Genomic DNA, 47,628 nt, shown 5'->3' with positions numbered 1-47,628 from the left:
TGGAGGTATCAGAAGTGCGAATGCTGACATGAGTAACGATAATGCGGGTGAAAAACCCGCACGCCGAAAACCCAAGGTTTCCTGCTCAACGTTAATCGGAGCAGGGTGAGTCGGTCCCTAAGGCGAGGCAGAAATGCGTAGTCGATGGATAACAGGTTAATATTCCTGTACTTTGTGTTATTGCGATGGGGGGACGAAGAAGGCTAGGCCAGCCGGGTGTTGGATGTCCCGGTTTAAGGTGGTAGGCAGAGGACTTAGGCAAATCCGGGTCCTTAATGCCGAGAACTGATGACGAGGTTCCTTGTGAACCGAAGTGGTTGATGCCATGCTTCCAAGAAAAGCCTCTAAGCTTCAGATAACACGAAACCGTACCCAAAACCGACACAGGTGGGTGAGGAGAGAATCCTAAGGCGTTTGAGAGAACTCGGGTGAAGGAACTAGGCAAAATAGCACCGTAACTTCGGGAGAAGGTGTGCCTCTGAAGGTGAAGGACTTGCTCCGTAAGCTTTTGGAGGTTGCAATAGCCAGGTGGTTGCGACTGTTTATTAAAAACACAGCACTCTGCAAACACGAAAGTGGACGTATAGGGTGTGACGCCTGCCCGGTGCCGGAAGGTTAAGTGATGGGGTCAGCCGCAAGGTGAAGCTCTTGATCGAAGCCCCGGTAAACGGCGGCCGTAACTATAACGGTCCTAAGGTAGCGAAATTCCTTGTCGGGTAAGTTCCGACCTGCACGAATGGCGTAACGACAGCCACGCTGTCTCCACCCGAGACTCAGTGAAGTTGAATTCGCTGTGAAGATGCGGCGTACCCGCGGCAAGACGGAAAGACCCCGTGAACCTTTACTATAGCTTTACACTGGACCTTGAGTATGCTTGTGTAGGATAGGTGGGAGGCTTTGAAGCGTGGACGCCAGTTTGCGTGGAGCCATCCTTGAAATACCACCCTGGCGTGCTTGGGGTTCTAACCCAGACCCGTTATCCGGGTCGGGGACAGTGTATGGTGGGTAGTTTGACTGGGGCGGTCTCCTCCTAAAGAGTAACGGAGGAGCACAAAGGTACCCTCAGCGCGGTCGGAAATCGCGCAGTGCGTGCAAAGGCATAAGGGTGCTTGACTGCGAGACACACACGTCGAGCAGGTGCGAAAGCAGGTCTTAGTGATCCGGTGGTTCTGTATGGAAGGGCCATCGCTCAACGGATAAAAGGTACTCCGGGGATAACAGGCTGATACTGCCCAAGAGTCCATATCGACGGCAGTGTTTGGCACCTCGATGTCGGCTCATCACATCCTGGGGCTGTAGCAGGTCCCAAGGGTATGGCTGTTCGCCATTTAAAGTGGTACGCGAGCTGGGTTTAGAACGTCGTGAGACAGTTCGGTCCCTATCTGCCGTGGGCGTTGGAGATTTGAGAGGAGCTGCTCTTAGTACGAGAGGACCGGAGTGGACGTACCTCTGGTGTTCCGGTTGTCACGCCAGTGGCACAGCCGGGTAGCTAAGTACGGAAGGGATAACCGCTGAAAGCATCTAAGCGGGAAGCCTACCTCAAGATGAGATCTCCCTGAGCTTTAAGCTCTCTGAAGGTCCGTCGAAGACTACGACGTTGATAGGCTGGGTGTGGAAGCGCAGTAATGCGTGAAGCTAACCAGTACTAATTGACCGTGAGGCTTGACCATATAACACCCAAGTGGTTTTAGGTGCTATGTGTCGACGACTGACATAAAACGCATACCCTGCCTTTCTATATATTCTTGATTGTATTCACGTGAGAACGCACGCAAGATTGCGTTCCATTTAGTAGTGAAAAGGTTTGGCTGGCGGCCATAGCGAACGGGAACCACCCGATCCCATTTCGAACTCGGAAGTGAAACCGTTCAGCGCCAATGATAGTGTGGGAGTTCCCATGCGAAAGTAGGACACCGCCAGCCTTTATATGCAACCCCGATAGACGAAAGTTTATCGGGGTTTTCTTTTTCCCGGAAGGGTGTCAAGCTGTCAGTGTGTAGTATGCTTCTCACCGCCACTTCACGCTATACTTTGCACCTCCGATAAAAAACAAACGATAGTATGATAATACAGGACACCCGTCCTTCGCACTGGACATCGTACCCGTGAAGGGCACAATGTGGGGCGTGCCCGCCATAGCCGTAATCCTTGCGTTAATCGTGCTTTCAATGGGCGCGAACCAGCCGTTGTTTTTGTCGCTTAACCGGCTCAGCCAGCTTACCGGCGATGTACTGTGGGCCAATCTGACGATTCTTGGTGATGGGCTGGTGGTGTTTGTGTTGGTGTTGCTCTTTGCAGGGCGGCGCCCTGATGTGGTGTGGGCGTTGATTCTGACTGCGCTGCTCGCGTCCGTAGCGGCCCCGGTCTTGAAGGCGCTGATCGGCGGCGGGCGTCCGGCGGCGGTGTTGCCGCTGGAGAGTTTTCACATCATTGGGCCGGTGCTTCAGTCCGGCTCGTTTCCCTCCGGCCATACTATGGCAGTCTTTGCATTTACGGGGGCAGTGAGTCTGCTGATTAATCGTGCCTGGCTGACGGCGTTGTTGGTGCTTGTCGCGACGTCCACGGGATTATCCCGCATTGTGGTGGGCGCTCACTGGCCACTGGATGTTCTAGGCGGGGCGGCGATAGGCTGGTTGTGCGCGGTGGGCGGAATCGCTTTGGCGCGGCGCTGGGAATGGGGGCTACGGGAAGGTGCGCAACGGGTTTTTGCAGTGGTGTTGGTTCTTGCTGCGCTGGTATTGTTGGGGGGCTATGACAGCCGGTATGAGCAGGCAGTCTGGTTTCAACGGATTATTGCGGTGATGTGTCTGTTGCTGGCGGTGCCGGATCTGGTCTGGCTTTTCCGGCGGAAGAGGTAGATTGGCCAGGCAGCACTGATGCTGCCTGGCCAAGAAAATATGCCGGTTTATCCGGCGCGCTTCTTTTCGATCATGTCGTGGATGATCGGGGTGAGGATGATCTCCATGGCGAATCCCATTTTTCCGCCCGGTACGACGAGGGTGTTGGGGCGCGACATCCATGAGCCGGCGATCATTTGCATAAGATACGGGAAGTCGTATTTTTGCGGATGACGGAAGCGGATGACGATGAAGCTTTCGTCAGGTGTCGGTATATCCCTGGAGATGAACGGATTCGAGGTGTCCACAATCGGGATGCGCTGGAAGTTGATGTCGGTGCGTGAGAACTGCGGGGTGACGAACTGCACATAGTCGGGCATGCGGCGCAGAATGGTGTCCGTGACGGCCTCGGCGGAATAGCCGCGCTCGGCGGTGTCACGGTGGATTTTCTGGATCCACTCCAGGTTGACGATAGGCACTACGCCGATCAGCAGATCTACCCATTTGGCAACATCGGCGCCTTCAGTGACGATGCCGCCGTGCAGGCCTTCATAAAACAGCAGGTCTGAACCGGGCGCAATAGGCTGCCATGCAGTGAAAGTGCCGGGTTCCTGATTGTAAGGGGCCGCTTCCTGCTCGTTGTGCAGGTAATAGCGGATCTCGCCGCTGCCGGTTTCGCCATAGGTGCGGAACAGGTTTTCCAGTTTGTCGAACAGGTTGCCTTCGGCGCCGAAATGGCTCAGGGTGCGCCCCTCTTTGCGCAGAACCTCAACGGCTTCTTTCATTTCCTTACGGCCGTAGCGGTGAAAGCTGTCACCCTCCACGATGGCGGGGGTGATGCCTTCACGGCGGAAGATATGCTCGAAAGCGCGCTTGACGGTGGTGGTGCCTGCTCCCGACGAGCCGGTAACCGCGACTACAGGGTGTTTTTGGGACATTGTGTTTCCTTAAGAGTTTTAAAAATACAGTGTGCCAGGAGCGTAATTCTTCTCCGGCGCCAAAAATTTACAGGGTATTTTATAGCGTATTGTGTCGCCCCGTAAATTGTTATTGGCTTTTCGGCGAGATTATCCCGCCTTCTTGGCGTGCAGGCCGCATTCCTTGCTCTCGGGATTTTCCCACCACCAGCGCCCGGCGCGGATGTCCTCGCCCACTGTGATGGCGCGTGTGCAGGGGGCGCAGCCGATGCTGGGGTAGTGCTTGTCGTGCAGCGCATTGTAGGGTATTTCGAAGTGGCGGATATAGTTCCACACATCGCCGTTGGTCCATTCGATCAGCGGGTTGAATTTCTGCAACCCATTGTCGGCATCCCACTCCGAGTTTGATAGATCCTTGCGGGTGGGGGCCTGTTCGCGGCGCAGACCGGTGATCCATGCCTTTTTGCCCGTCAGGGCGCGTTTTAATGGCTCGACCTTGCGGATGCCACAGCAGCGCTTGCGCAGCTCCACGCTATCGTAAAAGGCGTTCGGGCCGTGGCTGTGGATGTATTCTTCGACGGCGGACGACTCCGGGAAGTAGGCGGTGATGGCGATGTTGTTGTAACGCTGCCGCACCTCCTGCATGAGCTTGTAGGTCTCTTCCGGCAGGCGTCCGGTATCGAGGCTGAATATGCCGATGGTGGGCGCGTGTTTGGCGATGAGATCGGTGAGCACCATGTCCTCTGCGCCAAAGCTGTTGGCGAAGGTGACAGGCTGAAAATCTGCGGCAATGCTTTTCAGCAGGGCAAGGGTGGCGTCGATCTTTTGTTGAAGCTGCGTGTCCAGACTCATGTTTTCTCTGCTCTCTATATAACTTAGTGTGACTGCGCGGCGGCGGCTTTTTTGACCGTGATGCGCGTTGTCGTGCCGCGATCCTCTTTGTAGAGCACGCGGTGTCCGTCGCCCTCCAGACTGGAGGCTACCTGCTGGGTGGATTCGCCGGATTCCAGCAGAAAATCCACCACATCACCTACCTGAACTGCGTTCAGCGCGTTACGCGCCTTGAGGTAGTGCAACGGGCAGCCGTAGGTGGACAGGTCTATGACCTCGGCGGTCTTGGCCTTCGCCGCAGGTGCGGTGATGGAGACGGTCAGGTTAAGCTGGCGGTCAAGGCGTTGGCAGGCCTGGGCGGATTGTGCGATCCAGGCATCCTGTTCGGCCACCAGCTTGGCGTATTCCTGTTCATCAAAGGTCTCTTTCAATTGCGCGATGCTGCTTGCCATTTCTGCCAGCTTGGCGCCCAAGTGGGCGTCCTGCTGTAAAGACTCCTGCAACGCCGCCGCAATTTCGGGCAATCCAGACAATGCAGCGCGCCCTGAAGAGAACAGCAGTGACTCGCCGATCAGGCGGCCTATCGCTTCGCCGCACTCCAGTGCGTCCAGGTATTTGTGCTGGGATGCAAAGGAATTGCGGCAATCGCGTTCGTAGGTGGCCTCGGCAAAGTGCGATGCGACGAACTCCTGTGCTGCCCCGGCGCACTCACCGCCACCGAGTTGCAGTACCTTGAAGTCGTTGGCCTCACCGTGATCATGGAGCACGGAAGACAATTCCTCGGGCGCGACCTTGACAAGGTCTTGCAGTAGCTCCGCAAAGTATTCTTTACCGTGGCGGCGTGTCCAATGGAAGAAGGTTTCACCTTCGTCACGATCCTGCGCATAGGTTTCCTCTACACGCGTAATCGCAGTCTCGATGCGTGCGGCGGGTACGGAAGGGCCTTTGAGGGCCAGTCCGCCTGCGCTACGGCCATCGCCGCCGAAGTACATCTGATAGTGCGGCACCAGCTTGCCGTGCAGGCGGTTGCCCTCGCCGTAAATGCCGATGTCTCCAGTCTCGGGCTGCGCACAGCCGTTGTGGCAGCCACTGGCGCGGATGCGCAGATCAGCGGTTCCGCCGGAGATCTTGGTGCCGATGATCTTGCTGGAGGTGATGCCCAGGCGGCAGGTGGAGGTGCCGGGGCAGGCGACGACATCGTCACCGGCCTTGGGTTCGCCCAGGCCCAGCGATTCAATGGTTGTGCGTATCGACGGGATTGCGGCCTCGGGCACATTGAGCAGCATCAGATTTTGATCCTGGGTGGCGCGTATTTCCTGCAAGCCATTGTCTTCCATCAGTTTGACGATGCCGCGCATCTGCGGGCCGGTGATGTCGCCGATGGGAATGCTGACCGGGAATACGTGCAAACCGGGTTGTTTTTGCGCGAATACTTGGCGCGGTGCACCCATGCCGCAGGCTTCGCCCGGCGTACCACCCGTCCACACACCAGCGGGGCGGGGCTTGTCTGCGAGAGCCGCCTTGGCGCGGGCGAATTCTTCCTTGTATTTCTCGATAAAGCCTTGCACGCCGAATTTGTCCACCAGGAACTTGATGCGCGCCTTGGCGCGGCGTTTACGGTCGGAATAGCGGTGGTGCAGGGAGACGATAGCCTCGATGCTCGGCAGCAGGTCGTGCTCCTCGATGAACTCCTCAACAGTAATCGCCTCGTGCGGCTTGTGGCCCAGCCCGCCGCCCGCCATGATCTTGAAGCCATAGCGCCCATCCTTCTTTATCGCCACCGCGCCCAGATCATGCATCATGCCCTGCGCACAATCGGCCTCACAGCCGGAGAAGCTCATTTTGAATTTGCGCGGCAGATGCTGGGTGAGCGGGTGGCGCAGGAAATGTGTAACCGTCCCTTCCATCAACGGCGTGATGTCGAGATGTTCACGCGGACACACCCCCGCGAGCGGGCAGGCAGTGATGTTGCGCACGGTATTGCCGCACGCCTCGCGCGTGGTAAGCCCGGCATCGGCGAGGCGCCGCATTGCCGCAGGAGTGTGTTCCAGAGGTACGTAGTGGATCTGGATATCCTGGCGGGTGGTGATATGCACCACCGGGTGGTTGACGTACTGCTCCAGCACATCGGCGATGGCAGTGAGTTGCGCGGCATTCAGCGTGCCGCCGGGGATCTTGACGCGCATCATGTTCACGCCATCCTGGCGCTGGCCGTAGACGCCATGCTGCAGGCGGATCGACATGAAGCGGTCCGGGTCGATCTGTAAGCCCAGGTAGGATTTCACCGCCTCTTCGTAGCGGCTGATCTCCTCGCTATTGACGAGATGTTGTGCGTTAATCATCGTTTGTTCTCCACTTCTACATTGTGCCCTTTACGGGTGCGGGCGCCACGGCGGCCCTTGACCATCTATACCGCTATAATAACCGTCTGTCAGGAAAAGGTAAATTTAGCGCCGAACAATAGCAGTACGGTGCCCAAAATGGGGCGCAGTACCTTTTCGGGAATCTTGCTGCTTAAATGGCTGCCGAGATAAATGCCTGGCAGCGAACCGAGCAGCAGGCTCCCCAGTAGGGTAAAGTCGACATGGCCCAGGCTCAAGTGCCCCAGGCCCGCAACCGCTGTCAACGGTACGGCGTGGGCGATGTCGGTGCCTACCACCCTCACCGAAGACAGGTAGGGATACAGGAAGAACAGCGTCATGGTTCCCAGTACGCCAGCCCCGACCGATGATAGGGTCACCAGCGCTCCTACCACAGCGCCGGCAAGAATCGTGGCCGGTACCCGCCAATGAACAAAGCGTTGCAGGTTCAGGCTGGACTGAGCGATATGCAATAAGCGGTTTTTGAATAAAATCGCCGGTGCGGTAAGCAGCAAGGCGATGCCCAGTGACGTGGTCAGCACCTTTTTCATATCGCCAGAGTTGCCGCCACTGTAGTGCTGGAGCAGGAGAACCACCAGGGCTGCTGCGGGCAGGCTGCCCATGCAGAGTAGTTTGACGATCTTCCAGTCCACATTGCCACGGCGCCCATGCACCCAGATCCCGCCGGACTTGGTGATCGCGGCAAATAAAAGATCCGTGCCAATCGCCATGGTCGGGGAAATATTAAACAGCAGGATTAGCAGTGGCGTCATTAGTGCGCCGCCGCCCATGCCAGTCACGCCCACGATGAAGCCGACCACCAGGCCTGCTACGGTATATGCCCATTCCATCCAGTCGGCCTCACTACGGTTGCGTTATTTTAAGCGACGCGAACCCGAGACTATAACAACCATTCAATAGCATTAAAATTAATAAATTATTATTAGAATATAACTTTTAATTATGTTTTATGCGGACGTCCCCCAGCGGCGATGGACGAATCGCTGTTCCAGGCGGCTGAACAGCCAGCGATCGGTCATCAGGCCAACGAACATGATGACCATCATCACCGCCACCACCAGCGACATATCGTGCAGCTCGCGGCCTCGCTCCAGCAGGGAGCCCAAGCCCACCCCCACCAGCAGCAGCTCGGCGGCCATTAATGAGCGCCAGGCAAACGACCAGCCTAGTTTTGCTCCGGTCAGTACGGCGGGCAGTGTGGCGGGTAGCATCACATGGACGTACAGCCGCCAGCCGCTGGCGCCCAGCACATGGGCCGCCCGCATATAAAGTGGCGGCATGTTTTTGACCCCGTCGCGTGTCGCCAAGGTCAACGCCATGAGGGCGCCCATCACCACCACAAAAATCATCGCGCTCTCGCCCAGGCCGAACCACAGCACCGCCAGAGGTAGCCAGCAAATACTCGGCAGTGCCTGCAGCCCCATCGCAAGCATCCCAAACGTCTCGTTCAGCCAGCGCACACGGCCCAGCAACAGGCCGAGTGGTATGCCGATGCACAGCGCTAGCCCATACCCGATCAGCAGCCGTTGCAGGCTGATGGCGATGGCGGCCGGCAGCGATTGATCGCTAATGCCTAGCCACAGCGTTTCCGTCACCTGCGGCAAGGAGGGGAAGATCATTTCATCCCACACTTCCAGCCACACCAGTGCGTGCCACAGGCCTATCAATGAGGCAAAAAATGCCAGGCGCATTGCGTAGATGCGCCAGCGGTCGAGGCGATCCTTGCGCGCCTTGGTTTGCGCGATGGCGGCGAGCGCTGCGGATGGGGCTTGGTGCGCAACGGTATTCATCAGTCTATTCCTTCCTCGTGGGTGGCCTGCAACACTTCGCCACGTAAGTCGTCGCGGATGGTCGCCGCGATCTTGACCAGTTCGATGTCCTCAATATGACGGGGGCGGGGCAGGTCTATGTCATAGATGCTTTTCACCCGGCCCGGACGGGCGGTCATGACGATGACCCGGGTGCCGAGCCGCACCGCCTCGCGCACATTATGGGTGACGAAGATAACGGTTTTGCGGGTGCTCGCCCACAAGTCTTCCAGTTCATCGTGGAGCATGTCTCGCGTTTGGGCGTCCAGCGCGGCAAACGGTTCGTCCATGAGCAAGATGTCAGGGTTCGGTGCCAATGCCCGCGCCAGAGCCACGCGCTGTTTCATGCCGCCCGACAGCTCATGCACCCATGCCTGGGCGAAGCGCGACAAATGTACCATGTGCAGCAGCTTTTCGGCACGCTCACGCCTTTCCGGCTCGGGGACACCGGCCATTTTTAACCCGAACATGACGTTTTGCAGGACATTAAGCCACGGAAAGAGGGCGGACTCCTGAAACATCACCACGCGGTCGGGGCCGGGGCCGGTCACGGGCTTGCCATTTGCGATCACCCGGCCGGTGTCCGGCTTTGCCAGCCCTGCAACTAGATTCAGCAGGGTGGACTTGCCGCAGCCCGACGGGCCAACGATACAGACAAATTCCCCTTCGTCTATCGACAGTGACGTTTCTGCCAGTGCCTGCACCGCGCCGGATTGCGACCAGAATACCTGGGATACGCCGTTGATCTCTACTTTGGGCACTTGGCTTCTCCTAACGCTTGGCCGCAGCGACCAGGGGTTTGCCGCGTTCGCGCAGAGTCTCATTGAGCAGTGACAGGTCGAAAATGGGCGCCACGTCAGGTGGCTGGGCACCCGGCAGATACTTCAATTCCCAAGCCTGTCTGGCAGCTTTCAGGAGTGCGCCGGGGATGGGGTCGTAAGTGGCGGCTATCCGCGTAAAGGCTTCATCCAATTGCGCCGCAGGCAGGGGCTTACCCATCAGCTTGGCTAACTGGGCGTTGATGTTGCGCTTGGCCTCGTCAGGCTTCTGAATAATTGCCTCCGTCAGGTCGATGTGGGTGGCGACAAAGCGTTTAACCAGGGCGCGGTTTTTTGCCAGAAAATCGGCGCGAACGACCAGCAGAGTGGCGGGAAACTTGCCCTCCGGCCACAAGTCTCTTTCGTCAACAAACAGGGCGCCATCGGCCTCCTGTATCAGGCGCGTGGCCCATGGCTCGGGCACCCAGGCGGCATCCAGCTCCTTGCGCTGGAACAGGGTAAAAATTTCCGGATTTTTGACCGGCATAACCTGTACGCTGCTGCCCAAGCCCTTGGCCTTGAGCCAGGAACGCAGGGCGACATCCTGGGTATTGCCCAGCCCCGGCACCGCTACCCGTTTGCCTTTCAAATCAGCCGGGTTGCGAATGCCCGCATCCTTGCGCACCACCAGCGCTACGCCGCCACTGGCCGCGCCGGCAATGACGCGCAATACCCGGCCTTTGGAGCGGACATAGGCGTTGAGCGCGGGGCTGGGGCCGACATAGGCGAGATCCAGTTCGCCCGCCAGCAAGGCTTCCATGGCGGATGCGCCGGCATTGAAGGCCGCCCATTCAACCTTGGCCCCGGCATTTTTTTCGAAATCACCTGTTTCCCGCCCAATCAGCGCCTGAGGGTGGGTGAGATTGGGAAGATGCCCGACGCGTATAACCGTATCCGCGAAGGCGGACGAACCTGTGGCGAGTGACAAAATCACGCCATAGAACCCTGCTAATAACCATCTGCTCATATTGCTCATCTCCTTGGAGTTGTGTGATGCACGTGGAGCGAACTATACGGGGGTTGACTTAGAATAAAAAATAATAAAATATGATTAACATATAGCTATATATTATATTATGGAGGTCGCGTGAATATTCAGCAATTGCGTTATATCCGTGAAGTGGCGCGCTCGGGACTCAGTGTTTCAGCCGCCGCCAAAAAATTGCACACTGCTCAGCCCGGTATCAGTAATCAGATCCGTTTGCTGGAGGAAGAGCTGAATGTACATATTTTCGAACGCGGCGCTAAGCGCCTGACAGGGTTGACTTCGCCGGGCAGGGCGGTGCTAGCGATAGCAGAGCGCATTTTGCGCGACATGGAGAACATCAGGCAGGTGGGTGAGGAGTTTTCCAACGAAACCATCGGTACACTTTCCATTGCCACCACCCACACCCAGGCACGCTACGCCCTGCCTCCCGTGGTGAAGGCCTTCACTGAACGTTATCCCGGCGTGAGCCTGCACATGCACCAGGGAAATCCGGCTCAAGTCACGGAATTTGTCAGGTCAGGGGCGTCGGATATTGCGATAGCCACGGAGACGCTTACCTCGTTCGAGGATCTGGCGACCCTGCCGTGTTACCAATGGAACCGTTGTGTGGTAGCACCGCCCGGGCATCCGGTATTGGATGAGAGGCCGCTGACGTTGGAGGCCGTTGCCCGCTATCCCATCGTCACCTATGACTCTGCCTTCACCGGGCGCTCCAAAATCAACCAGGCCTTCGAGGCGCACGGGCTGGAGCCGAACGTGGTATTTACCGCGCTCGACTCAGACGTGATCAAGACCTATGTCGAACTCGGGTTGGGGATAGGGCTGCTTACCAGCATGGCCTTCGACCCCGCGCGCGACACCAACCTGCGCGCCATCGACGCGGCGCACCTGTTCGAGCCCAGTATCACCCGCATCGGTATTCGCCGTGGCAGCTATCTGCGCGGTTATATGTACGCCTTCATCGAACTCTTCGCGCCGCATTTGACGCGCGAGGTGGTGGAGGCGGCGATGGCGGGGTAAGAAGGGGTGCTGCGCTATTCGGGTTTCTTTTGCACCTGGGGCTGGGGGCGCTCGCCCACGCGGGCAGTGAATGTGATCTCCTTGCCGTTGCGCAGCCCTCGCAGATGCGTCTCTGCACCAGGCGTGATTTTGGCGATAGCATTCACCAGATCCTTGGCCGTGGTGACGTTTTGATCGTTGACCTGAGTGATGATGTCGCCGGATTTCATCCCGCCCTTGCTGGCCGGGCTGTTGGGCAATACCCCGGCAACCACCACCCCGATTACATTTTTCGCTCCGAAGGATTCGGCCAGTTCCGGGGTGAGATCCTGGGCTTCGATGCCAAGCCAGCCGCGTACCGTATGGCCGTGCTCGACGATCTGCTGCATGACATTCTTGGCGATGCTAACTGGAATCGCGAAACCGATGCCCTCCGACCCCCCCGAACGCGAAAAGATCGCCGTGTTGATCCCGATTAACTGACCATAGGCGTTGATCAATGCTCCGCCAGAGTTGCCGGGGTTGATGGCGGCGTCGGTCTGGATGAAATTCTCAAAGGTATTGATGCCGAGTTCACTGCGGCCCGTGGCGCTGACGATGCCCATCGTCACGGTCTGGCCGACGCCGAAGGGATTGCCAATGGCCAGTGCGACATCGCCGACGCGTGGCGCGTCAGACTGGCTGATGGTTATGCTGGGGAGTTTGTCGACCACGATTTTTAATACTGCAAGATCAGTTTCCGGGTCAGTGCCAACGATAGTTGCCTCCGCGCTGCGTCCGTCATGCAATCCGACTTTGATTTCGTCGGCACCTTCGACAACATGGTTGTTGGTCAGAATGTAACCTTGCGCGCTGATGATTACACCGGATCCCAGGCTGTTCTCCTGGCGCTTGCCGGGCGCGGGCAGCTTGTCGCCGAAAAAGCGGCGAAAAGAGGGGTCGTCAAAGAGCGGATGGGAGCGCTGGGTGACGACCTTTGCTGTAAAAATATTCACTACCGACGGTGCAGCAAGTTCCACCGCGCGCGAATACGACACCGGACCCGACATATCTTGTGCGATGCCCCGTGGCAGTAGGGTGGTGGTGTTCGCCGGTGCCATACTCTCCTTGAATTCAACAACGGGGCGTCGTTCCAGGGTATTGGGGCGGAAGAAAAACATCACAACAAACGCAACAGCTAGACCAATGACGGTTGCTTCAGCGAGAAATATGAGTATTTTGCGTGTCTGCATGATATTGATATCCACCAGGGAGGCGATGATCCTGAAATTTGATGTAGTCTACTAAATAATTGGCCGGAAGGTTTATGCTTCTGCTGCAGTTATTGACAGGGTCAGCCCTCTTTATGGGGGTGTGAGGCTTCTTTTTTGGCGTGAAGTTTTAAAAATAGGATCAAGTAGGGATTATTTTTCTGTTTTTGGTTTTTTGCCATAATTTATAGATAGTGGCGGCTCTGGGCGTATAATTTTGTCACGTGTTTCGAGGGGCTGTTTCCAGTGTATTTTTGCGTTATCTGTGCGATACCTGAAGAAACTCGATATTTTGGCATTGACACGCTCTACAAAGTTGTTCTAGGATTCGAGGCGTAGGGGCGGTCAAAGATAACAAATACAAATTTAATTGCCTATTATCATTAGCCTTTTGCACCTAATACTAACAAAATAAATACGGAAATTTGGTGGGAGCGCGAATTGGTCGGAAATTAAAGGATTAGGGGTGGGTGCGGTTTAGTGTGTCCTGTCGTTTAAGCATTCCCTATCTTCTTTAACTCTCGATTGTCGCGGTGTGTTGCCTTAAAGCATTTGTGGCAGCGCACAGACGTCCCCGCCCCTTTGGTGGGTGGGCGCGTCGCATTCTGTTCGGGAGGGGTGATTGCCTCGCATTGCGTGGTGTCCGTCTATGGCGGGCGCTCCTTTCGGTAATGCTGAAATCCCGTGGTAATTTATATAAACATCGAGGGTTGAGATGTCGCACGGTTATCTTTTTTTATCTGGGCCGGTGGGTTCTTCGGGGGTGGCCGTGCCGCATCGCCGTAGTTCACGCTATTTCTTGATGGCGTTTGCTGCCATGGTGCTGGGAATTTTCCTGGCGGCATCGTCCGCATGGGCGGATGGCAGTAGTGGCGTTCCAAATGCGGTTCCTCCAAAAGGCGAGCATGAGGGTAAAAACGTCGAGCAACCCATCGAGTTTCCTCATAATATTCATGTTGATATCAATAAAATCAACTGTATGTATTGCCACACCTATGCGCGTCGCAGCAAGGTCGCCGGCATCCCGCCGACCAGCAAGTGCATGGGCTGCCATCTCGTAATTGCTACCGACAAGCCGCGCATTAAAAAGCTCACGGAATATTGGGAGAAGAAAGAGCCGCCGCGCTGGAAAAAAGTGCATGACGTTCCTGATTTTGTCCATTTCACCCATGAGAAACACCTGAAGAGATTTGTGTTCGACAATGAAGGCATGTCTGTCGACCGGGTTTCTGAAGTGTGTGCCTTCTGCCACGGCGAGGTCAAGAAGATGACGGTTGCGCACAAGGTCAAACCTCTTAACATGGGGTTCTGCGCCCGCTGTCATGAGGCAAACAAAGGTCCGTTCGACTGCTGGAAGTGTCACAAGTAATAATTAATTGAACAGGGTGCGCTTGGGGTTCGTGTGCGCAGCGTTTTGAATTGCACGTTGAGGTGGGTGATTTGCTATGAGTGGTAACGATATCAACCGCAGAGACTTTCTGAAGATCCTGGGTTGGAGCGGTGTGGGTGTAGCCGTTGCCGGCTGTGATAGGCCAACGACTGTTACCCTTGAAGAGGGTAAGGAGGAAGTGGTCGCTTATCTTCAGCCCGAGGAGTATGTTATTCCTGGCGTAGGTGTCTGGTTTGCGTCGACGTGTCAGCAATGCCCGGCGGGTTGCGGTGTGCATGGGCGTGTGCGTGAAGGGCGCGTGCTCAAGATGGAAGGTAATCCTGACTCGCCCATCAACAAAGGCAAGTTGTGCCAGATGGGTCAGGCCGGTGTGCAGGGACATTACAACCCTGACCGCCTGAAAAAGCCCATGCTGCGCAAGGGTGGCGTGCTGGATGAGGTGTCCTGGGATGAAGCCCTGGCAGCGCTGGAGCAGAAGGTAGGGCCTGCGTCTGGTTTGGCGGGAGATCGCTTTGCCTGGTTTACCGGTACGGTAAGCGGCCACCAATCGGTGCTGCTGTCCGCCCACCTTGCTGCAATGGATTCAAAAAATCATTTCATACACGAGACTATCAACAACGCCGTAGTGCGTGCCGTCAATCAGGATATGCTCGGCGAAGCCATGCCGCGTTATGATCTTCCTGCGGCAAAAATGGTTTTGTCATTTGGTGCTGATCTTGTGGGGGCGGGAGCCTCGCCCGTGCATTTTTCCGGTGAGTATGCCAAGTTCCGCACTGGTTCCCTGCGCGGCGTACTGGTACAGGTCGAGCCCAAGATGACCCTCACGGGCGGCAGCGCAGATCTCTGGGTGGCGATTCGTCCCGGCACCGAGGGCGTGCTTGCATTGGGTATTGCCAATCAGGTTTTGCTCGGGGATGAGGTGAAGATCGCAGGTCTACCTGACAATATCCGCACGCTGATTGCAGGTTACGATGTTGAAAAGGTTGCCGGCATCACAGGGGTAACAGGCGACCGCATCATGCGGATTGCTAAGTTGCTTAAAGATCGCTCTCCCAGTCTGGTTCTGGCCGGCGCGTCCGTCGAAGGCCATGCGCATGGTTACCAGTCCGCTGCCGCGATCATGGTGCTCAATATTGTGCTCGGCAATATCGGCAAGACCATCCTTCCCTCTGGATCGTCCCCTTTTCCGCAGATGGAGGCCAAGGCAGGTGGTACTCGTGACCTCCTGGCATTGGCGGATGCCGCTGACAAGAAAGCGCTGGATGTGGTGTTCTTCCATGGCTCGAATCCCGTCTATACTGCCCCTGCTGCTTTGGGGCTGGCCGACAAGCTGAAAAATATCCCATTCAAGGTGGTCTTCGCTGTACATCCGGATGAGACCGCCATGAGCGCTGATCTGGTGTTGCCCATCCTGTCTGCCCATGAAGACTGGGGCACACACATGGGGGTTTATCAGCCCGAGCAAAAGTCGATCAGCATTCAGCAGCCGTTGATGGAGCGCTTATATCCCGACACCAGGGGGTTCGGTGATCTGCTGCTGGCCTTGCTGAAGGCGCGTCAGGTTAAGGAGTATGAGTCTTTTGCGGATTATTACGGCTATCTGAAAAATGCGTTTGCCGCGTTGCCCGCGTCTGTGAAAGGCGATGCGGTCAGCGATGAGGATTTCTGGGGCAAAAGTCTGCAGAAGGGTGTGTTGAATATAGGCACGGTTGCCGGCGCCCTTAATCCCAAGATGGTTGAAATCAGCTTTCCCGAGTTTAAGAGTGACGCACAGCAGTACTATCTGGCGCCGTCTGCACGGCTTGGTTTGTGGGATGGCCGTCATGCCAACCTGCCCTGGCTTCAGGAGGCCCCCGACCAAATCAGCAAGGTGGTGTGGACCTCTTGGGTGGAAATGCATCCGGCGACAGCTGCCAAGCTCGGCGTGAAAGAAGGTGACTTCGTCAAAGTGACCTCCGCGCAGGGTGCTGTCGAGGCTCAGGTATATGTCTATAAGGGCATCCATCCGCAGGTTATCGCTGTGCCGATGGGCCAGGGGCATGAAGAATACGGCAGATATGCCAAGGGGCGCGGCGTCAATCCACTCAAGATTCTCGCCCCGGTTACAGATGCGAAAACCGGCGAGCTGGCTCTGTATGGCACCCGCGTAACAGTTGCCCAGTCAGGCCGGCGCGAGGTGCTGGTGAAGCTGATGGGCAGCGAGACCCAGCTTGGGCGCAAGATGGTAGGTACTGTTACTGCAAGCGTGTTTGACCGCACAGAGGGGACAAAGAATGTCACTTGATAATATTTTGACCAACTGGTCCAGGTACCGGAAAGGCGCCGAAGAGGGTGGTTTCCACGAGTACGAGCACCAGTGGGGCATGGTTGTTGATCTGAATAAATGTATTGGCTGCAACGCCTGTTCAGTGGCCTGCTATGCCGAAAACAACCTGCCGGTGGTGGGTGAGAAACGCTGCGGTAAAAACCAGGCCATGAACTGGCTGCGCATTGAGCGTTATTGGGATGAACCTGATCTGGCGCCATACGAGGCAATACCCACGGCGAATGTCGATGCCTGGATTGAGGGTAACCCCCCCGCCAAAAAGACCGAACTGAAACCATCCATGCCCAGCAGCTACCTCCCAGGCTTGCTTGAGCAGGACGGACAGAGCTTTGAACAGCGCGTCGGGTTTGACGGGACTAAAAGCGAATTCCAGGATTTTGGCGCAAGCTTCCTGCCGATGATGTGCCAGCAGTGCCATGCCGCCACCTGCGAGCCGGTCTGCCCGGTAGCTGCAACATACCACACCCCGGACGGCCTCAACGCCCAGGTGTATAACCGCTGTATCGGGTCACGTTACTGTTCCAACAATTGCCCCTACCGGTTACGCTATTTTAATTTCTGGTCCTACTATGAAGATGCTTGGCCGGAGCCGCTGCACATGCAGCTCAATCCGGATCTTAGTGTGCGCGACAAGGGTGTGATGGAAAAATGCACCTTCTGTATCCAGCGTATCCGCGTGGCGAAAGATAAAGCCAAGATGGAAGACCGTAAGGTGATCGACGGCGAGTTTTCGACTGCGTGCGTACAGACGTGCCCCACCGGGGCATTGGTGTTCGGCGATATGCAGAATCCTGAGAGCCAGGTAAGCAAGCTGTGGAGCTACCATCAGGTGGAGCGCGGCAAGACCAAGCAGAACAAAGAAAACAAGGAGCTTCGCGGTTACCGTATTCTGGAGGGCTTGAACACCGATCCCAGCGTGCTGTACCTGGAGCGGGTGCGCGAAGTCTAAGGGTGGGGGTTCGCGTGGTTGTTTATGAGTCAATCCTGGTGGTTTCAATGACAACTCAACAAATCAGGTCGGTGGAAAAGACGGCATGAAATACGTAAACGAAAAAGATATCAACGAAGAGATCAAGTGGGCGCAGATCAATACGGATATTCTGCAAAGTCTGCAGAATCCCAGAAAGGCCTATTGGATCGCTATTGCAGTATGCCTGGCCATGCTCTCTTGCGCTGTCGTTGCGGAGGTGTACCAGTATCAGACCGGTCTGGGCGTGGCGGATCTTAACCGGCCGCACATGTGGGGGCTGTATATTGCAACCTTCATTTTCTGGATTGGCATGAGCCATTCGGGAACCCTGTTGTCGGCAATTTTGCATATTATCCATGCCGATTGGCGTAAACCGATTTACCGCTTTGCAGAGGCGATGACAACATTCTCGCTGATGACGGCGGGCTTTTTCCCGATGATCCATCTGGGGCGCATGTGGAATCTGTACTGGGTTATCCCTTATGTCAGCGACCGCGGCATCTGGCCGAACTTCCGATCGCCTCTGGTGTGGGACGCCTTTGCAATCACCACCTACCTTACCTCATCGGCGCTGTTCCTCTTTATAGGCATGATCCCCGATCTGGCGATTTGCCGTGATAACGTGACTGGCTGGCGCAGGAAGCTCTATACCGTGCTCTCGCTGGGATGGCAAGGTACGGATCGTCAGTGGCGCCACTTCCGCAAGACCTATATGCTGATGGCCTGCTTCCTGATTCCGCTGGCGGTTTCGGTACACTCTATCGTGTCTTCCGACTTTGCCATGTCGATCATGCCGGGCTGGCATGTCACCAGCTTCCCTCCGTACTTTGTGGCGGGTGCGCTGTACTCGGGATGCGCGGCTATCATCACGTTGTTTATCCTCCTGCGGTACTTCTTCAGGCTGGAGGAGTACATGACGGTTGCCTTGATGGAGAAGACCTGCAAGTTGACCTTTGCGATTGCCATGGTCTGGACTTATCTGAATTTGGTAGAATTTGGTGCGACATGGTACGGACATGATCCCGTCGCCAAGGAGGTCTTGATCTCCAAGTTCGTCGGTCCATTCGCTCCTTACTTCTGGGCAATGATGTTCTTTGGGTCGGTGCTGCCATTCGCCCTGGCCTTCGAAAAGCTGCGCCGCCACATGGCGACCATGATGGTTGTTTCCATCCTGCTCAACGTTGGTATGTGGCTTGAACGCTGGATGATCGTAGGCCCGACACTGTCACATGCCTATGCTCCCGAAGCGTGGAACTTCATGTGGCCGAGTATTGTGCAGTGGGCGATTGTGTTTGGCAGCTTCGGCTGGTTCGGATTACTGTTCCTGATCTTTGTGAAAGTGTTCCCGTGCGTCTCTATGTACGAAGTTAAGGAGATGGTGTTCCATCGCAGACGGGAAGCGCATGCCGAGGTGGCTGAAAAGTTCCATCGGCGGGCGGCGGATGTGCAGCAGGCCACTGGTAGACCCAGTGCAGAAGGGGCGTAATGATGAAAAAGAAATATCGTGTCTTGGGTTTGTTCTCTGACTTTGAGGAGGCCTTTGCAGCCATTGCCGACATCCGGCAGTACAAGGTTCCTGGTGTGTCCGTCGACGATGTCAGATTGATGTCTCCCATCGAGCACCCGGAGATTGAAGAGGTGTTGGGTGACCGTCCGGCGCATGTGCCGAAGTTCACACTTGCCGGTGCCATATTCGGCATTACCTTCGGTTTCCTGTTCCTGGCGTCGGCACAGGCCAACTTCCTGGTGCAGCCTCAGGGCGGCAAGCCGGTTGTGCCGTTGCCTTCCAATATTGTATTGACCTATGAAATGCTGATTTTGTTCGGTGTCCTTTTTACTGTGATTAGCTTCCTGCTCCTGTCCGGTCTTCTGTTCGGGAAAAAGGAAACGCTGTACAGCGAAAAAATCGCCGTGGATCAAATTGGCATCATTATGGAGTTGGACGAGGATACGTTTGAGCCTTTGAAAGCGCTGTTCAGACAGCATAAAGTACTTGAAATTCGGGAAGAGGTGATCAAATGAGGTTTGTTGGTCCGCTATTAGCTGCGATGCTGGTGCCCACGGCGGCGTTTGCCTGGCCGTGGTCGCAGGATATGATGAATCAGCCCAACATCAAGCCTCAGGAAGGGCCGATGGCGCCTTTCCCCAAGCGCTCAGTTCCGACGCAGGGAATTGCAACTACGATTGCCAATCGGGATGAGGCGAAGGATCTGGTAAACCCAATCCCGGTATCCGAGAAATCCTTAAAGACGGGGAAAGTACTGTTCAGGATTTATTGTGCGGCATGTCATGGTCTTACCGGTCAGGCGGATTCCCCGATTACTGCAAAAATCGGTGCTATCAACCTGACCGACGATTATGCCCAGAAGAATCTCACCGAGGGATGGATATTCGGCACCATTACCTTTGGCAGCGCGATTATGCCGGCCTATGGTAAACCGAGCGCACGTGAAGATGGGCGTGGCTCCAACGACCTGTCCGTGGAAGAGCGCTGGCATGTGGTGAACTATGTTCGTCATAAAATGGTTCAGGATGCACAGGCCGAGCCTGCGAAAACTGTATCCGCTAAATAAAACGCAATAGAAATACGAACACCAGAGGGGCAAAATGGAAAACTTTGGTAGCTGGTCAGTATTGACCGTAGACTTTTTGATTATTCTGTATCTGGCGCTGGGTGGCGTGACATTTTCTGCTGTCCTTCACCTGGTCAATGGCAAGTGGCGCTTTCAGGTGCGCAAGCTGGCTTGTGCATTGGCAGTACTGTTCCCCATTGCGTTTGTTTTGCTGCTAGTGCTTTTGGCAAACGGCGAGGCGACCTTCCAGTGGCTGGCACACGCCCACGATGAGGGGCAGCATCTGCCGGGTTGGCATAACTACACCTTCCTGGTGACCCGGCAAATCGTCGGTTTTCTGATCGTGGCGGGCCTGTACGGTCTGTTCATCAAGTATCAGCATCAGAGTGAGATCGATGAGTCCTACGCAGCGCAGCGGCGTTTCCGCAATGTTGCCCTGCTGATTCCGGTCGCATATTTCCTTTATGCAACGATGGTGGCATGGGACTTTGAAATGACCATGTTGCCCGGCTGGCACAGTGCGAGCTATGGCGCCTATCATTTCGTGAGCAATTTCCATGGCTTCCTGGCCTTCTTCACGATCTTTCTGTTTTTCCTCTACAGATCGGATAAGTTGACCAAGCCGTTCGAACCCCATATCTTCAATTATATGGCGCAGTTCATGCTGGCCTTTACCATCCTGTTTACCTACCTGTACTTCACCCAGTTCCTGATTATGTGGTACGGGCGCCTGCCTGACGATGTGACGCGCTACAGGAACATGATGTACCAGGGCTTTGGTCCGCTGTGGTGGACGTTCCTGACCATGAAGTTCATCATTCCGTTTACCACCCTGGCGATTACACCAAACCGTCACAATCCGTATGTGATCGTGATGGTGGCTACATCGATCTGGCTTGGCACCTGGATTGAACGTTATACCTGGATCGCGGGATCGGTGGATCCTCAGTACTACACCATGCCGATGACCTCAGCATTTGGTATCGGTGTAACCATAGCCATCTTCGGCGTGGCGTGGTTTGCGGTAAGGTGGTCGCTGACCAGGTACGGATTGATTAAAGCCTAGCTTCTAGCTATTTGCTGGAAAAAATGTACCGCTGACCCCATAAAACGTGGGGCCAGCGGTTTTTTTATAAATGCTCTCCTGAAATTCAACTTGCATAAAGCAAAACTGTATGACTTTGCTTCTTGGTCTGGCTTTTTTTTGTGTATATAAATTCTATGACTATCAGTGTCTAGACCTATTCCACCTTGACTAAGTGCTGGGTTTTTTGCTATATGTAGGCTCGTAATAAGCAAAAATAGAGCCAAATTCTAGACAGTCTATGTTTCAGCGTGTCAAGCCTGGTGTTTTGCTGCAAAGGATCGGCGGCTTTCCCTATTGTGATAAGAGGGTGGTTATATGTTGATAGTAAAAAATAAAGTCGCCGGGGCATGTTCAACCTCTTTCCGCACTATCAGGTATCGGCTGTTCGCCCCCCTGGCTTTAGGCCTATTGATCAATTTTCCATCGCACGCTGCTATTTTCGCTGTCAATAACACGTCCGATGCAGTCGATGCCAATCCGGGCAATGGCGCATGCGCCACGTCCACCGGCGTATGCACCCTGCGTGCCGCGATTATGGAGGCTAATGCCTCGCTGGGGGCGGATACCATCACGCTGCAAGGGACGACGTATACACTCAGCATAACCGGCACAGGCGAAAACAGCGCTGCCAAAGGCGATCTCGATGTCACCGGAGGGGGGGATTTGACCATCCAGGGTGTCAGTTCATCCACCACGCGTATTCTGGGAGGGTCTTCTTCTCCAGGTATAGACCGGGTGTTCCACTTCATCGGCAAGAATAACGTCACCATTAGCAATGTGTCGATAGAAAGGGGCTACGCGAGCGGCGTAAAAGGCTATGGCGGCGGTATTTTCAATGAAACAGCCTGGGTTACGCTCTCAAACTGCCAGATAACTGGGAACGCCTCGGCATGGTCGAATAGCGCTCGGTCAGGCGGCCAGGGTGGTGGTGTTTACAACGCTCCCGGCGCCAAGATGACCATCAATAGCTGCACTATTAAAAGTAATAGCACACCGATAAGCGGGGACTCTTCTGAGCCGGGGTTTAACGGTGGCGGGGGCGTCTTCAATGGCGGTGATATGACCATCCTCAGCACTGTTGTGGACAACAATACGACGTACAGGAACGGGGCCGGCATACTCAATGAAGGGACGCTGGCTATCACCAAAAGCATCGTGAGCAACAACGTAGGGCCTGCTGGCAGCAGCAATCAATCAAGCAGCCGGAACACTGGCCCGTTCGGAATGGGCGGGGGGATTGCCAATGACGGCGGCATTGTCACGCTCAGGGACAGCTTGGTTACCGGTAATAGATCAATTGAGGGGGGCGGTATCCTTAATTTGCAAATTGGCGCGAACGTGCCTGAATTCAACATTATCTCCAGTACCGTGTCTTCCAACTCGGCAGAACAGTGGGGCGGTGGGATCGACAACTGGGGCGTGATGCGTATCAGCTATAGCGCAATCTACAAGAATACCGCCGGGTTTGCTGGTGATAGTAGTGGCTCCGGTTTTGGGGGTAGTTTCGGCGGCCCTCTCCTGGGTGATGGTGCCGGTATCCGGAGCATGGGTGTAGGTGATCTGTTGGTCGCACATTCCACGATCAGCAGTAACTCTGCCAACCGCGCGGGCGGCGGACTGTTCAATGGCGCCAAAGCGAGGCTGCTGCATGTAACCCTCGCCAATAACAAGGCGGGGAGTGGCCCCGTCGATCCCACCGCCGATGACTGTATTGGTTTCTGTGGTAGTGGTGGTTTCGGCGGTGGTGGTTTCGGTGGCGGTGGTTTCGGTGGCGGTGGTTCCGGTGGTGGTAGCTCCGGTACTTACGTCCTGGGTAATGAGGTGTTTATTAATGCCTTGGCTGTATCGAATAATGTAGCCACTATTTTCGAACATACGATCATCGCGGGCGGCGCCAGCCCTGCCGGAAACTGCCTGGCAGGCAAGCCTGCTACCGCCGGTTTCGATCCCGCCCTGCTTGCCGCGCCCACCTTGCCCTTCCCGTCTAAATCGAACGGTTACAACATCGACAGCAGCAATACCTGTGGGCTGGATACGACCAAAAATGACAAGATCAACACCAATCCACAGCTTGCGACGCTCGCCGATTTCGGCAGTGGTGCCGCGCTTCCCGCTTACCTCTCCGGCGTCAGCAAAGTGCCCCAGTGGATGTATATGCTCAATACCGGCAGCCCGGCAATCAACGCCATCCCCAATAGCGCCTGCCCCAAGCCCGGCGTGGATCAGCGCCTGTATGTCCGGCCTGGCACGACCAGTCTCCTATGTGATATGGGCTCTGTGGAAATGGCATCTGTTGCAGCGTCGATTGCGGATTTGCAGGTTGCGGTGAGTTTCGCTACCCGTGCCAATGCCTCTCTCAAGGCTGCCTTCAATTCTGCGGCGAGCATGAGCTATGCAGTCACGGTAACGAACAATGGTCCTATGGATGTAAGCGCGTTAATTACCGTCACTCAGGTCTTCGATGCCGATGTTGCGCTTGGGTCGTACGGCCCCCAGAATGTAGTCTGCAAGCAGTTCGATAGTAAGACAGTCACTTGCGAGTACGCTGGTGGGCTGGCGTCGGACAAGTCTTTCGATGCCTATATGACCGTCAGTCCATCGGATCTTAACCGGAAGGATCTCAACAGCACGGTTACGGTTTCATTCCCGGATTCCGGTGTCACCATCGATCCAATAAGCAGCAACGATAGAGTGACTGTTGCGCGCTCCGTGGCGATTACTGACCCCTTCCCTAACAGTGTTGGGCCGGGCGGTTTTTCAACTGGCGGTGGCGGTGCTTTTGGGGTGTTGCCTTTGACGTTGCTGGGTCTTTTTGGCGCATGGCGAGGCTATAGGCGTAGTGCGGCACGTGTAATGTAAGTTGGCCTGTCGGGGTGGTGAATTGAAATGCGCAGGGTGGCACGACCACCCTGCGTTTTTTTGACAGCCCTCTAAGGCGGCGTGTGCAGTGTGACGTGCTTTCAGTAACTCCCCCTCTGCCTGCTTTTCAATAAGACGGTGTTCGTTTTTCTCTAATGATACTTTCCCCCGAGGTTGGCAGCATGAGGCGGCCTTGCTTCTTTTCTGCGCCTGCTATTCTATTGTTTTAATCATTTGTTTTTATTCGTTTATTCTGGAGGTTGAGCGACTTTTTTGTATATTTGAGCGGCCCCCTTGGCTTGACTTTATTATAAAAAACATGCTATAGAATCAACCAGGGAAAAGACGCAGAAGTGGCCGTTTATGTGATCGTTCGCCCTCTTGCCCTTTTACTGTCAAGGGACACTTTGCTTTCCCATCGCCACGGATATAGGTGACCAAATTATGTTTCAAAGAAAAAGTCAAGGGATTGGTGCAGGTCTTGGTTTTTTTCGCCCGATCCGATATCCGCTGTTCCTGATAACCCTGGCTTCAGGGTTATTCGCTGCCCCCTCATTACAAGCTGCTACTTTCCCAGTCACCAGTACTGCTGATGCCGTCGATGCTACTCCAGGCGACGGAACGTGCGCGACCAGCGCGGGTGTCTGTAGCCTGCGCGCTGCCATCCAGGAAGCCAATGCGTTGGCGGGGGCGGATACAATCAACCTGCCAGCGGGAACCTACACACTAACCCTTGCAGGTAAAAATGAAAACGCGGCGGCCAGCGGTGACCTTGATGTCACGGGTACAGATGATCTGACTATCCTGGGCGCGGGGGCTGCGGTGACGCGTATTGCTCAACAAGGGACGGGAATCGTTTCTACTGCCCTCAGGGGTACGGTTGATCGGGTATTTCATCTTATCGGACGTAATAACGTCACCATTGATGGTGTAGCCATCGAGAAGGGGTATGCGTATGTGTCTTCTGGTGGGGGCAGTCTCGGAGGCGGCATTTATAACGCGGGTGCGTTTGTAACGCTCAAAAACTGCGAAATATCCCAAAACATTGCGGAATGGGCGAACGGTAATGTCCCGGACAGCCAGGGTACGGGTGGAGGTATTTATAACGCCAGCGGAACCAGGATGACCATCGAAAACTGCACTATCGGAAACAATATCGTCGAGATACCCGTTGATTCTTTTGGCAACAATTTTCGCGATGGCGGAGGGGGAATCTATAATGTAGGCGAGATGACCATCCGGAACAGCATAGTCGAAAACAATTCCACCATTCGATACGGAAGCGGCATACTGAACAGCGGCGCGCTGACCATTGTTGCGAGCATACTCAGGGGTAACTCGGATGCGACCCCCTTTACTCAAGGACAGAGTTCTTCAAGGGGCGGGGCAATAGCAAACATAGGTGGAAGGCTCACCCTTCGGGACAGTTCAGTAACCGGCAATCTGGCCACGCAAGGTGCTGGCATCTACAACGATGCCATCGCCACGGAGGGCGTGGTCATCATCGTGTCCAGCGACATCAGTCGCAACACGGCCCAGCTTTGGGGTGGCGGCATCGATAACTTTAGTACGATGAGCATTCTATACAGCTCCATTACGAATAACATAGTGGGTTCTGGCTCATTCATACTGATCGGGGATGGCGGCGGCATACATAATTCCGGCTTTAGTACGCTGACGGTAAAACATTCTACGCTGAGTGGAAATAGAGCCTTTCGTGCGGGTGGCGGCCTCTTTAACGGCTCGCGGGCCGAGCTCGCGCACGTTACTTTGAGTAATAACCGCGCCGGTGCTGGTGTTACCGCGAGTGCCGACGGGCTGAAATATGCCCTTGGCAATGAAGTGTTCATAGATCCGGATGTGTCATCAAACGATGCTACCGTGTTTCAAAGCAGCATCATCGCCGGCCTCGTTAGCCCCGCCGCCGCCGTCGGGAACTGTTTCTCCGGGAGTTTCGTTGATGACATAACTAACGCTACCCAATTCACGGCACCCAAGCCTTTCACAACTACCAGCAAGGGTTACAACATCGATAATGGCAGCACGTGCAAGCTGGTTGCAGCGAACGACCTGCCGCCCAATGCCAATGCCTTGCTGGGGGTGCTTACCGATGTGGGGAGCACTGCGGGCGGTGGGCCTATTACCCTTCCGGGCGGTATCACTTTGCCGCGGTGGGTGCATGTCCCTGCGGTCGGTCCTGCGGTTGATGCCATACCAACGGGCGCATGTCCTACGCCAGGCGTGGACCAACGCTTGCATGTTCGACCCTATACAACAAGTGGCTGCGACATCGGGGCGGTAGAGATAAACTCCACTCCGGCCGCGATCACTGATTTACAGATTATCCTGACCACCAGCGCAGCGACGGGGCGTGCACTCAAGGCCGCCAGTTCCGCTGATCCGGTCAATTACACCATTACGGTCACCAACAATGGCCCCGGTGATGCTTCTGGTGTGAGAATCACTCAAACGCTGGATGCGGGTGTCGTTATGGCTACGTCGAATAGTCCCCAGGGGGCTACGTGTCAGCAGTCGGGCAGTGCTGTCACTTGCACATACGATAAGGTGTTGAAAAAGGGTGACGTTATTGTTGTGTATGTGGTCGTCACTCCTCCCCGCGGTGCGGCGAGTCTAAAAAGCACGGCTACGGTTTCATCAGCATCTACAGCTGTTGTCGATTTTGTGCCGGACAATAACAGTGCTGCCCTTACCGTTTCGGCGGCTCTTGAACCCATCCCGAATAGTTCGACACCGGGCGCTGCTGCTGGTGGCGGTGGTGGTGCTTTTGGGATGATACCTTTGGCTGTGTTGGGGATGTTTGGTGTGTGGCTGGGGTATAGGCGCCGTGTGAGTTGTAAGGCATAAAGATGATGACGGGCTGGGGAGGCCTCAGAGTTCGGTTGGCATTTTCCCCTACCCTCACCCCAGCCCTCTCCCGCCTTGCGGGAGAGGGGGGTGTCTGCCTTTGAGTTGAAGAAGGAATTAGGGCGCGCAGTCGTTCCCTTTCTTTTACAAAAAACGCCCTGCACTGGCGACAACCGCTGTAATTAGCCCCAGTATCAGATTGATGCCTATGATGCGGCGTATCTGCCCCAAATATTTACCCGCCGCAGCAAGCTCCGCGCGCGCAATGGCTGCGTTCATTCTCCGGTAGGGCACGAAGAACACGTGCAGGAACAGTAGAATCATCACTGTGCCCACCGTCAGCATCAGGTGTATGTGTCCGCCGCTGTTTTTCATCCCGCCGAACTCCATAAAGATCATCCACAGCCCTGTCGCGGGCAGCAGCACGATTGCACTCCATACCCAGGGGAAGAAGCGCCCGAAGGTTTGTGACCACAGGGGTAGTCGCTGGGGTGGTTCCAGTAACGTCGCTGCGACGGGGCGCAGCGCCATGTAGGCAAAGAACATTCCGCCGACCCAGATGATGGCGGCGAGCAAGTGCAGAGGCAGGGCGATGAGCATGACGATTCCTTAGGGTTTTGCGGGTTGTGTTGATGATGGCGCCGTGGCGGCGTATTTTTTCAGCCAGCCGGTGATGCGTTTGACCAGGATGATATCGGATGCGGTAAAAAGGTGATCCGTGCCGGGAATTTCAATTTGCCGGTATTGTAAGGCGTTTCCGGGGCGCTTGGGAGGGGCTCCTGTCTGTTGAGGGGGGGTGCTTGCACTGGCCTTGACGGCAGCGTTGCGGCGCTCGGCCCTGGTGCGGCTGCTGTCCTCATCCCTGCTGCCGTAGATATCGAGGATCGGGAGGGAGATCTTTTCCAGTGCTGTGGGGAGGTATAGCCGTGGCTCCTGGTTTTTTTCGGCGCTCATGCCAATGCCTATCAGCGCGCCGATGCCGGATTGAGGGTCGTTGGCGAGAAAGGTTGCGCCCAGCGTGGCGCCCTGGCCGTGGCCGATCAGTACGATCCGCGTTATATCTTTGGTGTGCAGAAATGCGATTGCCGCTTTGATCCGCGCCGGGATTTGGTCGAGTAGTGCGCTATTATCTTCCTTGGCCTCGCCAGGCAGCGGTAATTGCACTGCAAGCGTGGACCAGCCACGTTTGGGGAGTTCGCGGCGCAGTGGCGCGATGACGGCGGGCCAATCGGGATTCATCCCCGTATCGTGCAGGATAATCGCCCCGCCTTGCAGTGTCCTGGTGGTCTGCGCGGTGTACAGGCCGAGGAATTTGTCTGCCCCGGCGTCCAGCCAAACCGCCTCTCCTGTCAGGGTTGCGCTGGCGCTGAGCATTTCGCCCAGGCGTTTTTCCCTGCCGCTGTCTGTGGCAAGCGCCAGCCCGGCGGAGAGGGTGAGGATCAGCGCTGCAAGGATTTTTACCATCAGTTTGGCCTCGATGATGCGGCTGAAAGTGAAAAATTTTCCATATTCAGGTAAAGTTAGCCGTTCGAATCCCGGAAGCGGGGCGGTGTTGGCCGCTACTGCATTGCACTTACTTTGATGAGGCCATCTCTATGCCAGATTATAAAATAGCCCCCTCCATCCTGTCGGCGGATTTTGCGCGCCTGGGGGAGGAGGTCAACAACGTGCTGGATGCCGGCGCGGATATCGTGCATTTCGACGTGATGGACAACCACTATGTCCCCAATCTGACCATCGGCCCGCTGTTGTGCGAGGCCCTGCGCAAGCATGGCATCACCGCCCCGATTGATGTGCATCTGATGGTCAAGCCGGTGGATCGCATTATCCCCGATTTCGCCAAGGCGGGCGCTACTTATATTACCTTTCACCCCGAAGCCAGTGAGCATATCGACCGTTCGCTCGCCTTGGTGCGCGATTGCGGCTGCAAGTCCGGCCTGGTGTTCAATCCTGCTACCCCGCTGGATTATCTGAAGTATGTGATGGATAAGGTGGATATGGTACTGCTGATGTCGGTTAATCCGGGTTTTGGCGGCCAGAAGTTCATCCCCGCTACACTGGATAAACTGCGCGAGGCGCGCCGTTTGATTGACGAGAGCGGATACGATATCCGCCTGGAGATCGACGGCGGTGTAAATGTAAGCAATATCCGCGCGATTGCCGAGGCAGGTGCGGATACCTTCGTGGCAGGTTCGGCGATTTTCAATACCCCCGATTACAAGGCCACCGTCGCTGCGATGCGTGCCGAACTGGCCAAGGCCGGTAAATAAAATACAGAGCGGATGTTGGGTGACGGTGCTGCGCACCCAAGAACCTGTTCACGATCTCGCTGAAGGGCGCATTGCGGCGTTAAAATCGAACTCAAAATGCTCACATACTTCATGTATGCTCCGCTTTTTCGTTCGATTTTGCCTTGCACTGCATCCCTTGATCGAGATCGTGAACAGGTTCTAGCCCAACCCGCATAAACCGTGGGCTTTCGAATGCTTAAAAAACCGCAGATGGTATTGGTCGATCTTGACGGCACGCTGGTGGACAGCGTACCGGACCTGGCGTTTTGTGTGGATGCCATGATGCAACGTCTGGATATGCCGTCGCGCGGCGAGGCGCGGGTGCGCGAGTGGGTGGGCAACGGTGTCGAGCGTTTGGTGCGCCGTGCCCTCATCAATCAGCTGGACGGTGAGCCGGACGAGGCTTTGTTTGAGAAGGCGCTGCCGATTTTTATGGGGCTCTATGCCGAGAACACCAGCAAGCGCAGCCATCTTTATCCGGGTGTACGTGAAGGGCTGGATTACCTGGTGGGGGCGGGCTACAAACTCGGCTGCGTGACCAACAAGGCCGCAGCATTCACCGAACCGTTGCTCAAGGATATGGGTATTTACGATTGTTTTTCGATTGTGGTCAGCGGTGATACCGTGCCGAAAAAGAAGCCCGATCCCATGCCGTTATTGCATGCGTGTGCGTTCTTCGGCGTGGCTCCGCAGGATGCGCTGATGGTGGGTGATTCCATGAGCGATGTGAAGGCCGCGCGTGCCGCAGGATTCCAGATTGTGTGCCTGACCTATGGTTACAATCACGGCATTGATATCCGCGAGTCTCAGCCCGATGCGGTGATTGATTCCATGGCGGAGCTGCAGGGTTTATTGGAACCGGCGGTCTAAGGACTATCTCTGGCCATGCTGCACGATGAATTTCAAAAGCTCGCTGCTCAGGGATACAACCGCATCCCCTTGATGCGCGAGGTTCTGGCGGATCTCGATACGCCGCTCAGCGCTTATCTCAAGCTGGCCGACGGCCCCTATTCCTATTTGTTCGAGTCGGTGCAGGGTGGCGAGAAGTGGGGGCGGTATTCCATCATCGGCCTACCGTGCCGGACTATCCTGCGTGTTGCAGGGCATGACATTACCGTGGAGAAGGACGGCGCGGTGGTGGAAACTCTGCGTGTTACTGATCCCCTTGCCTGGATCGAAGATTTCCGCACCCGTTACCGGGTGCCGGAAGTCGCCGGTTTGCCGCGCTTCACAGGCGGCATGGTGGGCTATTTCGGTTATGACACGGTGCGCTATATCGAGGCCCGTCTGGCGAAGTGCGCCAAACCTGACCCGCTCGGCACGCCCGATATCCTGTTGATGGTGTCTGATGAGGTGCTGGTGTTTGATAACCTGCGCGGCAAGCTGTATGTGGTAATCCACGTCAATCCCGACATCGACCAGGCGTGGAACAAAGCGCAGCAGCGTCTCGATACGCTGGTGCAAATCTTGCGTGAGACCACCCCCCGTCCGCCCGCGCCGCGCCGCGCGCTGCAGGTGAACGAGGAGGATTTCGTTTCGGGGTTTACCCGGCAGGGTTTCGAGTCCGCCGTGGAGCGTGCCAAGGAGTACATTCTGGAGGGTGATATTATGCAGGTGGTGCTGTCGCAGCGCCTGTCTATCCCCTATCAGGCCGCGCCGCTTGATCTGTATCGCGCCCTGCGCAGTCTCAATCCCTCGCCGTACATGTTTTATATGGACCTGGGCGGCTTCCATGTCGTCGGTTCCTCGCCGGAGATCCTGGTGCGCCTGGAGGACGGCATGATCACTGTGCGCCCGATTGCTGGTACCCGCCGGCGCGGTACCAGTGAGGCCGAAGATCGCGCGCTGGAGCAGGATTTGCTGGGCGATCCCAAGGAGCTCGCCGAACATCTCATGCTCATCGACCTGGGGCGCAATGATGTGGGGCGAGTGAGTGAGACTGGCAGCGTGCAGCTCACCGAGAAGATGATCGTTGAGCGTTATTCTCATGTGATGCATATCGTCTCCAACGTCACTGGACAGTTGAAGCCTGACATGACCGCCATTGATGTGTTGCGCGCAACCTTTCCCGCTGGCACCGTGAGCGGTGCGGCCAAGGTGCGCGCCATGGAGGTTATTGACGAGCTGGAACCGGTAAAGCGCGGCGTCTATGCGGGCGCGGTGGGCTACATTGGCTGGAATGGCAACATGGACACTGCCATCGCCATTCGCACCGCCGTGATCAAGGATGGCGTGCTGCACATCCAGGCCGGTGCGGGCATCGTCGCCGACTCCGTGCCCGCCATGGAGTGGGAGGAGACGATGAACAAGGGACGGGCGATTTTCAGGGCGGTGGCCATGGCTGAGGCGGGGTTGGATGGTGCGCATCGCTGATGGGAGTTTGATCCATGAAAACGACCTACTATCCGCCGGATGATATTCTGGAAATCCAGTTTGGTGATAAACCGATTGTTCGGGAGATATCTCAAAACTGGAATGTGAACGTGAGTTATGCGGCTGATGATTCGATGGTCGAGATCGTGACCCTCGATGCAATCAAGTCTGGATTCATGCCCTTTCACAGCGGTGGGGAACGGCAGGCAGCCTGAATTTCTTCGCAAGATTTCCTTTCGGGCTTCAACCTAAGCGGCTACAACGAAGGAAAATCGGGCCATGCAAGACATCCGTTGGAAACAGCGCTTTGATAACTATCTCAAGGCATTTCAGATGCTTGTCGAGGCGGTGGAGTTGGCGCGGACGCGCGAATTATCCAGGCTGGAGCAACAGGGGTTGAGTCAGGGTTTTGAGTTTACCCATGAGCTGGCTTGGAATGTCTTGAAGGACTATTTAGAAGAGCAAGGCTTTGTGGGCATCATCGGCTCAAAAAATGCGACCAGAGAAGCATTCAAAAATGGCCTGATTACCGATGGTGAGGCCTGGATGGATATGATTAAAGCGCGCAACTTGACGTCGCACACCTATAACACGGAGATTGCGCAGAGCATCGTGAATAACATCCTGGCGAGGTTTTATCCGGCCTTTGCTGCGATGGTGCAAACCTTTACCGCTCTGTGCGGCCAGCCAGATACGGACTTATGAAATACGGGTTGAGCGAAGCCACAGTCGAAAAAATCCAAGGCGTTTTTGCGCGTTTCCCGGAGATTCAAAAAGCCGTTTTGTATGGCTCGCGTGCCAAGGGCAACTTCAAAACCGGATCGGATATTGACCTGACCCTTTACGGCGAAGCACTCACATCCGACTTGTGTTCGACTATAGCGAATGAGTTGGACGACCTGCTGCTGCCCTACACCATTGATCTATCCATTTTCGATGAGTTAAACCACGCGAAGCTACAGGAGCATATCGAGCGTGTGGGCGTGGTGTTTATGATCGAGAGAGTTAGGGCACTGCTGGTGTGCGAGGGTTTATGCCTGGGCCATTCTGGGCGATAATGGCGTCTTTCGTGTGCTCGGTACTATAGCTTGGTCATGGCGTATTACAAAAAAAGCGGGCATCGAAAACAGAGATTGGTATCAGTAATAAAAGGATAGCCGCGATATGTTGCTGATGATCGACAACTACGACTCCTTCACCTACAACCTGGTGCAATATCTAGGTGAGCTGGGTGCGGATGTGCGGGTGTATCGCAATGACCAGATCACGGTGGATGAGATCGCGCATCTGGCGCCGGATCATATCGTGATCTCGCCGGGGCCTTGCACGCCCAACGAGGCGGGCGTTTCGGTTGCAACCATCAAAGCCTTTGTCGGCAAGATTCCGCTCTTGGGCGTCTGTCTGGGGCATCAGAGTATCGGCCAGGCGTTCGGCGGGCGCATCATTCATGCCAGGCAGATCATGCATGGCAAGACCTCCATGATTCATCACAAGAATGTGGGTGTGTTTCACGGGCTATCCAATCCCTTCGAGGCGACGCGTTATCATTCGCTGGTGATCGAAAAAGAGACGCTGCCGGATTGTCTGGAGATCACTGCCTGGACTGAAACACCCAGCGGCGAGATGGACGAGATTATGGGCGTGCGCCATAAAGAGTATGCCGTGGAAGGGGTGCAGTTCCATCCGGAATCCATCCTTACCCAGCACGGCCATGCGTTGTTGAAGAATTTTTTGGAAATTGAGCGCTGAGGTTTTAAGACAAATGGACATGCCATCCGCCATCCGCGCCGTTACCGAGCGCCGTGATCTGACATCCACAGAAATGACCGATGTCATGAACACAATCATGAGCGGCGGGGCAACGCCCGCGCAGATCGGTGGCTTTCTGATCGGTTTACGCATGAAGGGCGAAACAGTAGACGAGATAGCCGCCGCCGCCCAGGTGATGCGCGAGCTGGCGGTCAGGGTGGAGATAGGCGGCCCGCATCTGGTGGATACCTGCGGAACGGGTGGCGATACCGCGCACACGTTTAATATCTCCACCGCCAGCGCCTTCGTAGCCGCCGCTGCCGGAGCGAGAGTGGCCAAGCATGGTAACCGTTCTGTATCCAGCAAGTCGGGCAGTGCCGACGTGCTGGAGGCGGCGAGTGTGCGGCTTGATTTGACGCCGCACGAGGTGGCGTGTTGTGTAAATGAGGTGGGCGTGGGTTTCATGTTCGCTCCCGCCCACCACGGCGCGATGAAGCATGCCATTGGCCCACGCCGCGAGATGGGGGTGCGCACCGTGTTTAACGTGCTTGGTCCGCTGACCAATCCGGCCGGTGCGCCGAATCAGGTGATAGGCGTGTTTGACGATGCCTGGCTGGTTCCGTTGGCGCAGGTATTGGCGCGGCTTGGTAGCGAGCACGTGTTGGTGGTGCACTCTGAAGATGGTATGGATGAAATCAGTATCGGTGCCGAAACGAAGATTGCCGAACTGAAAGATGGGAAGGTAAGTACCTATGTCGTTGCGCCGGAACGGTTCGGCATGCAACGCGCGGCTATCGACGCGCTGAAGGTGAGTGACGCGCAGCACAGCCTCGCCATGATACGCACGGCGCTGGACAATACGCCGGGTCCGGCGCGGGATATCGTAGCGCTGAACGCCGGGGCGGCGATCTATGCGGCAGGCTTGGCCGAGACTCTGGAGCAGGGCGTGCGCAAGGCCAGCGATGCCATCGCCAGCGGCGCGGCGCGCGCCAAACTGGAAGCGCTGATTAAGTTCACTAACAGTTTTGTGTGAGCCTAACCCGAACATTCTGTAGGGTGCGCCTTGCGCACCATTCACTTTCATGTGGTGCGTGGGACGCACCCTACGCAAACTGAAACCTTAAAAAAAACATGACCCAAACCCCCGATATTCTCAAAAAAATACTCAAGCGCAAGGCCGAGGAGATCACCGAACGCAGTGCCGCGTTGCCGATGCGCGAGCTGAGCAAGCAGGTGGCCGCCGCGCCCGCGCCGCGCGATTTTGTGGGTGCAATCGAAACCAAGCTGGCAGCGCGTCTTCCTGCCGTTATTGCTGAGATCAAGAAGGCATCTCCCAGCAAGGGCATGTTGCGTGAGGATTTCCATCCCGGCGAGATCGCAGCCAGTTATGAGCGTGGCGGGGCGGCGTGCCTGTCGGTGTTGACCGATGCGGATTTTTTCCAGGGTTCCGAGGCCTATCTGCAACAGGCGCGCGCCGCCTGCTCATTGCCGGTGCTGCGCAAAGATTTCATCATCGACCCTTATCAGGTCTACGAGGCGCGGGTGATTGGCTCGGACTGCATCTTGTTGATCGTCGCCGCCTTAGGTGATGCCACCATGCTGGAACTGGCGCAACTGGCGGATCACCTGGGTATGGCGGTGCTGGTCGAAGTGCATGATGCGCACGAGCTGGAGCGGGCGCTGATGCTCGATACCCCGTTGATCGGCATTAATAACCGCGACCTGCGTACCTTCAATACAGATCTTCAAATTACGCTGGATTTGCTGGGTAACATCCCATCGGATCGTATCGTGATCACCGAGAGCGGCATCCACACCGCGCAAGATGTCGCACTGATGCGGAGCCACAACGTTCATGCCTTTCTGGTAGGTGAGGCGTTCATGAGGACTCCCGATCCAGGCGAGGCATTGCGCAGCCTGTTCTAAAGATATACGCCTGGGCGTCGATAAGTTAAACGCGGACGGAGGCTTTGTTTGGGCCTCCTGATAATGTTTAATCTTGTCGACGGGGTGTTTGATGAACAAAATCCAAATCGCAGGCATGGCGGCTGTGGCGCTGTTGTGTTCCTCACTGGTTCATGCCGAGGGTGTCGGTGTGACGGTCAAGGCTGGCACGCTGGGTCTTGGACTGCAACTTACGGCGGGATTTTCGCCGGTATTTAATGGCAGGCTGGGCTTTAATAATTACACCTACAATTACAGCACCATCAAAGACAATATTAATTACGATGTTGGTTTGGGACTAAAATCCGGGGAGCTGTTACTGGATTGGCATCCGTTTGCGGGCGGTTTCCGTTTTACGGGCGGCGCGATGTATAACAAGAATGCGCTGAACCTGACCGCCACGCCAGCGGGCAGTTACTCTATTGGTAATAATACCTATACCGCCGCAGAGGTGGGTACGCTCACCGGTGTCGTCGACTTCAACAAGGTCGCCCCCTACTTTGGTATAGGCTGGGGCAATGCAGTGGAAAAGGGTGATCACTTCAGTTTCGCCATGGATCTTGGTGTGATGCTTCAGGGGGCGCCCAAGGCTGTCCTCAGCGCAGCCGGCACTGTGACATCGTTGCCGACATTTAAAGACGATTTGGCGCGTGAAGAGGCGAACGTGAATGCTTCATTGAAGGAGTTTAAATACTACCCGGTTGCGTCAGTGGGTATAGGGTATCATTTTTGAGGAGCGGGGCTAAAAACTCACGCGTCATACGTTAACGCATGGCGCGTGAGCCCCCTCCCACCGATACGGAAGCCGCTGAGAAACAGCGGCTTCTTAGTTTGTGCATTGTCACAATGCGCCAATGACCGCATTGTGACAATGCACAATTATCGAGCTCCATTCACCACGATGGTTTTCCCCCTCGCAGTGATGAGATTCTGATCTTCCAGACTTTTCAGCACCCTTCCCACCATCTCTCGCGAGCAGCCGACGATGCGGCCCAACTCTTGGCGCGTGATGCGTATCTGCATCCCGTCGGGGTGTGTCATGGCGTCGGGTTCCTTGCACAGATCAAGCAGGGTGCGGGCTACGCGCCCCGCGACATCCATGAAGGCCAGTCGACCAACCATACCACTGGTTCGGCGCAGACGCAATGCCATTTGCGTGGCGAGTTCGAACAAGATATCGGGGTCTTCCATGGCCAGTTGGCGAAACCGGGTGTAACCGATTTCCGCGACCTCGCATTGGCCGCGGGCGCGTACCCAGGCGCTGCGTTTTTTCTGTTCGTCGAACAACCCCATTTCACCAAAGAAATCACCGGCATTCAGGTAGGAAAGCACGATCTCACGGCCGTCCTCATCCTCGATGAGTACCGTCACCGAGCCATCGACAATATAGTAAAGAACATCGGGCGCGTCCCCAGCATAGATCAGTACGCTCTTGGGGGGGTAGCGGCGCCGGTTGCAATGGGTGATAAAGCGTTCTATTGCGGGACTTTTGAGAGGTTTCTTGATAACCATGGATTATCTCCTAAGGGTAAACGTAGTCCTGTCAGTATTAGCGGCCAATGATAAAGGTCTCTGAAGTGTCTTGTGATAAGCTTTGCGTTATCTGGTAATCAACGGAGGCCGTGATGAAGGCGCGTATTAAATGGGTGCAGGATGTAATGTTTGTCGGCGAGTCGGAGACGGGGCACGCAGTGGTGCTCGACGGCGCGCCGGAGATTGGCGGTCGCAATCTGGGCATGCGGCCCATGGAAATGCTTTTGCTGGGTATGGGTGGCTGCACGGCAATAGACGTCATGCTCATCCTCAAAAAGTCGCGTGAACAGGTCAAGGATTGCGTGATTGAGTTGCAGGCGCAGCGGGCGGACACCGATCCCAAGGTGTTCACCGCTATCCATGTGCATTTCATCGTTACCGGCAAGAGCCTGAAAGAGGCCACTGTGAAGCGCGCCATTGATCTTTCGGCGGAAAAATACTGCTCGGCGTCGATCATGCTCGGTAAGACGGCGAACATCACCCATGACTATGAGATTCGCGAGGAGGCGTAGCGCGATGATCAGGCCTAAACCCACTGCCGGTATGCGCCATGTCGCCCTGTTTGTGAAAGACCTGGAGGCCTGCGAACATTTTTATGTGGACTTGCTGTGCATGACGGTGGAATGGCGCCCTGACCCGGACAATGTTTATCTCACGTCGGGTAATGACAACCTCGCGCTGCATCGCGCCCCGGCGGGATTCGCGCCGGATGGCCCGCAACGTCTCGATCATATTGGGTTTATTATTGAGTCCCCGCAAGAGGTGGATGTCTGGTATGACTTTCTTCACGCCCATGACGTGCCGATGAAAACCGCGCCGCGCACCCACCGCGATGGCGCACGCAGTTTTTATTGTCTGGACCCGGATGGAAGTACGGTGCAGATGATTTATCACCCGCCAATAGCGGGTTCACGGCCGTAAAAAAATACGGCGAGCCTTCCATGGCCCGCCGTAGTTGTTGTTCGTTTGTAGGGTGCGCCGTGCGCACCCTACGCTCCCTTACACCGAATCTTCCAGTTTGATGCGGATGGCGATGCGCTTGCCTTCCTGCTCACGGTAATAGACTTTAATGCCTTGTCCTGTGCCAAGATTGCTCAGGTTGAGCTTGATGCCGTCTTCAAGAATGGTTGAGCTGTTGACGGTTATGCTTATCGTGCCGGCGCTATTCGTGATCGTAACCGTGCCGTTCGACGGGGTGACGCTTACCCGGCCCTTGGTTTCCTTGTAAGGGCTGGATGAATCATCGCCTCCCTTGCTGTGATCGTCGCTACCCAGTTTGAAAGATACCTTTTTCGCCACCAGTATGCCGTCGCTGCCGATAAACCCTTCGGCTTCGATGCGGGCATCGTTCTTGAGCATGCTCGCGTCGGCGGACTGGTCTCCCATTTTATAGCCGGTGGTGCTGGTCACGCGTACCGTCTGGCCGTTGACCTTGAAATCGCTGCCGTTAAGGCCGCTGATATAGCCTTCGACCTCGACTTCCGAATCCGAGCTGATGCTGCCGCTCAAGGAGCAACTGTCATCCAGTTTGATCCTGGCTGCAACCAGTGTGTCGCCAGGCATTGATCCCTTGACCTCCGCGCATGCAGTGTCGCCCCAGGTGCCGCCGGGAACCTGATTGGCGGTGACATAGCTCACTTTGGTTGTGCCGATCATAAACGTCATTGCCGAGCCATTGAAGTTGCTGACGATACCCTTGAGTTCGAATTCAGACGACGCCGATGTTCCTGTCTTGACCTCGATGCGCGTGGCGCGGATCGCGCCGCTGGCGTCTCTTAGCCCGCTGACTTCAACGATATCGCCGTCCTTTAACGCGTTAAGACTGGTGATGGGGGTGCTTGAGTCGTCAAGTTCAAATTTCGTCAGCCGGTCCACAATCACGCGTTGCTTCAACACGGTGAACGTGCCGGCCACGGGATCAATGTCTCGCAGTGGTCCCTGCACATCGTCGGCATATTTGATGCTCTTGGCCGCCGCTCTGCCGCTGGCATTCTTCTCCCACTCGACCTTCACAATCATGCCGATGCGCAACTCCTGCTCGGTTTTGCTTTCGCCCTCCACCTCAATGCGTGTTCCGCTCGGGATCTCGATCTCAACCCCGTTGACGAACACGCTGCCGAAGCCAGTGATAGGCCCCTGGCTGAGGCCTCTGCTGGCGGTGGGGCTGCCCCCGGTGCCTGGCGCCGGGTCTCCGCCGCCTCCGCCGCACGCGACGATAGCGGGTACCGCCACGGCGGCGGTGACTGCTCTAACCAGGTTTTTGATGTTCATGATGATCTCCTTTTGTATCTGTTCGGTGGGTCGGTCGCCATTGTCGGCTTGTTTGGGAATTTATTCCCTATTTTCTGGGATGTCAAGCCTCTTGCCGGAAACTTTTCACGTGATGGCAACAAAAGGAGGGGTGGCGGGCAAGTTCTGCGACAAGGAGGGGGGGTGGATTACTGATGCCGGGTGCGAGGAAACAGTTCTTCACAAAAGGCAGTAAGAATAGTGCATAATACGCCGTTTTAGGATTGGCTAGCGCAGACGGGATGCTCCCGCGCGATGTGCGCTGGTCTGCTATCTATTTTTAGGGGTCTCTTTCGGGTTCCTAAATCGCGGGAGGATGTGACGTGGTAAAGCCACTCAAAAAGCTCAAGCTGCAAGGCTTTAATAATCTTACCAAGTCGTTGAGCTTCAATATCTACGACATTTGCTACGCCAAGACGCCCAAGCAGCGTGGCGAGTATATCGAATATATTGACGAGGCCTACAACGCCGAGCGGCTAACGCAAATCCTGACCGATGTTTCCAATATCATCGGTGCCAACATCCTCAATGTCGCCCATCAGGATTATGATCCGCAGGGGGCAAGCGTTACCATGCTCATCTCCGAGGAGCCGGTGGTTGCGCAGGATCTGTCCAATTCCGAAGCGCCGGGTCCACTGCCCGAGTCAGTTGTTGCGCATCTGGATAAAAGCCATATCACTGTGCATACCTACCCGGAGAGCCACCCGGTCAGCGGTATCAGTACCTTTCGCGCCGACATTGATGTTTCCACCTGCGGGCGTATTTCGCCGCTCAAGGCGTTGAACTACCTCATCCATCGCTTTGAGTCCGACATCGTTATCATGGACTACCGGGTGCGCGGCTTCACCCGTGACATTAACGGCAAAAAACTCTACATCGACCACAAGATCAATTCGATCCAGAACTATTTGTCCGAAGATACCCGTGATCGTTATCAGATGATCGACGTGAATGTCTATCAGGAAAACATCTTTCACACCAAGATGATCCTGAAAGAGTTTGATCTGGACAACTACCTGTTCGGCACGGGGCAGAAAGATCTGTTGCCCACCGAGAGTAAAAAGATCAAAAAAATGTTGCGCCGCGAAATGGCCGAAATCTTTTACGGGCGGAACTTGAAGAAAGGGTTGAGGGTATAAGACTTCTAGGTTTTATAGCAGCGGGAGCTTGACCGCAAACATTTTTCACGATTGTTGTGCAGCTCCCCCGTTTCTCCAATACGCAACCCTTGCGCTGGATTAATAGGCTAAGGTAGCACTACGATACGCTGGGTTAGCGCCCCGAATTTACGCTCGAAGCTCTCCTTGTTTTGATCCCCGCTTTGGATGTAGCCTGCTACATAACAGCTTTCCTCATCCGCTTTAGCCTTATCTTTATATCTATGGCACCCAATATTCTTGTGGATGGACGTGCGCCCATTGTCAATGATTGGTCGTCCATCGTAAGGGGTAGTGCTGTTTGAGACATCCAGCCAGCGTTTTCGGAACTCTTCACCCAAATCCTCTGCAGGTTGAAGTACTCGAGAAACAACTAATGTCTTGTCCGCGCCGATGGACTCGAACAAAGCAACCGCTCCAATGTTAAGCGATGGTTTATTATCGTTGTTGGCGAAATTAAAGCCAACGTCCAGGCGGGATTTCGGGCTGATGGACATGCAGTCAGCTGTGCATTCGAACGTGAATTGATTTGTATGTACGGACAGCGATTCTTTGCCATCATAATTAATCTTTAGCGTGTCCAGTGGAGTTGGCATCAGCTTCGGCAGCTTCATGAATGAACTCCAATCACTGATAGAGCCGCCATACGTGAAGTACATGAAATTCACCAAGGCCTCTGTGTCTTTCTCGAAATCTGGCGTAGCCTCAACCGGCGGAACAGAGAGCAGAATCACAGAACCTTCGGGTGTCGGCGAGCTGTAAGCAAGCAATTGCCGATTGAGAAATGGGATGTCCCAACGTTGCGCCTGCCAAGCTCGCCCGTAGTTATCGCGGAACCATCGGCTTTGTTGCGCCTGCCCCAGGGAGGTGACCCGCCTGGTTTCGTAACCCATGTCCCTTTTGATGGGGAACGCCTTTAAGTACAGGTCCATGAATAGTTTCGAATCGTCCATTAAGTCTTGCAAGGTCACGCTGTCCGGTTTGCGCAGGCGAACCAGATAATAAGCCGGGCTTATCTTTCCGCCAATGACAAATCCATTCTCGCCCAAGTCATTTTTAAAGAGCTGTGTTGCTTGGCGCGGCTCCCAGTCACCATCAGGGCGTCTTGCGATCAAGGTTGGCTCCTTAACGGTTAATGTTGAGGAAAGGAGTTTCCTCGCGTTTTTTCCGCGGGGAAAGATGTCGCCGCCATAGCGTGTGAAAATTGCCGCCAGTTGGGTCGATGAGAATTGGGCGTTGCTGGGTTGCAGTTTCTGCTGGAGATCCTTGGGTGGCAATGGAAGATCTACTTTTATTTCGAATGTGTTTGTGTCTGAAAAATCCATATTGGGCAGTTGGTATGTCTGCAACCGCTTCATCACCGCTAGATTGTCAGGTGCGTTGAAGACTTCTTTCAGTGGCAGCGCAAAATTCAAATTTTCGTTGGGCGACTTGGCTATCACAATGCCAAGTACGTTGCCGTTTTTATCCAGCAAGGGTCCACCACTGTTGCCGGGTGAGGCTGCGGCAGAAAAGCGTATCCATTTCCACTCGCCCTCACGATCTTCCGGTGTGTCGGAAGTGTATGTTCCGTCGCGTATTACGATGCCATCCCCCAAGGCGTTGCCCACCGCGAATACGGGCTCGTTAATGTGTGGCGTCTGGGTTGGCGTTAAAGATTTGATTGGCTTGTAATCTTTCAAGGTAAATACAGCGAAGTCGCGCTGGGTAGAGTATTTAACGATTTTGTCGATCTCATACACAGTGCCTTTGGTGTCACGGAGCATCGGGACACCAAAAAGAGTTGGAGAGTGCAGATTGAGCACATGCGCGGCGGTCGCCACAAGTCCGTTGGGGAGAGCAAAGGCAGTGCCAATGGAAACGTACTTATCTTTTCGGTAGGAATAAGGCATGAGATCAAAATTGATAGGCTGATCGTAAGAAATGGTTGTTTCGTCAGGCTTCGGTATGACCACCTCAAAAATGGTCTCTTTGATTAGGGCGACCTGCTCAGGCGGTAGAGTTAATGCCGCCGCCAGCCGCGGCATGATCATGCCGACCAGCACGCTTGCCATTATCATATATGTCAAATTATGTCTGGCGTGGTGGCTGATTTTTCTCAATACTTCGGGTGCAATGCGCATGATTTTCCCTTGTTAGGAACAGCGAGGTTGTTTATGGTTGGGGGCATGCTGGATAATTCTGTACGCGCTACGTGGTAGGCATACACCAAGGCTATGCTCGATACGCTGTCCACGTCATCACGCGCGAAGTAAGCGCCATCAGTTTTTTGACCGGCCATGGCAACGCCGCGCCGCCTGCTTCGAGTGCGACGGTTGCATGGTGGGCCTCATCCTCTTTCATCTGCTCAAGTATCGCCCGGCTTTTCATGTCTTGGTGCGGCAGGTGTTGCAGGTGATCTTCCAGATGCTTCACCACTTGGTGCTCGGTCTCCGCCACGAATCCCAGGCTCCATTTGTCGCCCGCTGCACCTGCCAGTGCGCCGATGGCGAACGATCCTGCATACCATGCCGGGTTCAGCACGCTGGTGTGGCTGCCCAGTTCCTTGATGCGTCCCTCGCACCAGTCGAGATGATCGTTCTCCTCCAGTGCCGCGCGTTCCATTTTTTCGCGTACCTCAGGCAATTTCGCGGTGAGAGCCTGCCCCTGATAGAGCGCCTGCGCTGAAACCTCGCCCGCGTGATTGACACGCATCAGGCGCGCTGCGCGATGCCGTTCTTCCTCGGAAAGTACGGGGTCTTCATGAGCATCGGCGGGGTTGGGGCGCTCGGTGACCTGCGGTTTGCCGAACACGGTGCGAACTGCCTGGTCGAGATTGATGAGCAGGTTGTCAATGGGGGAGTAGTGGCGCATTGGATTAAGATACAAGAGTCCGGTAGTGCGTGGCAAGCTGCGATAGGGCGGGCGTGGGCTTATTTTGCCACGTTCATCTGTCTTGCTAGCAATGTCACAGGGTGGATAACTTCGACATCTTTACCAGCCGCGCGCAGCCCCGCCGCTAAATGTAAGGCGCAGCCCAGGTTGGAGCTGACCAGTATTTCCGCGCCCGCAGCCTTCAGCGCCTCCAGTTTGTCGTTACGCAAGCTGTCGGCAAGTACAGGCTGGGTGATCATGTAGGCGCCCGCCGCGCCACAGCATTGGGTGTTTCCCGGCAGGGGGATCAGTTCGATGCCGGGGATATTGCGCAGCAGGGTATAGGGGGGGATTTGCTGATGCAGCACGTGGCGCAGGCTGCACGGGTCATGCACTGCGACCCGTTTGAGGAGCGGCGAGAATGTGACATCCCCCGGCCAGGTGATGTCTGTCAGAAATTGGCTGATATCCTGCACCGAGTGCGCGAAGGATTGTGTCCGTTGATCGTCGGGGATGAGCTGATCATATTCGGCAAGCTGCGCGCCGCAGCCGCTGGCGGCTGAGATCACGGCGTCCACTTTCAGTGCTGCGAATGCGGCAAGGTTTTTTTCTGCCAGTTGCCGCGCCTGTGCAGGTTGCCCATTGTGCAGATGCAGTGCCCCGCAGCACACCTGGGTGCGCGGCACGTGAACTCCGTAGCCGCAGGTGGTCAGCAGGCGGATTGCCGCGCCCAGAGTGGCCGTGTCCATCACCTCGGCGACGCATCCGGTAAACAGCGCCACCGTGCCGCGTTTCTCGCCGCGTGGCGGATAATAGTCCTGCCAGGCAGGGGCGGGCGGGAGAGGTGGCAGCAGCGCGTCCAGCCGCCCGGCGCCCGCGAGCCGCGCCAAACCGCTCACGCGTGCCAGCCGTTGGAGGCCGGAGCGCTGGTAGAAGCGCAGCAGCCTGGCGGCGAATCGTAACAGCGGCTTGCGGGCGATCAACCCGTACATGGCTGCTTCGCGCGTCGACTGTTCCCGCTGGCTTTTTATGAGTGCACGCCCGGCGTCGATGATCGTCCCGTAGCGCACGCCGGAGGGGCACACGTCCTCGCAGGCGCGGCAGGTGAGGCAACTTGCCAGATGCGCCTCCAGGCGTGGCGTCAGCGCCAGCCGCCCGCCCGCCAGTCCCTCGATCAGGGCGATGCGCCCGCGCGGCGATTCACCCTCGTTGCGCGTCTTGGTGTACGTGGGGCAGTGTGGCAGGCACAGCCCGCATTTCACGCAGAGGTCGGTTTGTTTTAATAAATCCGTCACAAGTAAAAAATTCTCTGTAAAACCAATATTGTACGTGATTATCGCACGAATTTTTCGGGGTATCCTGGTTAAATTTTAAGGAAACAGCCATGATTTCCCATGCGGTTGCCCTTTCTCCATGGCTGTTTAAGGGGTATCATTTCCGACCTTATACTTCGCGATCATTAGGGCGTCACGCCCACAAAAAACTATGCAGATCGGCCCGTACAAACTCATTAATAACCTGGTGCTTGCCCCTATGGCAGGCGTGACAGACCGCCCGTTCCGGCAATTATGCAAGGAGCAGGGTGCAGGCATGGCCGTATCCGAAATGGTGTCGTCCAACTCGTTGCTGTGGGGCAGCGCCAAGACCTTGCGTCGCTCCAACCACGAGGGTGAGACCGAGCCTACATCGGTGCAGCTTGCGGGGGCCGATCCTGCCATGATGGCCGAGGCCGCACGTTATAACGTGGACAATGGCGCGCAGATCATCGACCTCAACATGGGCTGCCCGGCGAAGAAGGTATGCAATGTCATGGCCGGTTCGGCGTTGTTGCAGGATGAGTTGCTGGTGGGACGGATTCTCGATGCCGTGGTGGCTGCCGTGAATGTGCCGGTAACGCTCAAAATCCGCACCGGCTGGGACAAGAACCACCGCAACGGCATAGCCATCGCGCGTATCGCCGAGCAGGCCGGCGTCCAGGCACTGGCGGTGCATGGCCGCACCCGTGCTTGCGGTTACACGGGGGATGCGGAATATGACAGCATTGCCGCCATCAAGGCCGCTGTCAATATTCCAGTGATCGCCAACGGCGACATCACCACGCCTGAAAAGGCCAAGTTCGTGCTCGACTATACTGGCGCCGATGCCGTTATGATCGGTCGTGCCGCGCAAGGGCGGCCGTGGCTGTTCCGCATTATCGATCATTTCCTGAAAACCGGCGAAGTGCTTCCCGATCCCTCGGTGCCGGAGATACGCCATATCATGATGAATCACCTGCACAGGCTCTACGAGTTCTACGGCGAGCGCACCGGCGTGCACATGGCGCGCAAGCATATCTCCTGGTACAGCAAGGGTCAGCCGGGTGGTGGTGCGTTCCGTCATGAAGTCAACAAGCTGGAAACCATCGAACAACAACTCGCCGTGACGCGAGACTTTTTCGACCGTCTGGAGATGGGCTTGGAGATGGCCGCATGAGCATGTCTCCAACAGAAACGTCGGCATTCGTTGTAAACGAACGCCGCAAAAAACCGCTGTCTGGTTGTGTCGAAGCCGCCCTGGTGAGCTATTTCAAAGACCTGGACGGGCATGCTCCTTCTGGCGACCTCTATCAGATGGTGATCAGCGAGGTGGAGCGCCCCTTGCTGGCGGCAGTGATGCAACATGCACGCGGCAACCAGAGCCTGGCTGCGGAAATACTCGGCATTAATCGCGGTACCCTGCGCAAGAAGCTACAGCAATATAATCTGGAATGATCCCTATTGAATTTGCCACAGAGGCACAGAGGATATCGAGAAGAGATACGCGGCTTTGAAATTGTGCTGCGGTAATAATGATAAAAACCTCTGCTCCTTTTTGGCAAAAATCGAAAAATTTTTTTATTCCGAAATTTGAGAATCAATCATCCCATGCAAAACAACACCCCCATAAAACGGGCGCTGATTAGCGTATCCGACAAAACCGGCATCATCGACTTTGCCCACCGCTTGCGTGAGCGCGGCGTTGAAATTCTCTCCACTGGCGGTACCGCCAAGTTGCTCGCTGATAATGGCATTGCAGTCATCGAGGTCTCTGATTACACCGGCTTTCCCGAGATGATGGACGGGCGCGTCAAGACCTTGCATCCAAAAATTCACGGTGGTTTGCTGGGGCGGCGCGGTGTCGATGACGCTGTGATGGCGAGGCACGGCATTGGCCCTATCGACCTGGTAGCAGTGAATCTCTACCCCTTCGAAAAGACGGTTGCCAATCCGGCCTGCACGCTGGAAGACGCAATTGAAAACATCGATATCGGTGGACCTGCCATGCTGCGTTCCAGTGCCAAGAATCATGCTGCTGTCACCGTAGTGGTGGACGCCGCCGACTACGATAAGGTGCTGGCCGAGATGGATGCCAACGACGCTACCGTGAGCGCAGCAACGCGCTTTTCGTTGGCAGTCAAGGTTTTCGAACACACTGCCCGCTATGACGGCGCCATTGCCAACTATTTTGGCGCGATGCAGGACAATGGCGAGTACCCTGAAGGGCACAAGCACGGTCGTTTTCCGCGTACCTACAGCGTGCAATTCGCCAAGGCCCAGGATCTACGCTATGGCGAAAACCCGCACCAGCGGGCTGCATTCTACGTCGAGCGCGAACAGCGCGAGGCCAGTATCAGTACCGCCCGCCAGATTCAGGGTAAGGAGCTTTCATTCAATAACATTGCCGACACCGATGCCGCGCTGGAGTGTGTGAAATCCTTCAACGAAGGCCCGGCCTGTGTCGTTGTCAAACACGCCAATCCGTGCGGCGTGGCGCTGGGCTCCACATTGCTGGAGGCGTATGATCGCGCCTATGCCACCGACCCCACTTCCGCCTTTGGAGGGATCATCGCCTTCAACCAGCCGTTGGATGCCACTACTGCCAAGGCGATTATCGAACGCCAGTTCGTTGAGGTGATTATCGCCCCTGCCGTGCTTGATGATGCCCTGCCGATTCTTGCGACTAAAAGCAACGTGCGGGTGCTGGCGTCCGGTACATGGGGTGCCGAACGCGTGACTGGATTGGACTACAAGCGCGTCACCGGCGGCCTGTTAGTGCAGGACAGTGACGTAGGGATGATTAATCTTGCCAATCTCAAATGGGTCACGCGTCGCGCGCCCACTGAACAGGAAATGCGTGATCTGCTCTTCGCCTGGAAGGTCGCCAAGTTCGTCAAATCCAATGCCATCGTCTACTGCAAAGACAACACGACCATCGGCATCGGCGCCGGCCAGATGAGCCGCGTCTACAGCGCCCGCATCGCCGCCATCAAGGCCGCCGACGCCGGGCTGAAGGTCAAAGACTCAGTAATGGCCTCCGACGCCTTTTTCCCGTTCCGCGATGGCCTGGACAGTGCCGCAGAAGTGGGTATAACCGCCGTCATCCAGCCGGGTGGCTCAATGCGCGACCAGGAGGTGATCGATGCCGCTAACGAACATGGCATCGCCATGGTATTCACCGGGATGCGACATTTCAGGCATTGATGCTGCAAGGGAGTGGCGTGCGCCATACGGCGCTGCTCCCG

General features: G+C 55.8%; 42 protein-coding genes and 2 rRNA genes (1 of these 44 only partly in view). 29 read left to right on the top strand and 15 right to left on the bottom strand.

Translation table 11 applies throughout. The features are described from left to right. The 3 genes from M3A44_14910 to M3A44_14900 all read left to right on the top strand — a co-directional run. Positions 1-1,670: ribosomal RNA gene (locus M3A44_14910) — 23S ribosomal RNA — on the top strand (it extends 1,225 nt beyond the left edge of the window). A 137-nt stretch (positions 1,671-1,807) separates the two neighbouring features. Continuing rightward, a 5S ribosomal RNA gene (gene rrf, locus M3A44_14905) occupies positions 1,808-1,922 on the top strand. A 183-nt stretch (positions 1,923-2,105) separates the two neighbouring features. Then, positions 2,106-2,858 (top strand): phosphatase PAP2 family protein, encoded by a 753-nt coding sequence (locus M3A44_14900; protein ID MEQ6342893.1) that lies wholly within the window; start codon positions 2,106-2,108, stop codon positions 2,856-2,858. A 47-nt stretch (positions 2,859-2,905) separates the two neighbouring features. Here the strand turns inward: M3A44_14900 and M3A44_14895 are convergent, their stop codons facing one another. The 7 genes from M3A44_14895 to M3A44_14865 all read right to left on the bottom strand — a co-directional run bounded on the left by M3A44_14895 (position 2,906) and on the right by M3A44_14865 (position 10,559). Beyond that, positions 2,906-3,775, bottom strand: a complete 870-nt coding sequence (locus tag M3A44_14895) for a phosphoribulokinase (GenBank protein ID MEQ6342892.1) — start codon at positions 3,773-3,775, stop codon at positions 2,906-2,908. A gap of 129 nt (positions 3,776-3,904) precedes the next feature. Then, positions 3,905-4,606, bottom strand: a complete 702-nt coding sequence (locus tag M3A44_14890; protein MEQ6342891.1) for a phosphoadenylyl-sulfate reductase — start codon at positions 4,604-4,606, stop codon at positions 3,905-3,907. A gap of 23 nt (positions 4,607-4,629) precedes the next feature. Next, on the bottom strand, positions 4,630-6,927 hold the full coding sequence (locus M3A44_14885) for a sulfurtransferase TusA family protein (protein MEQ6342890.1): 2,298 nt from the start codon (positions 6,925-6,927) through the stop codon (positions 4,630-4,632). 89 nt (positions 6,928-7,016) lie between these two features. Continuing rightward, on the bottom strand, positions 7,017-7,796 hold the full coding sequence (locus M3A44_14880; protein MEQ6342889.1) for a sulfite exporter TauE/SafE family protein: 780 nt from the start codon (positions 7,794-7,796) through the stop codon (positions 7,017-7,019). Between the two features lie 117 nt (positions 7,797-7,913). Beyond that, entirely contained in the window at positions 7,914-8,756 is an 843-nt protein-coding gene (locus M3A44_14875) for an ABC transporter permease (protein MEQ6342888.1), read from the bottom strand. Further along, positions 8,756-9,535 carry an ABC transporter ATP-binding protein gene (locus tag M3A44_14870; GenBank protein ID MEQ6342887.1) on the bottom strand — a complete coding sequence of 260 codons (780 nt, stop codon included), beginning with the start codon at positions 9,533-9,535 and terminating at the stop codon, positions 8,756-8,758. Before M3A44_14870 ends, M3A44_14875 begins: the two co-directional genes overlap by 1 nt. A gap of 10 nt (positions 9,536-9,545) precedes the next feature. Then, the gene (locus M3A44_14865) at positions 9,546-10,559 is read right to left on the bottom strand and encodes an ABC transporter substrate-binding protein (protein MEQ6342886.1); all 1,014 of its coding nucleotides are present in this window, start codon (positions 10,557-10,559) and stop codon (positions 9,546-9,548) included. A 120-nt stretch (positions 10,560-10,679) separates the two neighbouring features. Here M3A44_14865 and cysB point away from each other — a divergent pair, with 120 nt between their 5' ends. After that, the gene (cysB, locus tag M3A44_14860; protein ID MEQ6342885.1) at positions 10,680-11,600 is read left to right on the top strand and encodes an HTH-type transcriptional regulator CysB; all 921 of its coding nucleotides are present in this window, start codon (positions 10,680-10,682) and stop codon (positions 11,598-11,600) included. Between the two features lie 14 nt (positions 11,601-11,614). Here cysB and M3A44_14855 read toward each other — a convergent pair whose 3' ends face one another. After that, positions 11,615-12,811: a Do family serine endopeptidase gene (locus M3A44_14855; GenBank protein ID MEQ6342884.1), complete on the bottom strand. Its 1,197-nt coding sequence runs from the start codon at positions 12,809-12,811 to the stop codon at positions 11,615-11,617. A gap of 781 nt (positions 12,812-13,592) precedes the next feature. Here M3A44_14855 and M3A44_14850 point away from each other — a divergent pair. The 9 genes from M3A44_14850 (at position 13,593) to M3A44_14810 (ending at position 26,899) form a co-directional block, all read left to right on the top strand. Next, positions 13,593-14,198, top strand: coding sequence for a cytochrome c family protein (locus M3A44_14850; protein MEQ6342883.1), 606 nt, complete (start codon positions 13,593-13,595; stop codon positions 14,196-14,198). A gap of 76 nt (positions 14,199-14,274) precedes the next feature. Further along, positions 14,275-16,503, top strand: a complete 2,229-nt coding sequence (locus tag M3A44_14845) for a molybdopterin-dependent oxidoreductase (GenBank protein MEQ6342882.1) — start codon at positions 14,275-14,277, stop codon at positions 16,501-16,503. Then, positions 16,493-17,494 (top strand): 4Fe-4S dicluster domain-containing protein, encoded by a 1,002-nt coding sequence (locus M3A44_14840; GenBank protein MEQ6342881.1) that lies wholly within the window; start codon positions 16,493-16,495, stop codon positions 17,492-17,494. The genes M3A44_14845 and M3A44_14840 overlap by 11 nt, the downstream gene beginning before the upstream one ends. A gap of 85 nt (positions 17,495-17,579) precedes the next feature. Beyond that, positions 17,580-19,001, top strand: a complete 1,422-nt coding sequence (nrfD, locus tag M3A44_14835) for a polysulfide reductase NrfD (GenBank protein MEQ6342880.1) — start codon at positions 17,580-17,582, stop codon at positions 18,999-19,001. Next, positions 19,001-19,537 (top strand): DUF3341 domain-containing protein, encoded by a 537-nt coding sequence (locus tag M3A44_14830; GenBank protein ID MEQ6342879.1) that lies wholly within the window; start codon positions 19,001-19,003, stop codon positions 19,535-19,537. The genes nrfD and M3A44_14830 overlap by 1 nt, the downstream gene beginning before the upstream one ends. Then, positions 19,534-20,088 (top strand): c-type cytochrome, encoded by a 555-nt coding sequence (locus M3A44_14825; GenBank protein ID MEQ6342878.1) that lies wholly within the window; start codon positions 19,534-19,536, stop codon positions 20,086-20,088. The genes M3A44_14830 and M3A44_14825 overlap by 4 nt, the downstream gene beginning before the upstream one ends. Positions 20,089-20,122: 34 nt before the next feature. Further along, positions 20,123-21,154, top strand: a complete 1,032-nt coding sequence (locus tag M3A44_14820) for a hypothetical protein (protein MEQ6342877.1) — start codon at positions 20,123-20,125, stop codon at positions 21,152-21,154. A 336-nt stretch (positions 21,155-21,490) separates the two neighbouring features. Further along, positions 21,491-24,034, top strand: coding sequence for a hypothetical protein (locus M3A44_14815; protein ID MEQ6342876.1), 2,544 nt, complete (start codon positions 21,491-21,493; stop codon positions 24,032-24,034). Between the two features lie 444 nt (positions 24,035-24,478). Continuing rightward, positions 24,479-26,899, top strand: coding sequence for a CSLREA domain-containing protein (locus tag M3A44_14810; GenBank protein ID MEQ6342875.1), 2,421 nt, complete (start codon positions 24,479-24,481; stop codon positions 26,897-26,899). 144 nt (positions 26,900-27,043) lie between these two features. On the opposite strand, the gene M3A44_14805 is transcribed toward M3A44_14810, so the two are convergent. Further along, positions 27,044-27,499: a CopD family protein gene (locus tag M3A44_14805; GenBank protein ID MEQ6342874.1), complete on the bottom strand. Its 456-nt coding sequence runs from the start codon at positions 27,497-27,499 to the stop codon at positions 27,044-27,046. A gap of 9 nt (positions 27,500-27,508) precedes the next feature. Further along, positions 27,509-28,363: an alpha/beta hydrolase family protein gene (locus M3A44_14800; protein MEQ6342873.1), complete on the bottom strand. Its 855-nt coding sequence runs from the start codon at positions 28,361-28,363 to the stop codon at positions 27,509-27,511. 131 nt (positions 28,364-28,494) lie between these two features. Between M3A44_14800 and rpe the strand changes: the two genes are divergently transcribed. The 10 genes from rpe (at position 28,495) to M3A44_14750 (ending at position 35,989) form a co-directional block, all read left to right on the top strand. Continuing rightward, on the top strand, positions 28,495-29,169 hold the full coding sequence (gene rpe, locus M3A44_14795) for a ribulose-phosphate 3-epimerase (protein ID MEQ6342872.1): 675 nt from the start codon (positions 28,495-28,497) through the stop codon (positions 29,167-29,169). 213 nt (positions 29,170-29,382) lie between these two features. Beyond that, positions 29,383-30,060 carry a phosphoglycolate phosphatase gene (locus M3A44_14790; GenBank protein ID MEQ6342871.1) on the top strand — a complete coding sequence of 226 codons (678 nt, stop codon included), beginning with the start codon at positions 29,383-29,385 and terminating at the stop codon, positions 30,058-30,060. 15 nt (positions 30,061-30,075) lie between these two features. Continuing rightward, on the top strand, positions 30,076-31,563 hold the full coding sequence (gene trpE / locus M3A44_14785) for an anthranilate synthase component I (protein MEQ6342870.1): 1,488 nt from the start codon (positions 30,076-30,078) through the stop codon (positions 31,561-31,563). A gap of 14 nt (positions 31,564-31,577) precedes the next feature. Continuing rightward, the gene (locus tag M3A44_14780; protein ID MEQ6342869.1) at positions 31,578-31,778 is read left to right on the top strand and encodes a DUF2283 domain-containing protein; all 201 of its coding nucleotides are present in this window, start codon (positions 31,578-31,580) and stop codon (positions 31,776-31,778) included. Positions 31,779-31,842: 64 nt separating this feature from the next. Continuing rightward, entirely contained in the window at positions 31,843-32,268 is a 426-nt protein-coding gene (locus tag M3A44_14775; GenBank protein ID MEQ6342868.1) for a nucleotidyltransferase substrate binding protein, read from the top strand. Next, positions 32,265-32,621: a nucleotidyltransferase domain-containing protein gene (locus M3A44_14770; protein MEQ6342867.1), complete on the top strand. Its 357-nt coding sequence runs from the start codon at positions 32,265-32,267 to the stop codon at positions 32,619-32,621. Before M3A44_14775 ends, M3A44_14770 begins: the two co-directional genes overlap by 4 nt. A 106-nt stretch (positions 32,622-32,727) precedes the next feature. After that, positions 32,728-33,312 carry an aminodeoxychorismate/anthranilate synthase component II gene (locus tag M3A44_14765; GenBank protein MEQ6342866.1) on the top strand — a complete coding sequence of 195 codons (585 nt, stop codon included), beginning with the start codon at positions 32,728-32,730 and terminating at the stop codon, positions 33,310-33,312. Positions 33,313-33,325: 13 nt separating this feature from the next. Then, the gene (trpD, locus tag M3A44_14760) at positions 33,326-34,345 is read left to right on the top strand and encodes an anthranilate phosphoribosyltransferase (GenBank protein ID MEQ6342865.1); all 1,020 of its coding nucleotides are present in this window, start codon (positions 33,326-33,328) and stop codon (positions 34,343-34,345) included. Between the two features lie 98 nt (positions 34,346-34,443). Continuing rightward, the gene (gene trpC / locus M3A44_14755; GenBank protein ID MEQ6342864.1) at positions 34,444-35,238 is read left to right on the top strand and encodes an indole-3-glycerol phosphate synthase TrpC; all 795 of its coding nucleotides are present in this window, start codon (positions 34,444-34,446) and stop codon (positions 35,236-35,238) included. Positions 35,239-35,329: 91 nt separating this feature from the next. After that, entirely contained in the window at positions 35,330-35,989 is a 660-nt protein-coding gene (locus M3A44_14750; GenBank protein ID MEQ6342863.1) for a hypothetical protein, read from the top strand. A 146-nt stretch (positions 35,990-36,135) separates the two neighbouring features. Here M3A44_14750 and crp read toward each other — a convergent pair whose 3' ends face one another. Beyond that, positions 36,136-36,768 carry a cAMP-activated global transcriptional regulator CRP gene (gene crp, locus M3A44_14745; GenBank protein MEQ6342862.1) on the bottom strand — a complete coding sequence of 211 codons (633 nt, stop codon included), beginning with the start codon at positions 36,766-36,768 and terminating at the stop codon, positions 36,136-36,138. Between the two features lie 113 nt (positions 36,769-36,881). Between crp and M3A44_14740 the strand changes: the two genes are divergently transcribed. Beyond that, positions 36,882-37,301 (top strand): OsmC family protein, encoded by a 420-nt coding sequence (locus tag M3A44_14740; GenBank protein ID MEQ6342861.1) that lies wholly within the window; start codon positions 36,882-36,884, stop codon positions 37,299-37,301. Positions 37,302-37,305: 4 nt separating this feature from the next. After that, positions 37,306-37,710 carry a VOC family protein gene (locus M3A44_14735; GenBank protein MEQ6342860.1) on the top strand — a complete coding sequence of 135 codons (405 nt, stop codon included), beginning with the start codon at positions 37,306-37,308 and terminating at the stop codon, positions 37,708-37,710. A gap of 78 nt (positions 37,711-37,788) precedes the next feature. Here M3A44_14735 and M3A44_14730 read toward each other — a convergent pair whose 3' ends face one another. After that, entirely contained in the window at positions 37,789-39,060 is a 1,272-nt protein-coding gene (locus tag M3A44_14730) for a DUF5666 domain-containing protein (GenBank protein MEQ6342859.1), read from the bottom strand. A gap of 341 nt (positions 39,061-39,401) precedes the next feature. Between M3A44_14730 and speD the strand changes: the two genes are divergently transcribed. Further along, positions 39,402-40,217 (top strand): adenosylmethionine decarboxylase, encoded by an 816-nt coding sequence (gene speD, locus M3A44_14725; protein MEQ6342858.1) that lies wholly within the window; start codon positions 39,402-39,404, stop codon positions 40,215-40,217. Between the two features lie 107 nt (positions 40,218-40,324). Here speD and M3A44_14720 read toward each other — a convergent pair whose 3' ends face one another. From M3A44_14720 to M3A44_14710, 3 genes are all read right to left on the bottom strand, one after another. Then, on the bottom strand, positions 40,325-42,358 hold the full coding sequence (locus tag M3A44_14720; GenBank protein ID MEQ6342857.1) for a trypsin-like peptidase domain-containing protein: 2,034 nt from the start codon (positions 42,356-42,358) through the stop codon (positions 40,325-40,327). A gap of 91 nt (positions 42,359-42,449) precedes the next feature. After that, positions 42,450-43,088 (bottom strand): 2-polyprenyl-3-methyl-6-methoxy-1,4-benzoquinone monooxygenase, encoded by a 639-nt coding sequence (coq7, locus tag M3A44_14715; GenBank protein MEQ6342856.1) that lies wholly within the window; start codon positions 43,086-43,088, stop codon positions 42,450-42,452. 59 nt (positions 43,089-43,147) lie between these two features. After that, positions 43,148-44,383 carry a (Fe-S)-binding protein gene (locus M3A44_14710; GenBank protein MEQ6342855.1) on the bottom strand — a complete coding sequence of 412 codons (1,236 nt, stop codon included), beginning with the start codon at positions 44,381-44,383 and terminating at the stop codon, positions 43,148-43,150. 190 nt (positions 44,384-44,573) lie between these two features. Here M3A44_14710 and dusB point away from each other — a divergent pair, with 190 nt between their 5' ends. The 3 genes from dusB to purH all read left to right on the top strand — a co-directional run bounded on the left by dusB (position 44,574) and on the right by purH (position 47,587). Beyond that, the gene (gene dusB / locus M3A44_14705; GenBank protein MEQ6342854.1) at positions 44,574-45,560 is read left to right on the top strand and encodes a tRNA dihydrouridine synthase DusB; all 987 of its coding nucleotides are present in this window, start codon (positions 44,574-44,576) and stop codon (positions 45,558-45,560) included. After that, positions 45,557-45,838, top strand: a complete 282-nt coding sequence (gene fis / locus M3A44_14700) for a DNA-binding transcriptional regulator Fis (protein MEQ6342853.1) — start codon at positions 45,557-45,559, stop codon at positions 45,836-45,838. The genes dusB and fis overlap by 4 nt, the downstream gene beginning before the upstream one ends. Positions 45,839-45,991: 153 nt before the next feature. Continuing rightward, positions 45,992-47,587, top strand: coding sequence for a bifunctional phosphoribosylaminoimidazolecarboxamide formyltransferase/IMP cyclohydrolase (purH, locus tag M3A44_14695; GenBank protein ID MEQ6342852.1), 1,596 nt, complete (start codon positions 45,992-45,994; stop codon positions 47,585-47,587). Positions 47,588-47,628: the final 41 nt, after the last annotated feature.

The sequence above is a fragment of the Gammaproteobacteria bacterium genome (assembly GCA_040183005.1).
Classification (GTDB): domain Bacteria; phylum Pseudomonadota; class Gammaproteobacteria.
The sequence above is the reverse complement of the archived record's forward strand: the minus strand, read 5'-3'. Positions and strand labels throughout refer to the sequence as shown.

Coding starts and splice junctions, on each gene's coding strand:
- M3A44_14790 (MEQ6342871.1), top strand. CDS start 29,383: ATGCTTAAAAAACCGCAGATGGTATTGGTCGATCTTGACGGCACGCTG.
- nrfD (MEQ6342880.1), top strand. CDS start 17,580: ATGAAATACGTAAACGAAAAAGATATCAACGAAGAGATCAAGTGGGCG.
- M3A44_14865 (MEQ6342886.1), bottom strand. CDS start 10,559: ATGAGCAGATGGTTATTAGCAGGGTTCTATGGCGTGATTTTGTCACTC.
- M3A44_14770 (MEQ6342867.1), top strand. CDS start 32,265: ATGAAATACGGGTTGAGCGAAGCCACAGTCGAAAAAATCCAAGGCGTT.
- trpE (MEQ6342870.1), top strand. CDS start 30,076: ATGCTGCACGATGAATTTCAAAAGCTCGCTGCTCAGGGATACAACCGC.
- trpC (MEQ6342864.1), top strand. CDS start 34,444: ATGACCCAAACCCCCGATATTCTCAAAAAAATACTCAAGCGCAAGGCC.
- M3A44_14810 (MEQ6342875.1), top strand. CDS start 24,479: ATGTTTCAAAGAAAAAGTCAAGGGATTGGTGCAGGTCTTGGTTTTTTT.
- M3A44_14875 (MEQ6342888.1), bottom strand. CDS start 8,756: ATGAATACCGTTGCGCACCAAGCCCCATCCGCAGCGCTCGCCGCCATC.
- M3A44_14890 (MEQ6342891.1), bottom strand. CDS start 4,606: ATGAGTCTGGACACGCAGCTTCAACAAAAGATCGACGCCACCCTTGCC.
- M3A44_14815 (MEQ6342876.1), top strand. CDS start 21,491: ATGTTGATAGTAAAAAATAAAGTCGCCGGGGCATGTTCAACCTCTTTC.
- coq7 (MEQ6342856.1), bottom strand. CDS start 43,088: ATGCGCCACTACTCCCCCATTGACAACCTGCTCATCAATCTCGACCAG.
- rpe (MEQ6342872.1), top strand. CDS start 28,495: ATGCCAGATTATAAAATAGCCCCCTCCATCCTGTCGGCGGATTTTGCG.
- dusB (MEQ6342854.1), top strand. CDS start 44,574: ATGCAGATCGGCCCGTACAAACTCATTAATAACCTGGTGCTTGCCCCT.
- M3A44_14895 (MEQ6342892.1), bottom strand. CDS start 3,775: ATGTCCCAAAAACACCCTGTAGTCGCGGTTACCGGCTCGTCGGGAGCA.
- M3A44_14885 (MEQ6342890.1), bottom strand. CDS start 6,927: ATGATTAACGCACAACATCTCGTCAATAGCGAGGAGATCAGCCGCTAC.
- M3A44_14720 (MEQ6342857.1), bottom strand. CDS start 42,358: ATGCGCATTGCACCCGAAGTATTGAGAAAAATCAGCCACCACGCCAGA.
- M3A44_14830 (MEQ6342879.1), top strand. CDS start 19,001: ATGATGAAAAAGAAATATCGTGTCTTGGGTTTGTTCTCTGACTTTGAG.
- M3A44_14750 (MEQ6342863.1), top strand. CDS start 35,330: ATGAACAAAATCCAAATCGCAGGCATGGCGGCTGTGGCGCTGTTGTGT.
- M3A44_14825 (MEQ6342878.1), top strand. CDS start 19,534: ATGAGGTTTGTTGGTCCGCTATTAGCTGCGATGCTGGTGCCCACGGCG.
- trpD (MEQ6342865.1), top strand. CDS start 33,326: ATGGACATGCCATCCGCCATCCGCGCCGTTACCGAGCGCCGTGATCTG.
- M3A44_14855 (MEQ6342884.1), bottom strand. CDS start 12,811: ATGCAGACACGCAAAATACTCATATTTCTCGCTGAAGCAACCGTCATT.
- M3A44_14765 (MEQ6342866.1), top strand. CDS start 32,728: ATGTTGCTGATGATCGACAACTACGACTCCTTCACCTACAACCTGGTG.
- M3A44_14800 (MEQ6342873.1), bottom strand. CDS start 28,363: ATGGTAAAAATCCTTGCAGCGCTGATCCTCACCCTCTCCGCCGGGCTG.
- M3A44_14820 (MEQ6342877.1), top strand. CDS start 20,123: ATGGAAAACTTTGGTAGCTGGTCAGTATTGACCGTAGACTTTTTGATT.
- M3A44_14775 (MEQ6342868.1), top strand. CDS start 31,843: ATGCAAGACATCCGTTGGAAACAGCGCTTTGATAACTATCTCAAGGCA.
- fis (MEQ6342853.1), top strand. CDS start 45,557: ATGAGCATGTCTCCAACAGAAACGTCGGCATTCGTTGTAAACGAACGC.
- M3A44_14740 (MEQ6342861.1), top strand. CDS start 36,882: ATGAAGGCGCGTATTAAATGGGTGCAGGATGTAATGTTTGTCGGCGAG.
- M3A44_14735 (MEQ6342860.1), top strand. CDS start 37,306: ATGATCAGGCCTAAACCCACTGCCGGTATGCGCCATGTCGCCCTGTTT.
- M3A44_14845 (MEQ6342882.1), top strand. CDS start 14,275: ATGAGTGGTAACGATATCAACCGCAGAGACTTTCTGAAGATCCTGGGT.
- M3A44_14880 (MEQ6342889.1), bottom strand. CDS start 7,796: ATGGAATGGGCATATACCGTAGCAGGCCTGGTGGTCGGCTTCATCGTG.
- M3A44_14805 (MEQ6342874.1), bottom strand. CDS start 27,499: ATGCTCATCGCCCTGCCTCTGCACTTGCTCGCCGCCATCATCTGGGTC.
- M3A44_14840 (MEQ6342881.1), top strand. CDS start 16,493: ATGTCACTTGATAATATTTTGACCAACTGGTCCAGGTACCGGAAAGGC.
- crp (MEQ6342862.1), bottom strand. CDS start 36,768: ATGGTTATCAAGAAACCTCTCAAAAGTCCCGCAATAGAACGCTTTATC.
- M3A44_14780 (MEQ6342869.1), top strand. CDS start 31,578: ATGAAAACGACCTACTATCCGCCGGATGATATTCTGGAAATCCAGTTT.
- purH (MEQ6342852.1), top strand. CDS start 45,992: ATGCAAAACAACACCCCCATAAAACGGGCGCTGATTAGCGTATCCGAC.
- M3A44_14730 (MEQ6342859.1), bottom strand. CDS start 39,060: ATGAACATCAAAAACCTGGTTAGAGCAGTCACCGCCGCCGTGGCGGTA.